This window comes from Desulfovibrio sp., from assembly GCF_009712225.1.
GTDB lineage: Bacteria > Desulfobacterota > Desulfovibrionia > Desulfovibrionales > Desulfovibrionaceae > Desulfovibrio.
On sequence record NZ_WASP01000008.1, the window covers coordinates 115,343 to 173,013 of the forward strand.

Annotated in this window: 52 protein-coding genes (2 of these 52 running past the window's edge); 29 read left to right on the forward strand and 23 right to left on the reverse strand. The window is 60.0% G+C overall.

Features of this window, described 5'->3' with window-relative positions; all coding sequences use genetic code 11:
• From F8N36_RS10930 to F8N36_RS10945, 4 genes are all read right to left on the reverse strand, one after another.
• A protein-coding gene (locus tag F8N36_RS10930) for a hypothetical protein (protein ID WP_291332845.1) crosses the window boundary here: on the reverse strand, positions 1-1,120 show its 5' end (the start). 1,877 nt of this gene lie to the left of the window's left edge; 1,120 of the gene's 2,997 nt are visible here — the first part of the coding sequence; the start codon lies at positions 1,118-1,120; the stop codon falls past the left edge of the window.
• A 455-nt stretch (positions 1,121-1,575) separates the two neighbouring features.
• The gene (locus tag F8N36_RS10935; RefSeq protein ID WP_291332846.1) at positions 1,576-2,334 is read right to left on the reverse strand and encodes a hypothetical protein; all 759 of its coding nucleotides are present in this window, start codon (positions 2,332-2,334) and stop codon (positions 1,576-1,578) included.
• Complete coding sequence (locus F8N36_RS10940; RefSeq protein WP_291332847.1) at positions 2,331-2,675, reverse strand: hypothetical protein; 345 nt, start codon at positions 2,673-2,675, stop codon at positions 2,331-2,333. Before F8N36_RS10940 ends, F8N36_RS10935 begins: the two co-directional genes overlap by 4 nt.
• 8 nt (positions 2,676-2,683) lie before the next feature.
• Entirely contained in the window at positions 2,684-3,973 is a 1,290-nt protein-coding gene (locus F8N36_RS10945) for a YIP1 family protein (protein WP_291332848.1), read from the reverse strand.
• 324 nt (positions 3,974-4,297) lie between these two features.
• Between F8N36_RS10945 and F8N36_RS10950 the strand changes: the two genes are divergently transcribed.
• Together F8N36_RS10950 and F8N36_RS10955 are read left to right on the forward strand one after the other, a co-directional pair.
• Positions 4,298-5,518 (forward strand): sodium:calcium antiporter, encoded by a 1,221-nt coding sequence (locus F8N36_RS10950; RefSeq protein ID WP_291332849.1) that lies wholly within the window; start codon positions 4,298-4,300, stop codon positions 5,516-5,518.
• Positions 5,519-5,616: 98 nt separating this feature from the next.
• Positions 5,617-6,681 carry a DUF3298 domain-containing protein gene (locus F8N36_RS10955; RefSeq protein ID WP_291332850.1) on the forward strand — a complete coding sequence of 355 codons (1,065 nt, stop codon included), beginning with the start codon at positions 5,617-5,619 and terminating at the stop codon, positions 6,679-6,681.
• A gap of 89 nt (positions 6,682-6,770) precedes the next feature.
• Here F8N36_RS10955 and uvrC read toward each other — a convergent pair whose 3' ends face one another.
• Both uvrC and trpB read right to left on the reverse strand, forming a co-directional pair.
• On the reverse strand, positions 6,771-8,654 hold the full coding sequence (gene uvrC, locus F8N36_RS10960) for an excinuclease ABC subunit UvrC (protein ID WP_291332851.1): 1,884 nt from the start codon (positions 8,652-8,654) through the stop codon (positions 6,771-6,773).
• A gap of 167 nt (positions 8,655-8,821) precedes the next feature.
• Positions 8,822-10,033, reverse strand: a complete 1,212-nt coding sequence (gene trpB / locus F8N36_RS10965; protein ID WP_291333077.1) for a tryptophan synthase subunit beta — start codon at positions 10,031-10,033, stop codon at positions 8,822-8,824.
• A 258-nt stretch (positions 10,034-10,291) separates the two neighbouring features.
• On the opposite strand from trpB, the gene thyX reads away from it, so the two are divergent.
• Positions 10,292-11,086, forward strand: a complete 795-nt coding sequence (gene thyX / locus F8N36_RS10970; RefSeq protein ID WP_291332852.1) for an FAD-dependent thymidylate synthase — start codon at positions 10,292-10,294, stop codon at positions 11,084-11,086.
• Positions 11,087-11,164: 78 nt separating this feature from the next.
• On the opposite strand, the gene F8N36_RS10975 is transcribed toward thyX, so the two are convergent.
• Entirely contained in the window at positions 11,165-12,451 is a 1,287-nt protein-coding gene (locus tag F8N36_RS10975; protein WP_291332853.1) for an O-antigen ligase family protein, read from the reverse strand.
• Positions 12,452-12,663: 212 nt separating this feature from the next.
• Between F8N36_RS10975 and F8N36_RS10980 the strand changes: the two genes are divergently transcribed.
• From F8N36_RS10980 to F8N36_RS11005, 6 genes are all read left to right on the forward strand, one after another.
• Positions 12,664-13,386 carry an NYN domain-containing protein gene (locus F8N36_RS10980; RefSeq protein ID WP_291332854.1) on the forward strand — a complete coding sequence of 241 codons (723 nt, stop codon included), beginning with the start codon at positions 12,664-12,666 and terminating at the stop codon, positions 13,384-13,386.
• A gap of 248 nt (positions 13,387-13,634) precedes the next feature.
• Positions 13,635-14,378, forward strand: a complete 744-nt coding sequence (locus tag F8N36_RS10985; RefSeq protein WP_291332855.1) for a basic amino acid ABC transporter substrate-binding protein — start codon at positions 13,635-13,637, stop codon at positions 14,376-14,378.
• 63 nt (positions 14,379-14,441) lie between these two features.
• Positions 14,442-15,185: a basic amino acid ABC transporter substrate-binding protein gene (locus tag F8N36_RS10990; RefSeq protein WP_291332856.1), complete on the forward strand. Its 744-nt coding sequence runs from the start codon at positions 14,442-14,444 to the stop codon at positions 15,183-15,185.
• Between the two features lie 183 nt (positions 15,186-15,368).
• On the forward strand, positions 15,369-16,169 hold the full coding sequence (locus tag F8N36_RS10995) for an amino acid ABC transporter permease (RefSeq protein WP_291332857.1): 801 nt from the start codon (positions 15,369-15,371) through the stop codon (positions 16,167-16,169).
• A complete protein-coding gene (locus F8N36_RS11000) occupies positions 16,156-16,902 on the forward strand; it encodes an amino acid ABC transporter ATP-binding protein (RefSeq protein WP_291332858.1) in 747 nt (248 codons plus the stop codon). Before F8N36_RS10995 ends, F8N36_RS11000 begins: the two co-directional genes overlap by 14 nt.
• 183 nt (positions 16,903-17,085) lie before the next feature.
• The gene (locus F8N36_RS11005) at positions 17,086-18,216 is read left to right on the forward strand and encodes an MnmA/TRMU family protein (RefSeq protein WP_291332859.1); all 1,131 of its coding nucleotides are present in this window, start codon (positions 17,086-17,088) and stop codon (positions 18,214-18,216) included.
• Positions 18,217-18,494: 278 nt separating this feature from the next.
• Here F8N36_RS11005 and gcvPB read toward each other — a convergent pair whose 3' ends face one another.
• The 5 genes from gcvPB to F8N36_RS11030 form a co-directional block, all read right to left on the reverse strand.
• Positions 18,495-19,943: an aminomethyl-transferring glycine dehydrogenase subunit GcvPB gene (gcvPB, locus tag F8N36_RS11010; protein ID WP_291332860.1), complete on the reverse strand. Its 1,449-nt coding sequence runs from the start codon at positions 19,941-19,943 to the stop codon at positions 18,495-18,497.
• The gene (gcvPA, locus tag F8N36_RS11015; protein ID WP_291332861.1) at positions 19,940-21,271 is read right to left on the reverse strand and encodes an aminomethyl-transferring glycine dehydrogenase subunit GcvPA; all 1,332 of its coding nucleotides are present in this window, start codon (positions 21,269-21,271) and stop codon (positions 19,940-19,942) included. Before gcvPA ends, gcvPB begins: the two co-directional genes overlap by 4 nt.
• 289 nt (positions 21,272-21,560) lie before the next feature.
• Complete coding sequence (gene gcvH, locus F8N36_RS11020; RefSeq protein ID WP_291332862.1) at positions 21,561-21,947, reverse strand: glycine cleavage system protein GcvH; 387 nt, start codon at positions 21,945-21,947, stop codon at positions 21,561-21,563.
• 85 nt (positions 21,948-22,032) lie between these two features.
• Positions 22,033-23,115 (reverse strand): glycine cleavage system aminomethyltransferase GcvT, encoded by a 1,083-nt coding sequence (gene gcvT, locus F8N36_RS11025; RefSeq protein WP_291332863.1) that lies wholly within the window; start codon positions 23,113-23,115, stop codon positions 22,033-22,035.
• Positions 23,116-23,354: 239 nt separating this feature from the next.
• Entirely contained in the window at positions 23,355-24,185 is an 831-nt protein-coding gene (locus tag F8N36_RS11030; RefSeq protein WP_291332864.1) for a TatD family hydrolase, read from the reverse strand.
• A 171-nt stretch (positions 24,186-24,356) separates the two neighbouring features.
• On the opposite strand from F8N36_RS11030, the gene F8N36_RS11035 reads away from it, so the two are divergent.
• From F8N36_RS11035 to F8N36_RS11075, 9 genes are all read left to right on the forward strand, one after another.
• Positions 24,357-25,313, forward strand: a complete 957-nt coding sequence (locus F8N36_RS11035; RefSeq protein WP_291332865.1) for a UDP-glucuronic acid decarboxylase family protein — start codon at positions 24,357-24,359, stop codon at positions 25,311-25,313.
• Between the two features lie 14 nt (positions 25,314-25,327).
• A complete protein-coding gene (locus tag F8N36_RS11040) occupies positions 25,328-27,385 on the forward strand; it encodes a proton-conducting transporter membrane subunit (protein ID WP_291332866.1) in 2,058 nt (685 codons plus the stop codon).
• Positions 27,382-28,323, forward strand: coding sequence for an NADH-quinone oxidoreductase subunit H (locus F8N36_RS11045; RefSeq protein ID WP_291332867.1), 942 nt, complete (start codon positions 27,382-27,384; stop codon positions 28,321-28,323). The genes F8N36_RS11040 and F8N36_RS11045 overlap by 4 nt, the downstream gene beginning before the upstream one ends.
• A gap of 2 nt (positions 28,324-28,325) precedes the next feature.
• Positions 28,326-28,949: a hydrogenase-4 component E gene (locus tag F8N36_RS11050; RefSeq protein WP_291332868.1), complete on the forward strand. Its 624-nt coding sequence runs from the start codon at positions 28,326-28,328 to the stop codon at positions 28,947-28,949.
• Positions 28,950-28,957: 8 nt separating this feature from the next.
• Positions 28,958-30,454: a proton-conducting transporter membrane subunit gene (locus F8N36_RS11055; protein ID WP_291332869.1), complete on the forward strand. Its 1,497-nt coding sequence runs from the start codon at positions 28,958-28,960 to the stop codon at positions 30,452-30,454.
• Between the two features lie 62 nt (positions 30,455-30,516).
• Entirely contained in the window at positions 30,517-32,064 is a 1,548-nt protein-coding gene (locus F8N36_RS11060) for a hydrogenase (protein ID WP_291332870.1), read from the forward strand.
• Between the two features lie 9 nt (positions 32,065-32,073).
• Positions 32,074-32,829: a 4Fe-4S dicluster domain-containing protein gene (locus F8N36_RS11065; protein WP_291332871.1), complete on the forward strand. Its 756-nt coding sequence runs from the start codon at positions 32,074-32,076 to the stop codon at positions 32,827-32,829.
• A gap of 213 nt (positions 32,830-33,042) precedes the next feature.
• Positions 33,043-33,975, forward strand: coding sequence for a TIM44-like domain-containing protein (locus F8N36_RS11070; protein WP_291332872.1), 933 nt, complete (start codon positions 33,043-33,045; stop codon positions 33,973-33,975).
• A gap of 78 nt (positions 33,976-34,053) precedes the next feature.
• A complete protein-coding gene (locus F8N36_RS11075; protein WP_291332873.1) occupies positions 34,054-34,449 on the forward strand; it encodes a PaaI family thioesterase in 396 nt (131 codons plus the stop codon).
• A gap of 192 nt (positions 34,450-34,641) precedes the next feature.
• Here F8N36_RS11075 and F8N36_RS11080 read toward each other — a convergent pair whose 3' ends face one another.
• From F8N36_RS11080 to mgtE, 9 genes are all read right to left on the reverse strand, one after another.
• Positions 34,642-35,874, reverse strand: coding sequence for a response regulator (locus tag F8N36_RS11080; RefSeq protein ID WP_291332874.1), 1,233 nt, complete (start codon positions 35,872-35,874; stop codon positions 34,642-34,644).
• A 108-nt stretch (positions 35,875-35,982) separates the two neighbouring features.
• Positions 35,983-36,456: a response regulator gene (locus F8N36_RS11085; protein WP_291332875.1), complete on the reverse strand. Its 474-nt coding sequence runs from the start codon at positions 36,454-36,456 to the stop codon at positions 35,983-35,985.
• 39 nt (positions 36,457-36,495) lie between these two features.
• A complete protein-coding gene (locus tag F8N36_RS11090) occupies positions 36,496-37,161 on the reverse strand; it encodes a sensor histidine kinase (protein ID WP_291332876.1) in 666 nt (221 codons plus the stop codon).
• Positions 37,154-37,552 carry a response regulator gene (locus F8N36_RS11095; protein ID WP_291332877.1) on the reverse strand — a complete coding sequence of 133 codons (399 nt, stop codon included), beginning with the start codon at positions 37,550-37,552 and terminating at the stop codon, positions 37,154-37,156. Before F8N36_RS11095 ends, F8N36_RS11090 begins: the two co-directional genes overlap by 8 nt.
• Before the next feature lies 1 nt (position 37,553).
• Complete coding sequence (locus F8N36_RS11100) at positions 37,554-39,314, reverse strand: sensor histidine kinase (protein ID WP_291332878.1); 1,761 nt, start codon at positions 39,312-39,314, stop codon at positions 37,554-37,556.
• Between the two features lie 90 nt (positions 39,315-39,404).
• Positions 39,405-39,833, reverse strand: coding sequence for a DUF1634 domain-containing protein (locus F8N36_RS11105; RefSeq protein ID WP_291332879.1), 429 nt, complete (start codon positions 39,831-39,833; stop codon positions 39,405-39,407).
• Between the two features lie 37 nt (positions 39,834-39,870).
• Positions 39,871-40,992, reverse strand: a complete 1,122-nt coding sequence (locus tag F8N36_RS11110) for a sulfite exporter TauE/SafE family protein (protein WP_291332880.1) — start codon at positions 40,990-40,992, stop codon at positions 39,871-39,873.
• 685 nt (positions 40,993-41,677) lie between these two features.
• The gene (locus tag F8N36_RS11115; protein ID WP_291332881.1) at positions 41,678-42,364 is read right to left on the reverse strand and encodes a response regulator transcription factor; all 687 of its coding nucleotides are present in this window, start codon (positions 42,362-42,364) and stop codon (positions 41,678-41,680) included.
• Between the two features lie 101 nt (positions 42,365-42,465).
• Positions 42,466-43,929: a magnesium transporter gene (mgtE, locus tag F8N36_RS11120; protein ID WP_291332882.1), complete on the reverse strand. Its 1,464-nt coding sequence runs from the start codon at positions 43,927-43,929 to the stop codon at positions 42,466-42,468.
• Positions 43,930-44,400: 471 nt separating this feature from the next.
• Here mgtE and nadC point away from each other — a divergent pair, with 471 nt between their 5' ends.
• The 11 genes from nadC to F8N36_RS11175 all read left to right on the forward strand — a co-directional run bounded on the left by nadC (position 44,401) and on the right by F8N36_RS11175 (position 56,398).
• Entirely contained in the window at positions 44,401-45,273 is an 873-nt protein-coding gene (nadC, locus tag F8N36_RS11125; protein WP_291332883.1) for a carboxylating nicotinate-nucleotide diphosphorylase, read from the forward strand.
• Between the two features lie 163 nt (positions 45,274-45,436).
• A complete protein-coding gene (nadA, locus tag F8N36_RS11130; RefSeq protein ID WP_291332884.1) occupies positions 45,437-46,483 on the forward strand; it encodes a quinolinate synthase NadA in 1,047 nt (348 codons plus the stop codon).
• A 10-nt stretch (positions 46,484-46,493) separates the two neighbouring features.
• Positions 46,494-48,092: an L-aspartate oxidase gene (gene nadB, locus F8N36_RS11135; protein ID WP_291332885.1), complete on the forward strand. Its 1,599-nt coding sequence runs from the start codon at positions 46,494-46,496 to the stop codon at positions 48,090-48,092.
• 174 nt (positions 48,093-48,266) lie between these two features.
• A complete protein-coding gene (locus F8N36_RS11140; protein WP_291332886.1) occupies positions 48,267-49,817 on the forward strand; it encodes a hypothetical protein in 1,551 nt (516 codons plus the stop codon).
• 3 nt (positions 49,818-49,820) lie between these two features.
• Positions 49,821-51,002, forward strand: coding sequence for a class I SAM-dependent rRNA methyltransferase (locus F8N36_RS11145; RefSeq protein WP_291332887.1), 1,182 nt, complete (start codon positions 49,821-49,823; stop codon positions 51,000-51,002).
• Positions 51,003-51,017: 15 nt separating this feature from the next.
• Positions 51,018-52,202 carry an alanine--glyoxylate aminotransferase family protein gene (locus tag F8N36_RS11150; protein WP_291332888.1) on the forward strand — a complete coding sequence of 395 codons (1,185 nt, stop codon included), beginning with the start codon at positions 51,018-51,020 and terminating at the stop codon, positions 52,200-52,202.
• 122 nt (positions 52,203-52,324) lie between these two features.
• Positions 52,325-52,639 (forward strand): DUF1844 domain-containing protein, encoded by a 315-nt coding sequence (locus F8N36_RS11155; RefSeq protein ID WP_291332889.1) that lies wholly within the window; start codon positions 52,325-52,327, stop codon positions 52,637-52,639.
• Positions 52,640-52,731: 92 nt separating this feature from the next.
• Positions 52,732-53,787 carry an N-acetyl-gamma-glutamyl-phosphate reductase gene (gene argC, locus F8N36_RS11160; RefSeq protein ID WP_291332890.1) on the forward strand — a complete coding sequence of 352 codons (1,056 nt, stop codon included), beginning with the start codon at positions 52,732-52,734 and terminating at the stop codon, positions 53,785-53,787.
• 242 nt (positions 53,788-54,029) lie between these two features.
• Positions 54,030-55,121, forward strand: a complete 1,092-nt coding sequence (hypD, locus tag F8N36_RS11165) for a hydrogenase formation protein HypD (protein ID WP_291332891.1) — start codon at positions 54,030-54,032, stop codon at positions 55,119-55,121.
• Positions 55,121-56,125, forward strand: coding sequence for a hydrogenase expression/formation protein HypE (hypE, locus tag F8N36_RS11170; RefSeq protein ID WP_291332892.1), 1,005 nt, complete (start codon positions 55,121-55,123; stop codon positions 56,123-56,125). The genes hypD and hypE overlap by 1 nt, the downstream gene beginning before the upstream one ends.
• Positions 56,126-56,206: 81 nt before the next feature.
• Positions 56,207-56,398, forward strand: a complete 192-nt coding sequence (locus tag F8N36_RS11175) for a hypothetical protein (RefSeq protein WP_291332893.1) — start codon at positions 56,207-56,209, stop codon at positions 56,396-56,398.
• A 90-nt stretch (positions 56,399-56,488) separates the two neighbouring features.
• Here F8N36_RS11175 and F8N36_RS11180 read toward each other — a convergent pair whose 3' ends face one another.
• Both F8N36_RS11180 and F8N36_RS11185 read right to left on the reverse strand, forming a co-directional pair.
• Positions 56,489-57,292 carry an ATP-binding cassette domain-containing protein gene (locus F8N36_RS11180; RefSeq protein ID WP_291332894.1) on the reverse strand — a complete coding sequence of 268 codons (804 nt, stop codon included), beginning with the start codon at positions 57,290-57,292 and terminating at the stop codon, positions 56,489-56,491.
• Positions 57,270-57,671, reverse strand: partial view of a GTP-binding protein gene (locus F8N36_RS11185; protein WP_291332895.1) — the 3' portion only. The gene runs 312 nt beyond the window's last position; only the last 402 of its 714 coding nucleotides appear in the window; its start codon lies off the right edge, out of view — the gene reads right to left on this strand; it ends in the stop codon at positions 57,270-57,272. Before F8N36_RS11185 ends, F8N36_RS11180 begins: the two co-directional genes overlap by 23 nt.

Here is a 57,671-nt window from a genome sequence, read left to right on the forward strand (position 1 = left end):
CCGGGTGCTCCACGGGAGAAAGCCAGTGGTCGGCAATGTATTCTGCGCCCAGGTTTTCCAGAAATACCAGCTCGGCTGCAGCCTCGTCGCCGCCGCGTTCCTGCAACAGGGCTGCCCGCTGTCGCAGAGAGGGCAGCACATGGTGGTGCAAGGCTTCCGCAAGGTGCAGGCCAGAGGCCTGCCCACGGCCCACATGCCGCAAAAAATCCTCGCCGGGCATTTCCGGCACGGGCACTTCCCACTGCGCCTCAAGCTGTGGACGCTGGTACTCGTTCCACAAAGCCAGACTTTCGAGCACGCGCTCGCGCCGCCAGCGCAGAACCTCGCGGCCACGCTTCATGAGCTCGGCCATCTTGGGGCTGTGCAAAAATTCCAGAAAATCTTCGTTGGAGCTGAAACCGCGGGGAATCCAGAACAGACTGATGAAACGCCCGTAGAACGGCAGGTGAAATTCCAGCCCGATACGCACGCCAATGCCAGTAATTTCTGCCGCACGCAGTATTTCGCGCGCAGCTTCTGGCTGCACCCAGTATTCGTAGGCAACAGTAAGGGAACGCATGCCCTTGATCCAGGCATCCATAATCAGGTGCGTGGGCGTTTTACGGCCCTTGGTGTTGGCATCGTAAACGTGGTCGTCAAATGCCAGCTGGTTCCAGCTTTCAGGCATTTCGGGCAGGTGGTAACGGGCGAGCATGCGCCGCACCACGCGTGGGGTTCCCTGCACGGTACGCCGAAAATCGTGGGCCAGTTTGAGCTGCTCAAGCTGGTCGCCGTGGGCGCGCACCATACTTTTCATGATCTGCATGAGCGCGCGCGCCGTGTTGCGTCGCAGGGCAGAATGCGCGCTGTTGAGCACTTCGTCGTACAGGGTCTTGAGAGCAAGCAGACGATCACGTGCCTGGGTGCGCCCTGCCTGCAGGTTGCGCAGCAGGTTGATGACCGCATATGCCATGCGTGAAACAGGCGTTGCCACCAGTTCCTTGATGCCGTGGGGGTGCAGACTGGGGTCAAACAGGAAGGTGTCCGACTGTTTGCCATCGGATTCCAGAATACGGTTCACCAGAGCCAGTATATCTCTGTCCTGCTTGTCAAAATAGATACCTTGCGACTTGGCACACACGGCGTAACTCCTTTCTGCCGTTTCCCATACACGTTTTGGGGAAAGACCGGCAACGAACTGCATTTACACCACATTCTGTCTTTGGGCAAACAAAGGCCCAAAAATTATGCGCCTCTGGCTTGCCAGCCATATCGCCAGACAGATTGTGATGAAATGAACAGTCCTAGTATTTATCGTTACTTAACCTGTGGCAAGGGCTTCGTCAAACAGAGCTTTTTCCTTAGCTGGCGAATAAAGCCCAAAAAGGCATACTGCCCTGCCCCTTGCACCAGGCTACCCTGCGGCTATTTTATATCTTGTTGTAACATTTAATAAAATTTTAAATTCGGCATATAATTGTTTTAAAAATCACAATCGAAGGTCAGAACGAAAATTTTTTCGCCTCCCCCCTACCAAATAGCAGGCCCGGCCCACAAAAATGGGCCGGGCCTGATCAGAAAGATTGCGGCAAGAGGCTAAAAGGCCTTTGTACCAAATATGGTGTCGAAAAACGATTTTTCCTTGGATGAGGGGTCAACCCAGGCCAGAACCTCGCGCCCCATGTCCCAGGCCAACGAACGGGCAATAAAGCCCGAGGGATCGCCAGGGTTACGCTCGCGTATGGAGAAAAGATAAAAATCGTGCACCTGGCGTGCTTCCATCATGCCGCCCTGGGCCATTGACCACAGCAGCGTGCCGGAACGGGCGTCGTACACCTCGATCGCCAGCGACATGGAGCTGGAACCACCGCTGCCACCATCCATATAATGATTGATGTAGCCGCCCACGACCATTTCCGCCCCTTTCTGGCGGGCAAGGGCAATGGCGCGCGAAGGTTCAAAAGGTGCGCCCTGCGGGGCGTATTCCAAAGCCTGAAAAGCGTTGAGCGAAAGCCATACCTGCCAAACCTGACGGGAGAGCATTTCGCTGAAGCTCACGGGGTTGGCTATCTGCTGGGTGGCGCGCAGGGGAACGAACAGGGCACGGGGCCGACGCCCCAGCACAGATTGCGGGGCCACGTAAATCGCCGGGGGCTGGCGACGCACAAAATTGTTTATCTGCACCTGAAAGGGCGTGCCAAAATTGCCGGTCACGTTGACGGTCTGGTAGCTGTCATCGTGGGGTGTGGCGCAACCGCCCAGCAGTATCACCACAACCAGCGATGCCACCAGTGCCGCGCGTCTGCACATACGCAAGCCCCTGCCGTTGCCCGAGCGTTCATTATGAAGAATCATTGCGTTTTCTCCGAGGCCAGACATGACTTTTGCATGGAATCGAGCAGCTTCTGCCTGGCCTGCGACAAACTTTCGTACAGATCCCGGCGTTTTTCTGCCGGAATTCTGCAAAAGGTGGTCTGCCTGGTCATAAGCACAAGATTGCGCATTTCCTGCCCTAGCTGCGCCAGGTGGCGCGACTCCGCTTCTGCCAGCGCACCGCTCCGTCCAGCCAGTTCCGCCAGGTGCCCAAGGTCTTCGGCCTGAGCGCGGATGGAGTCCGGCTTTATGATTGCGCCATATTTACGACAATTGCGAAATTCATGCCAGAATTGCGCAATCCTTCGCCAGAAGCGGGCCATGGCTATCCTCAGAATTGAGCGGCCTTCATCACCTGCAACAATAGGGGCGCAAGCAGCAGCACCACGGGCGCAAACCCCATGAATGCCTGAGGCCATGTAAGATTGAGCACCGTACGGCAGCCCACAAGCACGCAGGCAACCATCCATATGAAGCCCACAATGGAGCCAAGCAGTGGCACAACGCACAGCAGCGAAGGCGCGGCCGCGTACGCCGCCACCTGAAACACCAGCGAAAATTCGGGCCTTTTGCCGGTAATAAAGCCATAGGTAAAATGCATCAGGGCCGTAAGCACATACAGCTGCACCACTGAAACGCCCGTTTTGAGCAGAATGGTCATGGGCAGACTGAGCTGGGGTGACAGCAGAATGAGCATTTTTTCCAGCTCTGGATCAGTTGCGGCGCTGGGTGACATAAGCGAAAGAAATATGCCCGACCACACCCTTTCAATGATCACCTGAATGACGCTAATGATCAGATAGAACACCAGAGGACGCACCTGCGGAGTATCGGCGCGTACGTGGTCATAAAAATTGTGCGCGCCAAACATGACCCGCATGCAGGTGTGATAAAAGGCGGGTATCCAGCCGTCTGGTTCCGGGGCCGCATCCCAGGGGTTGGCTGGCACATGGTTGCTGTCGTCGTCTCCGTTTTCAAAACGGGCCGCCTCACGCGCATAGGCGTCGCTGGCAGCGCGGCCTTCGTCCCCACGATCGTTGCCCGCTCCAAAAATACTGCGGTGAGAGTTGCGGCTGTCGCCGTCGTCATCCCGACCGTTACCCCTGTCGTTATCCCGGCTGCGGGCATCGGTTTGCTTGCCGCCCCGCTGCCCAAAAATACTTTTGCCGCCCAGCAGCCCCCAAAGGTTGCCAAGGCCCTTTTCCTCGCTATCTTCCTGCGCGGGCTGTTTCGCCCCCTGCCTGCGGTTGTCCCCCCCCGAAGTGTAGCGGGGTTCGGAATCGGACTCGGCATCGGCATCAACATCAGTACCTGCGCTTTTGCGGGGGCTGGAATTGCCGGGCACGATGGCTCCCGGCGGCAGAGGATCATCGCCGCCGCTATGCCAGCCGCCCTGAGGAGGATGGGAATAACCGGATTCATCAGACTGTGGCTGGCCGCCCTGCTGCTCGTCGTTTAATTCAGGTTCCGGCGGTTCAGAAATCACATCTGTAACACCAGTGCCAGGCACAAGGCGGAACCGGCAGGCGCAGTGGGGGCAGGTGGCGATTACGGCCTTGGAAGGCGCACGATCGGCGGGCAATTCGCGGCTGAAACCGCAACGCGGGCAAGTAATATTCACAAAAAGACTCCTAGGCTGGCCGATAAAAACCGACGCATGATTCCCCGCCACTCTAGCCGCAGCCCACTGTGCTGGCAAGTGCCGCCACCACCGCATTATACAAATGACCATAAAAACGGCCCCAGAGGCGGTTTTCCCGCGCCGAAGCATTGACAGCCTGAGCCGCTGCGGCTATTTTGAGGGCTCAAGGGGAGTAACTGGGTTCTTGAAACCCCGGCGACATCAACAGCATGGCCATTGGCCTGGTGTCGCCATCGGTACTACCGATTAGTGAGACCTTGGCGTTTACGCCAAGGTCTTTTTTTTATTTTTTAAGGAGAGCATATGACAGTTCGCGCTTTGCGCCCCTACATTATCGCCGTTGGCATGACTCTGCCCGGCCTTTGCATCCGTTTTCTGCACCCGGATGTTTCGCCCCTGGTTGTGGCCCTGCTTTCGGGCATGGCCATTCTGGGCGCGTCATTTCTGCTTACCTGGGCCTGCGAGGTCGCCCAGATGGACATTCCCCAGGCCGTGGCCGTGGCCGTGGTGGCCTTTATCGCAGTGCTGCCAGAATACGCCGTGGACATGTACTTTACCTGGATGGCCGGGCAACACCCCGAGAGTGCGTATTCGCACTACGCCATCGCCAACATGACCGGTGCCAACCGGCTGCTCATAGGCGTGGGCTGGTCGGCCATCGTGCTGGTGTTTGCGGGCAAGTTTCACTCTGGTGTCTCCCTGCCCGACGACAAGCGTACAGACGTGCTCTTTCTCGGCCTGGCTACCCTTTACGCCCTGTTCATTCCCATCAAGGGTTCGCTCACCTGGGTTGACGGCGTGGTTCTGCTGGGCATCTATATCTGGTACATCTGCATTATCGCCCGCAGACCTGTGGAAGAAGAAGAACCCGAAGGCCCCGCCGCCCTGCTGGCGCAATTTGCCAAAAAAGTACGCCTGCGCAGCGTTATTGCGATTTTTATTTTCTCGGCGCTGGTTATCATGTGCAATGCCGAGCCCTTCAGCGAAAGCCTGGTAGCCAGCGGCAAGCTGCTTGGTATCAACGAATTTCTTCTGGTGCAGTGGCTTGCGCCTATCGCCTCTGAATCGCCGGAATTCATCATTGCCCTCATGTTTGCCGCCCGGGGCAACGCCTCGCTGGCACTGGGCAGCCTGCTTTCGTCCAAGCTCAACCAGTGGACCCTGCTCGTCGGCATGATTCCCGGTGTCTACGCCGCGTCATTTGGTTCGCTTTCACCCTCTATTAATCTTGACACCCACCAGTTTCAGGAAATACTACTGACGGCCGGACAATCACTGTTTGCGGTAGCCCTGCTGGTAGATCTGCGCCTGCAGGTGCGAGAAGCCGTGTGGTTGCTCGTCCTTTTCGCGGCCCAGCTGCTTTCGCCCATGTATGATGTTCAGCTCGAAGCCCTGCTGGGGCTTGCGCACGACCCGCTGCGCCTGCACTTTTTCTTTGCGCAGGTGTATCTGGTTCTGGCTGCGGTGCTGCTGCTGCGCAACTGGCGCGGTTTGCTGCGTCTGCGTGAAGGTTTTAAGGTTTAACTCTGTATCTGACGCCCGCATGCACGCCCTGCGGCCTGCATGCGGGCTTTGCCGCACAATTCAGTTGGCCTGACGGTACGGCCATTTATTGGAATATTATGCCTCGCCTAGTCGCTTTATTGCTCTTTACGCTGCTGCTTTCTGCGCAAGTGGTCTCTGCCGCCCGCCTGCCAGAGATGCAGCCTGCTGGCTCATCAAAAGCCGGAACGGCTGTTCTGAGCAACAAAGATAATTCGCCCCGGCCAGAGGCCGCTGCTGCCCACGAAGAGACCCTTGTGGCCGACGCCGTTCAGGCAGGCATGCAGGGCGACCCGCCCCAGACTGAAACGCAGCTGGGCACCCCCGCCGCAACTGCTCAGGTAGATGCTGACACCGCGGAAAAGGCAGAAGGAACTCCGGCACACGAACTGGCGGCCAGCCCTGCCCTTAACAATTCTGGCTCCAGCAATCCGAGCCCGACCCCGGCAGGCGACAGCGCCAACCCGACAAAAACCGACAAGGACGCGGCAGCCGCCATCATCTCCGGTTCCCGCCGCCCCGGTGTCATTGAACACCAGATAGTACGCACCAATCGTGGTGACAAACCGGACATCAACCTCAGCTACCCCTCGCTGGGCGTTCGCGCCATTGATGCCAATATCCGCAATTGGGCCACCGGCATCGCCGACGCTTTTGAAGAAACCTTCAATTCGCCTGGCCTGTACCCGGACAACAACCGCCCGGTTCCCGAGCTGTGGTGTTCGTATGCCGTCAGTCACCCCTCGGACAAGGCGCTGAGCATCACCTTTGAGGTGTGGACCTACACAGGCGGCTCGCAGGGCAATCTGGACGTGATGACTCTCAACTACAGCCTGCTCAGCGGGCAGCGGCTTGGACTGGTGGATATTTTTGAAGATCCCGATGCCGCTCTGGCCATCATGTCCGCATGGTCGCACAAGGAGCTGACCCAGCGACTGGGCGGCATGCGGCAGGAGCAGATGCTGCGCACGGGCCTGAGCCCGGTGCCTGAAAATTTCGCCAGCCTGACGCTGACTCCTTCGGGCATACGCATCAACTTTCAGCCCTACCAGGTGGCTCCCGGCATGGCTGGCGCACAAAAGGTGGATATCCCCCTTGAGGAACTGCTGCCCGCCCACCCCCTTCTGTTGCTCTGGGGAAAATAGGGCAAAGCCAGCGTGCTACATTCCCCCTTTCAGATATGCAAAAAGCCCCTGTCGGGGCTTTTTTTATGGGCAATATCCGGTTAGCGGCATCAGTCCAGGCCGCGCAGCTTTTCGCGCAGCAAGGCCGCCTTGGCAGGACCGATACCGGGAATCCTGCACAAGTCGTCCACGCTGGCGGCCCGCATGGCCTCCACGCTGCCAAAGTTGTCCCACAGCAGACGGGCAGTCGCAGGGCCAATACCGGGCAGCCGCATGAGCTCGCCCGAAAGGGCCGCGCCCTGTCGCGCCCTACGGTGGCGGCCAATGGCAAAACGGTGGGTATTATCGCGCACATTCTGCAAAAAGAGCAGCTCTGGCCCGCCCTCGCGCAGTGGCAGCGGATTGGAACGGTTGGGCACAAATATCCTGTCGGCCACGTTGCCCGCACGGCGGTCAGCATGCCCCTCCTCGTCCCTGGCCTTGGCAATGGCGGCCAGGGCAAACAGGTCTTCCTTGCCTGCCTCGCGCAAGGCCCGCTGTACAGCACCCAGCTGACCGCGCCCGCCGTCTATAAGCAGCAGGTCGGGCCACGGCGGCCCGCTCTCAAGCCTGCGCGCAACCCAGGCGTACAGGGTTGCGTAATCGTCGCCGCTGTCGGGCATGGCATAGGCCCGGTACTGCGAGCGTTCCGGCTTGCCGTCTTCAAACACAACCATGCCCACGCGGGTTTGCTGGCCGCCAGTGTGCGAAACGTCCACGCATTCGATGCGCATTGGCAGCTCTGGCAGGTGCAGTGCCCTGGCCAGCCGCTCAAGAATATTCAACTCCGACTTCTGCTCCTGCCGTCGGGCTTCTTCCCTGGCGTTGGACTGCGCAAGATCAATAAGCTGGTTGTCACCCGCGTTTTGCGGCGGCACAATGCGCACGGCCCCACCCCGGCGATCCGCAAGAGTCTGCTCCAGTGTTTCACGGGTTGAAAGCCCGCCGGTCTGCGGCACGGCCTCGGCCCCTTCGTTGCTTTCGGCGTCTTCGGCCTCTTCCTGGTCGGCGGGAATCCACGGCAGCAGCACGCGCGGGGGCGGCGTGGCCTGACTGTAATACTGCCCCATAAACGACCACAAAAGCTCTGGCGCATCCTCAAAGGTCAGGCCCGGCCAGTAAAAAGCCCGGCCATCGGTTACAGCCCCATTGCGCACAAAGAGCAGCCCAAGGGCCAGCCCCCGGTCTGCCGCAAACAGGCCCACGGCGTCCATATCTCCGCCGCCGGGCAGCACAGCCGCCTGCCGCTCCACGGTGCTTTCAACCGCGCGTATCTGGTCACGCAGGCTGGCGGCCCGTTCAAATTCCAGATCTTCGGAGGCCTGTTCCATGGCCGCGCGCAGGCTGCCCAGCAGCTCTGCCGACCGCCCCTGAAGCAGGTCGGTAACCTTGCGCACGTTTTCGTTGTATTCCTGCGAGGTAACAAGGCCCATGCAGGGGGCGGGGCACTGCCCCATAAAATGGTACAGGCAGGGACGCACACGGTTTTTCATGGCCTTGTCCGTGCAGCGCCGCAGGGCAAAGGCCCGATGAATGAGCTTCCACGTTTCGCGTGCGGCCAGTGCCGAGGTAAAGGGGCCAAAATAGCGCGCGCCGTCACGCCGCGCCTGCCGCACAATTTCAAGCCGGGGAAAGGGATGCTTGGGATTGATACGAAAAAGCACGTACTGCTTGTCGTCGCGCAGCACGATATTGTAGTGGGGCCGGTGCTTTTTGATGCAGCTGGCTTCCAGCAGCAGGGCTTCTTTTTCCGTGGTGGTAGTCAGATACTCAATGCTCACGGCATGCGAAAGCATGGCCCGGGTCTTGGCGGGCAATCCCTCAGGCCGAAAATACGAGAGCACCCTGCGGCGCAGCACACGTGCCTTACCCACATAGATGATACGGCCCTTGGCGTCCTTATAAAGATAGACACCGGGCGTAAGGGGTATACTGGAAGGTTCGGGCTTTTGCATGGCCGCGCGGGGGTGTTGAAAAGGGAAGAAAAGGAATGTGCGGGGGAGAAGACCCAAAAGCCCTCATCCCCCGCGCTCCTCCTGCAAAGTATGTACGGTACGGCACATGCGCAAGGGGGCAAACCCTAGCCTGCCGTATCTCAATCGGTCAGTTCTGGGGTACCCCCCTAAATCAGCCCTTTCTGCATCATTTCGGCCACCTGGGCCACATCCTTGTCGCCACGGCCAGAGAGGTTCACCAGAAGGATGTCGTCCGTGGACATGCCGGGAGCCATCTTTATGGCGTGGGCCAGTGCGTGCGAAGATTCCAGAGCCGGGATGATGCCCTCGTGACGCGAGAGGGAGAAAAACGCATCCAGGGCTTCCCTGTCGGTCACGCTGACGTATTCGGCGCGGCCCATATCCTTCAGCAGGGCGTGTTCCGGCCCAACGGAGGGATAGTCCAGCCCGGCAGAGATGGAGTACACCTCGCCCGCTTCGCCAGCCGGATCCTTGATCATGTAGGAATTGAAACCGTGCATGACGCCGGGTTCGCCCAGGCACAACGAGGCCGCGTGCTCGCCGTAGCTGTTGCCACGGCCACCCGGCTCCACACCCAGCAGGCGCACGTCGGTGTCATCCAGAAAACCAGCGAACAGGCCGATGGCGTTGGAGCCACCGCCCACGCAGCCAAGGCAGGCACTGGGCAGACGCCCGGTTTCGGCCAGCATCTGGGCGCGGGCCTCGCGGCCCACAACAGACTGGAAAACACGCACCATGTAAGGATAGGGGTGCGGCCCCACGGCAGAGCCAAGCACGTAAAACATTTCCGGGTCTTCAATCCACATGCCCAAGGCTTCGTCCACCGCTTCCTTGAGGGTACGCTGGCCGGTTTTGGCGGCAACCACGCGCGATCCCAGCATTTCCATGCGGATCACGTTGAGGTGCTGGCGCTCCATGTCCACTTCACCCATGCAGATGGTGCATTCAAGTCCCATGAGGGCGGCGGTGGCGGCGGTGGCAACTCCGTGCTGACCTGCGCCGGTTTCGGCGATAACGCGCTTTTTGCCCATGCGCTTTGCCAGCAGGCACTGCCCGAGGGTGTTGTTGATCTTGTGCGCGCCAAGGTGATTGAGGTCTTCACGCTTGAGCCATATCTGCGCCCCGCCGAGGCTACGGCTCAGATTGGCGCAGTGGAACACGGGGTTGGGACGCCCGGTGTAGTGCGAGCACAGATAATCCAGCTCTTTCTGAAAGGAGGGATCCGCCTCGGCGGCCTTCATGGCTTCCGCCACTTCGTCCAGGCGTGCCTTGAGGGGCTCGGGTACAAACTGCCCGCCGTAGGCCCCAAAAAAGCCGTTGCTGTCGGGTTTGCCGTAAGGGGCGGAATGCTGGCTCATGCGATCTCCTTGGTACTGCTGGGGTTCTGCCGGATCGGCGACCTGTGGTTTTTCTGCCATGGCAGGGCACGCCACAGGTAGCGTAAAAAACTTTGTAACTCTGTCGTTTTGACAGCGCCATGTCAAGATAGCTGCCTCAAACCCGCACAGAACGTAAGTTTTTGGCTGTTGGGCATTGGTCAGGCGCTGTCGGGCCGCCTTGCCCGTCCGGGCTCTTTGCCCTATAGTCCCCACTCAATAACAAAGAGGCGGAGTACCATGCTTGAAGAAAAATTCACCGGCAACGGCAAAGTAGTGCTGCTGGCAGGTGGCGGAAAAATCTATACGGATATCGCCGCCCGCTTTGTGCGCAGTGAACGCGATCTGGAAGAAATTGTGGCCTCGCCCTATTCGCGCCAGATTGTGCAGAACATTCTCGATTCCGGCCACAGGGCCGCGCTTGAGTTCGACTTTTTTCTGTTCGGCGTCGAGGGCTATTCGCGCGTTACCGAAACGCAGCTGGTGCGCAAGCGACTTGCTTCGTACCTCATCAAGTCTGGCCGAGCCGAGCTGAACGGCAAGCGCAGCTATTCTGTAGTGTATCCGCGCAGCGTGGCGGAATTTACCGCACAGGTTACCCTGCCCGACGGCCACACAGCCAGCCTGAGCGGCCATGATCTGGCCGAAATTTCGCGACAGTGGTACGACGCCGGACTCAACGCGGGCCTGCCGGAAGAAGACCTGCGCTACCTCAAGCCACAGGCCACGGAATTCAAGGCCATTATTGGCATGAACGCCCACGCCCTGCTCGACTGGTTTGCCATCCGCTGCTGCCGCAACGCCCAGCACGAAATACGCCATCTGGCCTGGCAGATGCTGCGCCTCAGCCGCAAGGCCGCGCCCGATCTGTTTGCTGGTGCGGGCCCCAGCTGTGTACAGATGGGCTATTGCCCGGAAAACAAGCGTCAGCATTCGCGCTGCGTGGGCCATGTGCTCACCAAGGAACAGGCCATGGAAGTGCTGCGCGCCCACGGCAGCCAGCAGACCAGTGCAGAAGACTTTACCGACCAGTAACCCCCCGGCGGAAAGATAAAAAAAACGGTTCCGTGTGTCTGACACGCGGAACCGTTTTTTATTTTATGCACAGTCTGGTTAGGGGGCAGATGCCCCCACGGTAGAGGCATCGTCGTGCCGGGTCTGCTCAGCAAATTCTTCGGGGCTGGTATCCAGCCCGTTGACCACAGCGCCAATCATGATGCCAAGATGGCTCATGGCAAGGGCCAGCCACCATATGCGGTAAAAATCGTGGCCGAATATGCCGTTGACCAGCCAGCCGCCAAAACCTATCCAGAACCAGGCCGTCATGCGCCAGTAAATGCTTGGACTTCTGCTTTCAAGCTCTGCCAGCAAGCGCGGGCGAATACGCCTGTATCCCCACCAGATAAAACCGAGCAAAAAAATCATGCCCAGTGCAAAGCCAATAATACCATGAGCATAGAGCATATCGAGATACAGATTGTGCGGATGGCTGATGGTAATCGCGTCTTTTTCCGGTGCAAGGCCCAGAGAGCGGAAAGCCTCGTTATACCGCCCAGCCCCGGCTCCCAGCCAGGGGTGCTCGGTAAAGACATCCCATGCCAGATGCCACAGGCTCCAGCGACCATCGCTCTCTACCGCGCCAATACCGGCCCGGCCTTGCAACACCAGTACGCCCAGCAAAATGGCCAGTGAGATACCGGCAAGCTTCCAGCGGGCGCGCCCGCCGCGCAGCAGAATCCACAAGCCGAACGAAGCGGCAACCGCCAGCGCGCCACTACGGCTGGCAGCACCAATGAGCAGAAAGAAAGCGGGCCACAGGGTTGCAAAGCACAGCAGAGCGGTCGCCAGGGGCGACAGGGCGCGCCTTATGATAAACCACATGGCAAAGGCAGGAATAAGCGCCAGCGCTATGTAGTTGCCCACCGTATAGTCACCCAGACTGCCGGTAAGCCTGCCAGAATTGCAGGCATACCCCATAATGAAATCCACGCCGGTCAGCGCCTGATGCAGGCCATCCAGCCCTTCCCAGAAGCAGGCCAGCACGCAGGCCCACACAAGACGGCGCAGGTCTTTCTCGCTACGCACGCATTCCATGGCAATAAAGGGCAGAATAAAACCCTTGTTGATGCCCGTGCCCGCATGCAGCACAGATACCCAGATGTGCTCTGAAAAAAACACGCCTATGGCAATCATACCCCACAGGCAGTAAAAAAGCGGCTTTGCATCAAGCCTGCGCAGCACGCTTTGCTGCCAGTTGTAGCGGTAGTAAAATAAAAGGAATATGAAACATACAACAGGCAGAACCTCGCGTGCACCATAGCCAATGGGAAAGCTTGCCAGCGAAATCCAGAACGACCAGAAAAGCCAGTTGCTCCACGGCGCTGTTGCGGGTTCGCGCACTGCGCCAAGCAACGTTTGCCGTGCCTGCAGACACTGTTTATTTATTTCAGCAAATATATTCAGCACAATGCTTTTCGCCCTTGTTTGGGTGTAGATTACGGCGCAAGATGTACCCGTAGACGGCCACAAATTCAAGTGGCGGCAAATTCCTTGCATTAGCGGAACAGGCAAAATATACTTTTGTGATAAATTATTTCACCATTGAGGTACATATGGCCAGATTTACCGGTTTTGACGAAGTATTCAGTGCTCTATACGTTGATTTCGACAATATTTACACCCGCTTTCTTGAAATTGACCCCGAGGCTGCGCGCGCGTTTGGCTCTGTACCCTACCGCTGGGTACGCTGGATAGAAAATCATGCGCTGCGCATTCTTTATGGTGAAGGTGTGCGCCGCCGCATTTTAAAACGCATGTGCTACCTGAACCCGCAGAGATACCAAGAATACCGCAACCCCTTTATCCGCAGCGCCTTTCAGGTGGTTGACTGCCCGCCGCTGACCACGCGCGGCAAAACCAGCACCGACATCCATCTGGTCATGGACTGCATGGACGACCTCTCGCACTCCACCCATTTTGACGAATTCATCATCCTTTCTGGCGACGCCGATTTCACGCCCCTGCTCATACGCCTGCAGGAACACGCCCGCCGTACCCTGGTGCTTTCTGTGGGCTATTCATCGCCCGCGTACACGGCGGCCGCCTCGTGGCGCATTCGCGAAGACTGGTTTTTGCAACAGGCCCTGCGCGACGAACGCGCCGACGATGTGGACGACCAGCCCGTGCCGGTGGTGCATACCGCCCCGGTTGCTTCGGTTGCGCCAGTGTCGGCCATCACACCCGCGCCCTCTGCCGCCCGCACGCCGCAACCGGCCCCGCAAGCTGGCGGCATGGATGACGAGGACGAGGGCCCCTCGCCCGGCAATGCGTGGTAAATACGCGTAAACTGTCAGCTCAACGGCCAGAAGCGCTTGACGCCGGGGGCCGCCGACGCTAAAAAGTGAGACGCTCTTTTCTGGTTGGTAGCCCGCCCTACTGGTGCACACCGCGCTTTCCGGCGAACCACGGACCGTTGCAGCTTGCAGCCGTTTTCAGTGATGACGGTGGTGTGCTGTGGCGCAGCGTCCCCCACGACGCATACAGCGGCGGGCCTGAATCATAAAAACCCTGGTTAGGAGGTCCTATGTTTCGCCGTGTAATTCTTGCCCTGGTTTCCCTCGCCCTGCTTTGCGGGCCGGCGGCTGCCGCCGAAAAGTTCATTGTGGCCAGCGACTGCACCTGGCCCCCCATGGAAATGCTTGACGCCAACAAGCAGCCCGAAGGTTTCTCCACCGACTACCTCCGCGCCATGGGCAAAGCCGCTGGCTTTGAGGTAGAAGTGCGCAACATCGCGTGGGACGGCATTTTTGGCGGCGTGGCCACCGGCCAGTACGACATCGTGGCCTCCTCGGTGACCATCACCCCCGAACGCGAACAGCAGTTCGACTTCTCTGCTCCCTATTATGAAGTGGTGCAGGCCGTGGTTCTGCCCGCTGGCAAGAGCATCAAGTCTCTGGCTGACCTCAAGGGCAAAAAGGTCGGCGGCCAGATCGGCACCACCGGCATTTTCGTTATGCGCAAGGCCAATGCCGGCGCTGACATCAAGGAATACGACGACGTGGGCCTGGCCATTCAGGACCTCGTGGGCGGCCGTCTTGACGCCGTTATCTGCGACGATCCGGTTGCCATGTACTATGTGAACAAAAAGCCTGACACCGCTGGCAAGCTGAACATCTCGTTCAAGGCCGACGAAAAGGAATACTATGGCTTCACCGTCCGCAAGGGCCGCAAGGACCTGGTGGAGAAGCTGAACAAGGGCATCGCCGCTGTTAAGGCCTCTGGCGAAGATCGCAAGATTGCCGAAAAGTGGCTTGGTAAATCTAACTAACGTTCCGTTTTGCGGGGCGTTCGGGCTTGTCCTGAGCGCCCCGCCGTATTTTAAGGAGTGGACATGATTCGTCGTACAATGCTGGCCCTGGTTGCCGTTTTCCTGCTTTGCAGCCCGTCGATGGCTGCGGAAAAATTTGTTGTAGCCACTGACTGCACCTGGCCCCCCATGGAAATGCTGGACGCCAACAAGCAGCCCGAAGGTTTTGATGTGGACTTCATCAAGGCCGTTGCCAAGGCAGCCGGTTTTGAGGTTGACGTGCGCAACATCGCCTGGGACGGTATTTTCGGCGGCGTGGCCACCGGCCAGTACGACATAGTGGCCTCTGCCACCACCATTACCGAAGAACGCCAGAAGCAGTTTGACTTCTCTGATCCCTACTACGAAGTTGCCCAGGCTGTGGTGCTGCCCACCGGCAAAAGCATCAAGACCCTGGCCGACCTCAAGGGCAAGAAGGTTGGCGGCCAGATCGGCACCACCGGCGTGTTTGTCATCCGCAAGGCTGGCGTGGCCGTTGATCTCAAGGAATACGACGACGTGGGCCTGGCCATTCAGGACATGCTGGGCGGCCGTCTTGACGCCGTTATCTGCGACGATCCGGTTGCCTTGTACTACGTGAACAAGAAGGCCGACACCGCTGGCAAGCTCAATATTTCGTTCAAGACTGAAGAAAAGGAATACTACGGCTTTACCGTACGCCAGGGCCGCAAGGACCTGGTGGAAAAGCTGAACAAGGGCATCAAGGAAGTCAAGGCTTCCGGTGTGGAAGCCCAGCTGCTGCAAAAGTGGATGGGCGCCTCCAAGTAATTTGCCTTATTGTATTTTTTAGTTTGGGCTTCCGGGCATTTGCCCGGAAGCCTTTGGCGTAAAACGGGGCACTGTCAGTTATGTTAACTGCCTTGCCCACAGTAACGGGCGGCTCACTGCTCTTCGGCCACGGGCCGAAATACCGGGCCGCCAGCCTCAAACGCGTTGCCATGAAGGACTGCGATGCACGACAAAAAAGATGGAAGCAAAGGCAACATCATTATGGTCACGGATGGAGCGTCCATCCCTGATCCGCGCGAATGGCGCCTGATCAATGCCTGGTCGATTGCCCTGGTGGGTGCTATCGGAACCCTGTTTGCCCTTTGCACTCTCTGGCCCGAGCCTTACCTGCGCATTTTGCTGTACCTGCCGGATGGTGTGCTGATCACATTCAGGATCACCTTGCTTTCCATCTGTTGTGCTGTTCCTCTGGGCCTGCTTACAGGCCTTGGCCGCATTTCAGACAACCGCATCATCAACCTGATTGCATCCACCTATGTGGAAGTCATACGCGGTATCCCCCTGCTTGTGCAGATATTTTATATCTACTACGCCCTTTCGAGGTTTGTGCAGGTCAGTGGTGTTACCTCTGCGGTTGTTGCCATCAGCTTTTGCTACGGCGCATACATGGGCGAAGTTTTTCGCGCTGGCATCACGGCCATCAGCAAAGGCCAGACAGAAGCGGCGCGTTCACTGGGCTTTAACCGCTACCAGACCATGCGTCTTGTGGTTCTGCCCCAGGCCATGCGCACCATTTTGCCGCCCGTAGGCAACGAATGTATCGCCATGCTCAAGGATACCTCGCTCGTGTCCATCATGGCAGTGCCGGATATCATGCAGCGTGCGCGCAGCTTTGTGGGCACCACTTACCTGTACTTTGAAACGTACACCCTGGTGGCCATTATCTATCTCATCATTACCCTTTTGCTCTCCAAGGCCGTGAGCGTCATGGAATCCAGGCTGAACTACTATGACGGAAAATAACGCCGCCCCCATTATCTCCATCAGTCACGTCTGGAAGTACTTTGGCTCACTGCCTGCCTTGCAGGACGTATGCCTGGATATTGCCCCCGGCGAACGGGTGGTCATTATCGGGCCTTCCGGTTCCGGCAAGTCTACCTTGCTGCGCTCCATCAACCGGCTTGAGCAGATCGACCAGGGCAGCATTATCGTTCAGGGGCAAGATATCCAGAGCGATGAAAATAACATCAACGAGATGCGTCAGAACCTGGGCATGGTTTTTCAGCAGTTCAACCTGTTTCCTCACAAAACAGTGCTTGAAAACCTTACCCTTGCACCACGCCATTTGCGCAAGCTCTCGCGCGAAGAGGCCAATGCCCGCGCCCTGACCCTGCTCAAAAAAGTTGGCATCAGCGACAAGGCCAATGTGTACCCTGCCATGCTTTCGGGCGGGCAGCAGCAGCGTGTGGCCATTGCCCGCGCCCTTGCCATGCAGCCTTCCATCATGCTGTTTGACGAACCCACCTCGGCGCTTGACCCCGAAATGGTTGGCGAAGTGCTGGACGTTATGGTGAAACTGGCCGAAGAAGGCATGACCATGGTTTGCGTGACCCACGAAATGGGCTTTGCCCGCACCGTGGCCGACCGCCTGATCTTTATGGATCAGGGGCAGATTGTGGAAATGGGAAAGCCCGAAGCCCTGTTTACGGCTCCCAGACACCCCCGCCTGCGCCAGTTCCTGAACCAGATTCTTTAGACCGCTTGCAGTTATGAAGGAATGCCGTGCAGATACGGCATTCCTTAATGACTGGTCTGTTAGCCGCATTCTTCAGCCTCTTTCTCACGTTCCTGCCCTGTCCACGACAAATCGTCCCCACGGTTCACCATCCACAGCCTCATATTTGCTGTCCCTTATCCGCCACCGGCAAGGGAGAATCCCATGAACACCTCCGATTATTCTTCCATTACTGTGGCCGTTGCCGTCAGCGGCGGTGTGGACAGCCTGTGCGCCCTGGTAATGCTGCGCAATGCGGGCTATCGCGTGCTGGCCCTGCACGGTCTTTTTTTGCCAGACGGCCCCAACGGTGCGCCAGCAGGCCTGGCCGAAGCCTGCGCTGCCCTGGGCGTGCCCCTGCATGTGGCCGACCTGCGCGCCGAATTTGAACGCGAGGTGCTGGCTCCCTTTGCAGCCGCCTACGCTCTGGGCCGCACGCCCAACCCCTGCGCCTACTGCAACCGGGCCATCAAGTTTGGCGTTCTGCTTGATACTGCTCAAAAGCTGGGTGCGGACAAGCTCGCCACCGGCCACTATGCCCGCCTTGTTGCGACAGAAACGCCGAATGATGCTGCCGAGGCCCTGCCCCTGCTGGCCGCCGCAACGGATGCCGCCAAGGATCAAAGTTATTTCCTCAGTCTTGTGCCGCGCCAGCGGCTGGGCCGCGCGCTTTTCCCTTTGCATGGGCAAACCAAGGAACAGACCCGTGCCATTGTTGCCACTGCGGGACTGTCCGTACCTCTGCCCTCCGAAAGTCAGGATATCTGCTTTGCACCGCCCGTTGCCCAGCCGGGCATGTCTGCTGCCGAGGCCTACCGGCCTTTTCTTGAGCGACGCTGGCAGGCGGCTGGAACAGTTGCGCCGGGCCCTGGGCCTGTTCTTTTACGCGATGCACTGGGTAACGAGCGGGAAATCGCCCGTCACAAGGGCCTGTGGCGGTATACCGAGGGGCAGCGCAAGGGGCTCGGCATTGCGCATACAGAGCCTCTCTTTGTGCTTGCCAAGGATAGCGCCGCCAATACCCTTGTGGTAGGGCCGCGTGCGCTGCTTGGCATACGCACATGCGTTACCGGGCCAGCCAACATAGCACTGCCCGAAAGCATGTGGCCCGAAGGACTGCTTGTACGACTGCGCCATCGTCAGCGTCCCTGCTCTGCCAGTGTACGGATGGAGGGCGATTGCCTGCGCATAGAGCTTGATGAGCCGCAGTTCCCTACGGCTCCCGGTCAGGTGGCTGCGGTTTATGATGCCGATGGCCGTGTGCTGGCTGCGGGCGTTGTGGAAGAAATGGCGTAGTGCGTAAAACTACAGCCGCATATCTTGGGGTGGGGAGCCTCTCGGGCTGATTACGCAAATCAGACTGTTGCAGACTGAATGCGTCAGAGCCGTCTGGCAAAGCCGCACTTCGCACTGGCGGCCAAACTTACCGGGCGGCCAAACTCCCGAACCCGATGCATGACAAAAAAAACGGGCCTCGGCATCAGCCAAGGCCCGTTAAAGTTTTTACGGGGATAGAGGTTTGGAGTAAGAGGCGCTTTTTGTAAAAAGCGCCCCTTACTCCTTTATCATCCAATCTATCCCATATCTTCTGTCAGCACCATCTGTCGTGCCGCTGCGGTTTCATCCAGACGGCGCACGGGCAGGTTGGTGGGCAGTTCCTGAAGGGACTGCGGATTCGCCTTGCCGGTGAGGATGATCTCCTGCAGGGCTTCGACGTAGGTATCCAGGGTTTCCTTGTCTTCCGTTTCCGTGGGTTCGGCCATGAGGCATTCGTGCACGATAAGCGGGAAGTAGATGGTGGGCGCGTGGATACCCCGCTGCAAAAGAGCCTTGGCGATATCTAGAGCACGCAGCCCCTCGGGGGCGGAAGCCACGAATTCATGCGCGCAGAAACGGTCCTTGAAGGGAATTTCCAGCACGTTCTCAAGCTTTTTCTTGAGGTAGTTGGCGTTCAGCACGGCGTATTCAGAGGCGCGGGTGAGGCCTTCGCCGCCGAGGCGCAGCATGTAGGCCAAGGCTTTGATGACCACGCCAAAGCTGCCGTAGAAGGGGCCGATGGGGCCGATGCTCTGCGGCAGATTGTAATCAAGGTAGAAACGGCCATCGGGATGTTTGGCCACGCGCGGGGCGGGCATGAAGGGCATCAGGCGGTCGGTGACACCCACGGGGCCAGCGCCCGGGCCGCCGCCGCCGTGAGGAGTGGCAAGGGTTTTGTGCACGTTGAGGTGCACCACGTCAAAGCCCACATCGCCCATGCGCATCTTGCCCATGATGGCGTTCATGTTGGCGCCGTCGTAGTACAGCAGGGCATCAACCTTGCGCAGTTCGGCCACGATGCGGGGCAGGTGCACTTCCATGAGGCCAAGGGTGTTGGGGCAGGTCATCATGAGGCCCGCCACATCTTCACCGTGCTCGGCAATGGCCGCCACGATGGCTTCGGGGTCCACCATGCCGTCGCGCGATTCGATATTGATGGTTTCAAACCCGGCAAGTGCGGCAGAGGCGGGGTTGGTGCCGTGCGCAGCGTCGGGAATGAGCATTTTTTTACGGTTGCGGCCCTTGGCAGCATGGTAGGCGGCAATGAGCTTCACACCCGTGAATTCACCATTGGCACCAGCCATGGGCTGGAAGGTAAAAGCCTTCATGCCCGTAAGCTCGCAGAGCAGGTTTTCTGCTTCGTGCAGGCACTGAAGAGCGCCCTGCGTGCAGTCAGCGCCCCCCTCAAGCTGGGCCATCATGGGGTGCAGACGGGTAAAGCCCGGCAGCGACGCCACGTATTCCGTAAACTTGGGGTTGTACTTCATGGTGCAGGAGCCAAGGGGATAGAAATTGGCGTCCACGCTGTAGTTGAGCTGCGAAAGCTGGGTAAAGTGGCGCACCACTTCAAGCTCGGAGCATTCGGGCAGACGGGGCGCATTTTTGCGCAGCAGGTCTGCGGGCAGCATGGCCGAGGCCTTGGGAGCATCGCTGTTCAGGCAGTAGGCAGTGCGCCCAGAAACGGATTTGGCGAAAATGGTTTTCACAGCAGACCTCCCATGATTTCGGCCAGCTTGTCTATCTGGGTGCGGTTGTTGGCCTCGGTGCACGAGAGCAGCAGCACGTTTTCCATACCGGGATAGTGCTTGCCCAGCGGGTAGCCGGGCACGATGCCCTTGGGCGTCATGGCCTTGACCACCTCTGCGGCGGACTTGGGCAGGCGGAGTGCCACTTCCGAGCCAAAGGGAGTGTTGTTGAGCAGTTCCACCCCCTTGATGGCGGTGAGTCGCTCAACGGCGTAGCGGGCAAGGGCCATGTTGTTTTCTGCAACGCGTGCAAGGCCTTCGGGGCCAAGCAAGCTCATGTGGATGAGAGAACGCAGGGCGCAGAGAGCCTGGTTGGAGCAGATGTTCGAGGTGGCCTTGGCGCGGCGGATGTGCTGTTCGCGGGCCTGCAGGGTAAGCACGTAGCCGGTCTTGCCGTCCACATCAGAGGTGCGGCCCACAATGCGGCCCGGGAACTGGCGGATGTGCTCCTTGCGGCAGGTCATGAGGCCAAGGTAGGGGCCACCGAAAGAGAGGTTCATGCCCAGGCTCTGGCCTTCGGCCACGGCCACATCGGCGCCCATTTCACCAGGGGTTTTGAGCACAGACTGCATGACCGGGTACACGGAGATGACGCCAAAGGCCTTTTGCGAGCGGGCCTTGGCGAAAAGGGTCGTGTAGTCGGCCACCGCGCCGAAGAAGTTGGGATTCTGCACGATAACCGCGGCGCAGGTGTTGTCTACGGAGGCCATGAGGGCGTCCATGTCGCTGCAACCGTTGTGCTGGGCCACAATCTTTATTTCAAGATCAAGGCTTGAGGTGTAGGCGGCGAGCATGCCGCGCCAGATGGGGTTGACGGCCTCGTCCACCACCAGAACGCTGCGGCGGGTGGCGCGCACGGCCATCATGGCGGCTTCAAAAATGGCGGTGCCACCGTCGTAAACCGAGGCGTTGCCGCAGTCCATTTCCATCAGACGGCTGACAGCGGTCTGAAATTCAAAAATGGCCTGCAGGGTGCCCTGCGAGCATTCGGCCTGATAGGGCGTGTAGGCGGTATAGAATTCGCTGCGGCCAGAAAGGGCGTCCACAGCCTTGGGAATATCGTGGTTGTAAAAACCCGCGCCCAGAAAGGAAACATGACCGGGGCAGTTTTTGGCTGCCAGCTCTTCAAAATACCCGCAGACGGCGGCTTCGCTCTGGCCCTTGGGCAGATCAAAGCTCTGGGGGCGCATGCTGGAGGGGATGTCGGAAAAAAGCTCATCCAGACTGCGCACGCCAACTACGGAGAGCATTTCATGCAACTCTTCCGGCGTATGAGGAATGTATGGCATATTGGCTCCTTGCCGCCGGACGATTTGTATCGCTTGTGCGACGGCAGCCGCTGTGAAAGGGACTCCGGCTGGAGCCCGCCGTTGTACGACGCTGCTCCAGCCGGGGCGAAAGGGCAACAGAAGGAAGGCGGCGATTAACGCTGCTCAACCCGTGTCAAACGGCATGCAGTGGATTTTCAGTTCCGGCAAGAAAGACGATTTTTTTATGCAGGGAGTGTACCCTTAGGTACACGACCGAAATAAAAAAATTGTCTGACGCAGCCGCAAGCGAAAAGACACTCGTGCCTGTTTAGTGTTTTTCGGTGGCGCAATGAGCCTCGTAAGCCGCAGCGTCCAAAAGGCCAGCGGGCTTGTGGGCCAGCTTGACACGCACAATCCAGCCTTCGCCAAAGGGATCACTGTTGCAGAGCTCGGGGGTGCTTTCCAGAGCTTCGTTGACGGCGACAACTTCGCCAGACACAGGCGAAATAAGGTCGCTGGCGGCCTTCACCGACTCGACCGAACCGAATTCCTTGTCTTCAGAAAGCTGGTCGCCCACGGGGGGCAGTTCCACATAGGTGATGTCGCCAAGCGATTCCTGGGCAAAGCTGGTGATGCCGATAACGGCTTCGTCGCCTTCAATGCGCGCCCATTCGTGGCTGGTGCTGTACAGAATATCGGCAGGATTGGTGGCCATGTGCAAACTCCTGAAAAAATGGGTTCAATCGTTATAAAAATTTCGCCGTCCGGCTGCGGCTGCTGCCGCGTGGGGGGCGACCAGATCAGGCAAGCTTCTTGCGCGCGGTTCCCTGTGTGTAAAACGGCGCTTCAACCCGGGTGGCGGGCAGCTCTGTTCTTGCGGCGCGTACCACAAAATTTTCGTCAGCGGCGTGGGCGGCGGCTACCCAGGCAAAGGCGATAACATAGCCCAGCGAGGGGGCAAACGAGCCGCTGGTCACATGGCCAACCTCGCTGCCGTCGGCAGCGGCCACCACATCACCGTGGCGGGCGGCGCGGCGGCCATCGATGCGCAGGGGAACCAGCACTTCGGCGATCTTCTGCGCGCCTTCGCGGCCCACATAGTCGGCGGTGCTGGTCATCATGCGGCCCATGCCAGCTTCGGCGGGGCTGTGGTTTTCGTCAAGGTCATGGCCGTACAGGGGCAGCCCGGCTTCAAGGCGCAGGGTGTCGCGCGCGCCAAGGCCCACAGGCTTTACACGTTCATCGACCAGCAGGGCATTCCAGAAAGCCTCGGTTTCAGAAGAGGCGATGTACAGTTCATAGCCCAGCTCGCCGGTGTAGCCGGTGCGGCTCACCAGCAGGGGCGTACCCTGCCATGTGGTTTCGCGAAAACCGAAGTAGCCGAGATCGTGAAAGTTCTGACCCAGCAGCTTTTCAAGCACGTCCAGCGATTCCGGCCCCTGAAGGTCGATCTTGCCGGTATCGGCTGAAATGTCGACCATCTTCACACTTTCGGGCAAGCGCGAGCGCAGCACGGCAAAGTCGTTAGCGGCGCAGGCGGCGTTGACCACGGCCATGAAGGAATCGGGGCCAAAGCGATAGATGATGCCGTCGTCAAGCACGCCGCCCTTGTCGTTGAGCAAAAAGCCGTAGCGGCATTTGCCGGGGGCGAGGGTTTGAAGATTGTGGCTCACGGCCTTGCTCAGGGCTTCATCAGCACCTGGGCCGGAAACAAGAAATTCGCCCATGTGGCAAATATCAAAAAGACCCGCATGCTGACGGGTGTGCTGGTGCTCAACAATAATACCCTCATATTGAATGGGCATAAGCCACCCGGCAAAGGGGGCCATTTTTGCGCCATGCGCCTCGTGCCAGGCGGTGAGGGGGGTACGCAGATCCGACATGGAATCTCCTTGAATTTTGGGCAAACAGCTTACGCTGGCGCTATAGAGGACGCGCCGGGTCGGCCATGCCGACATTTTACGCAAGGGCAAAACAGACAGCACGGATCAACACGGAAATATTTATAAAAAACACCTTCAGGCCACCGTTCCGAGTGGCTTTGGTTATGGTATCACTTCTGCAATGTGGACACAAGAACAGACCCGGCCCGACCTGCCCGGCAAAGGGCTTGCGGCCTTTGCTACGCGGGAGAAATACCGAAAAAACGGCGGGCGTTGTCACCGCAGGTGCGCCACAGGTCTTCTGCGCTTTCACCCCGCGCTTCGGCCATGGCCCGCACGGTAAATACCGTATAGGCAGGTTCGTTGCGCTTGCCGCGCCACGGCAGGGGCGCAAGATAGGGCGCGTCCGTTTCAAGCAGCAGGCGGTCGGCGGGTATAAGCGCCACGGCCTCGCGCAGGGCCTCGTTGGCCTTGTAGGTGACGGGGCCAGGCACAGAAATATGCCAGCCGTTGTGCAGGATGCGGCGGGCGGTCTCCGGCCCCTGCCCAAAGCAGTGCCACAGCAGCGGATACCCGGCAAAGCCCTCGGCCTCAAGGGTCATGAGCGTTTCTTCCTCTGCCTCACGGCAATGGATGACCACAGGGCGCTCCACTGCCCGCGCCAGCGCCAGCTGGTCGCGCAGGGCCTGGTACTGTATTTCCCTCGGGCAGTCGGGCCAGTAAAAATCAAGCCCGATCTCACCCACGGCCTTGAGCCGCGAGTCAGCGGCAAAAGCGGTACGCATGGCATTCAGCCTTTCCTGCGTACAGTTCTGCCCGTCGCAGGGGTGTATACCCATCAGAAAAAACACGTCGGGATGCGCGTCAAAAAGACCTCGCCGCGCGTGATAATCGTCCGGCCCCAGAAACACGTTGCCAATCTGTGCTATGCCCGCCGCATGTGCGCGTTCAAGCACGGCATCCCTGTCTGCGTCAAATTCCTGCCCGTCCAGATGGGCGTGGCTGTCCACGCCAACGGGCGGCAGCGCCAGGGTAAGGGGATCAATGCGGACGGTTGGTTTTTTCGACATGTTTTACCTCGCGCCGATACATAGCAACCGGCACCACCGAAATGCAAGAGCCAACTTTTGCGTGCGCATGTTCGCATGTTGCCTCACCATTGCAAAGCCCGGGCAATGGGGCTATGCTTTAGGGGATTTGCCGGTTTTATCCCGGCTTCCTATACTTTTTCCGGGGGAATCATGCATCTCCGCAAACGCATTCTGGTCACTGGCGGTTCCGGTTTTTTGGGCTCACATCTCTGCGAGCGTCTGCTCAACGAAGGGCACGAAGTGCTCTGCGTGGACAACTTTTTTTCCAGCGCCCGCGCCAATGTTGAAGAGCTCATGGACAACCGCAGGTTTGAGCTTATCCGCCACGACGTGACCTTTCCCCTCTATGTTGAGGTGGATGAAATCTACAATCTGGCCTGCCCGGCCTCGCCCATACATTATCAGCACGATCCGGTGCAGACCATCAAGACCTGCGTGCACGGTGCCATCAACATGCTGGGCCTGGCCAAAAGGCTTGGCGCGCGCATCTATCAGGCATCTACCAGCGAAGTATACGGCGACCCCGAAATCCATCCGCAGCCTGAAAGCTACTGGGGCCATGTGAACCCCAACGGCATCCGCTCGTGCTACGACGAGGGCAAGCGCTGCGCCGAAGCCCTGTTCTTTGCCTACTGGCGTCAGGGCGACCTGCCCATCAAGGTTGGCCGCATCTTCAATACCTACGGTCCCAAGATGCACCCCAACGATGGCCGCGTGGTGTCCAATTTCATCATCCAGGCGCTCAAGGGCCAGCCCATCACCATTTACGGCGATGGCTCGCAGACCCGCTCATTCTGCTATGTGGACGATCTGGTGGAGTGCATGATCCGCTTCATGGCCTCGCCTGTTGACTTTGTCGGCCCCATGAACATGGGCAACCCCGGCGAATTCACCATTCGCGAACTGGCAGAAAAGGTTGTGGAAATGACCGGCAGCAAATCGGTGATTTCTTACGAACCCCTGCCCGGCGACGACCCCAAGCAGCGCAAGCCCGACATCACCCTAGCCCGCGAAAAACTTGGCTGGGAACCCAAGGTCGCCCTGGAAGAAGGCCTGGTCAAAACCATAGCCTACTTTGACACGCAACTGAAAAACGGCATGGCGTAGGTTTTCTGGCAATCATGTTTCTTTTTATCACGGCGATCTGCATTCTGGCAGCCACGGCTGCTCTGTGTGCCATGTTGGCCGTGCGCCCGCCCTCAAAGGGCACCGGACGCGCGGCCAGTCTGGTCGGTGTTTCCGGTGCTTTTGTGGGCTGCATTACAGGCCTGTGCGCTGTCGCAGCTGGCCCATGGGCCGGTTACGAAAGCCTTCGCCTGCCCCTGGCCCTGCCAGTGGGCTCGTGCGCACTGGGCATGGATGCCTTAAGCCGCCTGTTCCTGTTGCCTGTTTTCGGGCTGGGCCTTGTATGCGCAGCAGCCGGGGGCATTGCCCTGCGGCACGAAGAACCAGAACGCCACAACCTTGGGGCGCACTGGTTCTTTTTTCATATGCTGCTCATTGGTCTTGCCTTGGTGATGACGGCCCGCGATGCCGTGCTGTTCATGCTGGCGTGGGAAATCATGTCGCTGGCGCCCTTCTTTCTTATTGATTTCAATGACGGCGACAGCAAGGTGCGCGATGCCTCGTGGGTGTATCTGGTGGCCGCGCATCTGGGCGCTGTGGCCCTGATGGCGTTCTTTACCCTGCTGTGGCAGACCACGGGCGATACCTCGCTCGATGCCCTGCAGGGCGGCACGGTGCTGGCGCGCACACTGGAACAGATGGGGCACTCCGGCCCCGGCCTGCTCACCGCGCTGTTTGTGCTGGCCGTAGCTGGCTTTGGTGCCAAGGCGGGGCTTGCGCCCCTGCATGTATGGCTGCCAGAAGCGCACCCCGCAGCCCCCAGCCACGTTTCTGCCCTGCTTTCTGGCGCAATGATCAATGCGGGTTTTTACGGCATAATCCGCAGCGTGGGCATACTGGCTCCTGCGGGTGCCGCACCAGAATGGTGGGGCTGGGCTCTGCTGATTCTGGGCCTTGCCACCGCTCTTATGGGCATTCTTAAAGCCACGGCCCAAAGCAACCTCAAGCGTCTGCTGGCCTATTCGAGCGTGGAAAACATGGGCCTCATGGTCATGGGGCTGGGCGCTGGGCTTGTCGGCCAGAGCTGCGGCAACGCCTGGATCGCAGTACTGGGTTTTTCGGGCGCGCTGCTGCACATGCTCAACCACTCGGCATTCAAGGGCCTGCTGTTTCTCTGCGCGGGCGAAGTGCTGCACGCCACGGGAACAGTGCGCATGCAGTATCTGGGGGGCCTGCAGAAACGCATGCCCCTGCTGGGAGCCCTGTTTGCCGTGGGCGCGGCGGCAATCGCCTGTCTGCCTCCCTTTAACGGATTTACGGGCGAGCTTGTGCTTGGCCTTTCGCTGCTGGACGGCCCCGCGCTTTTGGGTGTTGAACGGCAGGTGGGCCTGCTGCTGGCCCTGGCGGGCCTTGCCTGTATCAGCGGCCTTGCCGCCGCCCTGTACGCCAAGGCATACGGCATAGTATTTCTGGGCGAGCCGCGCTCAAGCCAGGCGACCAACGTACACTCCCTTTCGTGGAGTACTCTCTGGCCCCTTGCCCTGCCCGCCGCAGCCTGTCTTGCTGGCGGCCTTGCGGCGCCCTGGGTTTTTGATCTGGCAGCCGGAGCAGCGCAAAGCTCCCTGCCCCTGCCGCAATCGTTGCAGCAGGCGGGATTGGCAGGACTTGCCCAAACGCACGCAAGCCTTGCCAGCGTGGCAAAAATCGGCGGAACCGGGCTGGCCCTGGCGCTGCTGATTCTGCTTGTACGCCGCTGCCTGCTCAAAAAACGCGCTGTGGAATCCATGCCCACGTGGGGCTGTGGCTTTCAGGGTGGTTCTGCCCGCATCCAGTACACTGACGCGGGATTCTCAGAACCCACAGCCAAGATTTTTGCCCCGGCCATGGGCCTCAAAACCCGGCTGCAGATGGACGATGGACTTTTCTCCAGGGGCGGCCAGCTGAGTGTCACCGCGCCCGACCGCCTGCGCAGCGGGCTGTTTACGCCGCTGTTTACCGCTGTAGAGAGCATCTGCAACGCCTGCAAGGTTATCCAGCACGGCAAGATCCATCTCTACATTCTTTACATTCTGGCCACAGTGGTGGGGCTGCTGGTGTGGGGGCTGCGTTCATGAATGCCGAACTAGCCGTCTACCTCGCGCAGTTTGCCATTGCACTGGTGCTGGCTCCACTGCTGCCCGGCATCATCAACCGGGTAAAGGCCAAGTTTGCCGGTCGCCACGGCAAGCCCTTGCTGCAAACCTACTATGACATCGCCAAGCTGCTGCGCAAGGGCGAGGTCATCAGCCGCACATCAACCTGGACATTTGCCGTTGCGCCCTCTGTGGCTCTGGCGGGCACATTGTGCGCGCTGGCCCTGCTGCCACTGGGGGGCGCGGTTTCCCCGCTGGCTTTTGCTGGCGATTTTGTGCTGGCCGCCTATCTGCTGGGCGTGGGGCGCTTTGCCATCATGCTTGGCGCGCTGGATACCGGCTCTGCATTTGAAGGCATGGGCGCAAGCCGCGAGGGCACCTTCTCGGCCCTTGCGGAACCCGTGTTTTTTCTGGCGCTCATGGTGCTCACCAGTCTGTGTCTGGGGCTTGGCCACGGCGCGGATACTGCATTCAGCCTCTCGACCATGTTTGGCGGGCAGACCGCCGGAGCATGGCTGACCGGCAAGGGCGAACTGCTGCTTCTGCCCGTGATTTTTTTCATCCTGCTGCTGGTGGAAAACTGCCGCATCCCTGTGGACGACCCCAACACGCACCTTGAGCTGACCATGATCCATGAGGTTATGGTGCTCGACCACTCCGGCCCCAACATGGCCCTGATTCTGTACGGTGCGGCACTCAAACTGTGGTTTTTTGCCGCCCTGATCGCAGGGTTGATTACCCCGGCCCTGCCCCTATGGGAGCAGATGGGCCTGCGCGTGGGCATTGTACTGCTGCTGGCCGTGGTTGTGGGCATTGTGGAATCGGTTATGGCGCGCCTGCGCATGGAGCGGGTTGCCTACCTGCTGGGCGCTGCGGCCGCCATGGGCATGCTGACGCTTATTCTCACCCAGGCGAGGTAGCCATGACCACGCTTTTGCAATCCTGTCTGTTTTTGCTTGTTTTGAGCAACTTTCTGCTGCTGGCCACGCGGCGCGTGCCGGGCATGACCCGGCTCACCGCACTGCAGGGCCTGCTGCTGGCAGCACTGCTGCTGAGCCTCGATCACGCCCTGCTGGCTGGTGCCGTGCTGCTCATCAAGGGCATGCTGTTGCCCGGCATGCTGTGGCGCACGCAAAAACGGCTGCCCGCCGATGCCCTTGTATGCCCCACCCGAAGGGTTGGACTGGGCGTGCTGGCTGGCATGGCAGGGCTGATTTTTTCGATCTGGCTGGAAGGCAGGCTGGTCATGCCTCTGGGGCTTTACCCCCAGCTGCTGCTGCCCACCGGACTGGCAACTCTGTTTTGCGGGCTGATTCTGATTGTGGGCCGCATAAAGGCCATTACCCAGGTTATTGGCTATCTGGTGGCGGAAAACGGCATCTTTCTGCTGGGCGTGCCGCTTATGACCACAGGTACTGTGTGGTTTGAGCTGGCCCTGCTGCTGGACGTTTTTGTGGCGGTATTTGTCATGGGCATCGCCATCAACCACATCAGCGATTCCTTTGCCTCCATTGACGTGGCCCGGTTCCGCAGCCTTCGAGATTAGGAAAAGCCATGCTGACTGCGCTTATTTTTGTTCCCCTGTGTGCGGGCTGCATAATGCTGTTGTGGGGCCGCGCCGTGATCTGTCGTGTGGGTCTGCCCCTCACGGCGTTGACGCATACCGCCCTTGCGGCCATGACGGCAGTGCGCGTTGGAGGGGGGGAAACCCTCGCCGAACTTGATGGCCTGCTGGCCCCCGACGCCCTGGGCGTGCTCTTTCTCATGCTGGCCAGTGTGCTGTTTCTGGCGGCCTCGTTCTACGCCATGCATTACCTGCGCGAAGAAGAACGCATAGGCGTGCACACCAACATTCTGGACCACGGGCGCTTCACCAACGCGCCGGAGCGCCGCTTTACCGCCTGCCTGTGCTTTTTTCTCAGCGCCATGACTCTGGTGACCATTACGCCGCACATGGGCGCACAGTGGGTGGGCATTGAAGCCACCACGCTTTCAAGCGCGCAGCTCATCTATTTTCACCGGCACAAGCGCTCGCTTGAAGCCACGTGGAAATACCTGATCATCTGTTCTGTGGGCATTGCCCTTGCGCTGCTCGGCAACATTCTGCTTGCCGTGGCTTTTCACGGGGCGGAAGGAGCCAGCGGCTCGGCCGACAGCATGGACCAGGTGGGCTGGTTTGTGCGCAACGCGGCCCTGGCCGAACCCACATGGCTCAAGGCGGCCTTTGTTTTTCTGCTGGTGGGTTACGGCACCAAGATGGGCCTTGCCCCTCTGCACAACTGGCTGCCCGACGCGCACAGTCAGGCTCCATCGCTTGTTTCGGCACTGCTCTCGGGGGCGCTGCTCAACTGTGCCATGCTGGGCATGCTGCGCGGCCATCAGATAATGCTGGCTGCGGGACTTGGCGGACTTTCTGGCGGCATGCTCATGTTTTTTGGCCTGCTCTCACTGCTGATCGCGGCCATCTTTATTGTGGGGCAAGGGCATTACAAGCGCATGCTGGCATATTCGAGCGTTGAGCATATGGGCATTCTGGCTCTGGGTATCGGCGTGGGCGGTGTTGCCGTACCCGGCGCAATGCTGCACGCCGTGTGCCATTCGCTCACCAAGTGCATGCTCTTTTTGTTGTCGGGCAACATTCTGGCCCGCTACCATACCTATTCGAGCTACGACGTGCACGGCATGCGCTGGACCATGCCCGCCACGGCAGCGCTGTGGACTGCTGGCTTTCTGGCCGTGGCAGGTTCGCCGCCCTTTGGTCTTTTTGTCAGCGAACTGCTGATATTCAAGGGCATGCTTGCCGCAGGCCTGCCCTGGCTTTCTGCCGGGTATCTGGTGCTGCTGGCCATCATCTTTGTGGGACTTTCTGTGGCGGTGCTGCGCATGGTGCAGGGCAACCGCCCTGTGGATCTGCCGCCTTCAAATTCTGAACCTGCACTGAGTATTTTGCCGCCGCTGGCCCTTGGGCTGGCCGTGCTTACACTGGGCGTGTGGATTCCCGACTGGCTGTGGAATTTTCTTAACCGCGCCGCTGCGCTCATAGGCGCGTAGCGCCAAAGGCTGAAGGCAAAACCCGCAAAACGGGTTTTGCACCGCTAACGGTGAGAGGGCCGATGCTATTCGATTACCGCGATACCGTGCCGCTTTCGGGCATGCCCCCGGTTTCTGTAGAAGAAATGGGCGATTTTGTGCGCCGTTATGTTTCCGAAGGCTGGCGGCTGCTGGCCCTTTTTGGCCTGCCGCAGTCTTCTGAAAACAACGCTCCCGCCGGGCTGTGCTGTGTGCTGGCGCAAGACAGCTCGCACTATCTTGCCGCCCTGCGTACCGAGCCTGTGCAATCCTATGCTTCCATGACGCCCGCCACGCCGCAGACCCACCTTTTTGAACGCGAAATTTTTGAACAGTGGGGCATCGAACCTCTGGGTCATCCGTGGCTCAAGAGCGTGCGCCGCATACCCGACGCAGCCGAAGCCCACGCCAGAACCTCCGCCGAGGGCGGCTCCCTTGCGGCGGCCCCGACCAGTGAACCCAAGCCCTACGCATTCTTCAGAATTGAGGGCGAAGAAGTCCACGAGGTGGCCGTTGGCCCTGTGCATGCGGGCGTGATCGAACCCGGTCATTTTCGCTTTCAGTGCCACGGCGAAAATGTGATGCACCTCGAGATTGCACTGGGCTACCAGCATCGGGGCATTGAAAACATGCTGCTCCACGGCCCGCTCGCCCGCTGCCTGCCCCTGCTGGAATGCGCCGCTGGCGACACCACCGTGGGGCATGCCACGGCACACTGCGTACTGCTTGAACGACTCGCGGGTTGCGTGGTTGCGCCGCGTGCCCACCGTCTGCGCCGCGTTGGCCTTGAGCTTGAACGCCTTGCCAACCACACGGGCGACCTTGGAGCCATTGCCGGCGATACGGGCTTTTTGCCCACGGCATCGTGGAATGGCCGAATTCGCGGCGATTTTCTCAACACCACGGCCTGCCTGTGCGGCAACCGTTTTGGCCGCGGGCTGCTGCGCTTTGGTGGCACGGCATACGATCTCAACGCCGACGAATGCGCCGACATGCTGGCCCGCATCAAGGCCGCCGGGCGCGACGTACGCGGCGCTGTGGACGTGATGCTGCACAGCCAGAGCGTGCATGAACGCCTCATCGGCACGGGTTTTGTGAGCAAGGAAACCGCGCAGAACCTCGGCCTTGTGGGCATGCCCGCTCGCGCCTGCGGGCTCAGGCTTGACGCGCGTTTTCACTTCCCCCTCTCCGACCTGCCCAGCAAGGATTGCGCCCCACGGGTGGAAAACACCGGCGACGTGCTGGCCCGCACCCTTGTGCGCAGCAACGAAATTGACGATTCGCTGCGGCTGCTCGAGAGCGACCTTGCCACGCTTGCGAATATTCCGGCGCTGGCCAACGAGCCCGCGCAGCTGGACGCCAGCGCACTGCCGCCCCATACACTGGCGGTATCGCAGGTCGAGGGCTGGCGCGGCGAGATCTGCCATGTGGCCGTTACTGGTCCTGACGGCGGTTTTTTGGCCTACAAGGCCATCGATCCCTCGTTCCACAACTGGCCGGGGCTTGCCATGGCGCTTCGCGGCAACCAGATTTCCGACTTCCCGCTCTGCAACAAGAGTTTCAACCTCTCGTATTGCGGATACGATCTGTGAGGCTTTGACATGCTGCGTATCATCAAGGAACGCCTGCACCAGAAATACCGCACGCTGGATTATCCCAACCGTCAGCCTGCGCTTTCCCCCCGCTACATGGGGCGGCCCGAACTGGCACAGGTTGCGTGCGGCACATGCCGCGCCTGTTTTGCGGCCTGCCCGTCTGGTGCGCTGCTGCCCACCGCAGGCAGCGAGGACGGCACGCCAACGCTCGACATGGGACGCTGCACCTATTGCGGCGCGTGCCGCGCGGCCTGCCCCAAGGGTGCATTTACCTTTACCGGCGAGCACCGCATGGCATCGTTTACCCGGGAGGGTCTGCTGGTTGTTCCCGGACAACCCCACGTGCAGCAGCCCACACCTGCTCGGTTTTCAATGTTTCGCCGCTCGCTCAAGCTGCGGCAGGTCAGTGCCGCGGGCTGCAACGCCTGTGAGGCAGACTGCAATGTGCTGACCACCCTGGTGTTTGATCTTGGGCGCTTTGGCATCGACTTTGTGGCATCGCCCCGCCATGCGGATGGCATTGCCGTAACTGGCCCGGTTTCGGAAAACATGCGTCTGGCCCTGCTGGATACCTTCAAGGCCGTGCCGCAGCCCCGCCTGGTGGTGGCTGTTGGCGTGTGCGCCATTTCTGGCGGGCTGTTTCGTGACAGCGATCAGTGCAACAAGGGCGTCACCGATCTGCTGCCAGTAGACCTGTTTATCCCCGGCTGCCCACCCAACCCGTGGACAATTCTGGACGGCCTGACCTCGCTGCAAAAATAGCACACCACGGTCAGCACCATAATCATTTGGCCTTGCCGCGTAACAAAATTTGTAATGCGGCGTAGGCACTTAAGGTGCGCCCCTGCCGCGGCGAGGGCCGACTTGCCTTAATCTGCACAATGATTATAGTAGATAAGGCCCGTACAGAACGTACTTTCCGGTCATATCTGCCGATCAAGGAGATGACCAACACCGCCCTTATGGGAGATGTTCATGCAAATAAAAGCCTTTTTGTCGATTCTGGTTCTGCTCTGCTGTTCGCTCATGCTCACCTTTACTGATGACGCACTGGCGGCTCGCCTTGGCGGCGGCAGCTCTTTTGGAAGCAAGCCCTTCATGAGCACGCCCGCACCTGCGCCGCGTCCCCAGCAGCCTGCTTTTCAAAACAAGCCCAACCCCAGCCAGCCTCAGGCCCAGCCCGCTCCGGCAGCTGGCCGTCCTGGTGGTCTTTTTGGCGGCATGGGCGGGCTCATGGGCGGCCTGCTGGCAGGCACGCTCATAGGTTCGCTGCTTGGCGGCCACGGTTTTGCTGGCGGCGGTTTTATGGATATTCTGCTTTTTGGCCTGGTGGTCTTCATCGGCCTTAAGCTGTTTGCAGCCTTTCGGGGCTCGCAAAGGCCCGCGCAGGCGGCAGCCGGTGCAGAAGGTGCACAAGGCTCGCAGGCCGACCAGCGCCAGGCGGGCATGATGCGCGAAGAAACCGGCAGCAACGGCTGGGACGCCCTGCGAGGTCAGGGTGCTGCCCAGGCTGAAACCCCTGGCCCCCAGATTCCCATGCCCCCCGGATTTGACGCCGACGAATTCCTGCGAGGCGCCAAAATGGCCTATACCCGCCTGCAGGCCTCGTGGGACAAACGCGACATGAACGACATCACGCAGTTCACCACCGAAGCCGTGCAAAATTCGGTACGCGAACAGATGGCTGCGGACCCCAAACCCAGCACCACAGAAATTCTGCTGGTCAATGCCCAATTGCTGGGCGTGACCAACGAAGGCGAAGAGCAGTACGCCCAGGTGTTCTTTGATGTGCTGCTGCGCGAAACCCCTGCGCAGGAAACCCCGTCTTCCGCGCGCGAAGTATGGCACTTCGTACGCCCGGTCACAGGCGGAAACTGGAAACTGGATGGCATTCAGCAGGTGGAATAATCCTGCCAGAGCCTTGTTTTATCACCACAGGGCTGGGAGTTTCGGCTCTCAGCCCTTTTTTAATAGTGTGGGGAAGGAATGAAGAACTACGTCAAAAAATACGACAAGCTTATGCGCTACCTCGATATGAATATTGTCGAGGCCACAACCGAATATGCCAAGGTTATCATGCCCATAACCGAAAACCACAAAAACGGTATGGGGATGGCCCACGGCGGTGCCATCTTTGCCCTGGCAGACGTGGCATTTGGTGCTGCGGCCAACGCTGGCAAGGATTATGGCGTGGTGAGCCTCAACACCACCATCGAATACCTGCGCCCGGGCAAAGTTTCCCCTCTCACGGCAGAGGCCTTTGTGGTGCGCACCGGCAAGCATATTCTGAGCTATGATGTAAAAATCTACGATGGTTCCGGCGACCTTATCGCAAAGTGCGTGGCCGCTGGCTTTCAGACAGACGTGCTCCTGCCTGACTAGAGCAAACGCGATGCGTTATCGGCCCCTGCCCTGTGCAGGGGCTTTTTTTGCGCCTGCGCCAAAAAAATTGCCCCCTGCCGAACCCATGGCAAGGGGCTTCCACCGTAAACGCTTGGGGCGAGGAGGTGATGGAAAGGCGCAACGTCAACGCAAATAACGCTGCGCGCAATTCATAAAATTTCTTTCAGCCGGTCAGGCCTGCGCCGTAGCCTCTGGAGTTGCCCCCTGCCCTTCGGCGAGAGGAAGACTGAGGCAGAATTCAGCTCCGCCCTGCGGTCTGTTGGCGGCCACAAGTTCGCCGCCGCGCGCGTGGGCCAGTGAACGGGCCACTGCTAGCCCCAGCCCCACATAGCGGCCAAGGGTTTTTCCACCTGCTGCGTTTGCGGCCACTGGACTCTGCAGCGCGCGGGTGCTGAAAAAGGGTTCAAAAATGTGCGGCATGATGTCTGGGGCAATGCCGGGGCCGTTGTCGCTCACCACCAGATCGTACCAGTCGCGACCCTGGGCATCCCTGCGTGTGGATGCCGTGAGGATAATCTTGCTGTTACGGCTGGCAGGCGCGGCAGTGTCCTCACCTTCCGCCGGGGCGGAATCCATGTCGCAAAGCGCATCCAGTGCGTTTTCAAGCAGGTGCAGGCATATCTGCTGCAATTCCGGGGCAGAACCCAGCAGACGCGGCGCTCCCTCGCCCTGCGGCACTGACACCTCACAATGAACATGCGCGCTTTCCATGCGCTCGGCCAGCAGGCGCAGCACGTGCCCAACTTCTGCGGCCACGTCCAGTGCGCCCACGCGGGGGTCGAGCCCGTGCCCCACCATGAGCAGCTTGCGCGTAATTTCGCGCACCCGCAGGCTCTGCGTGCGTATGGTGTTTACGGCATCGCGCACTTCATCAATGTCTGGCAGGGCAGCGGCTTCGGGCTCTTCAAGGCAATCGCGTATGAGGCCTGCAGCCTGAACCATGATGTTCAGCGGATTGTTGACCTCATGGGCTACGCCCTCCGCCACCCGGCCAAAGCTGCGCCAGCGTGCGGCCTCGGCCAGCCGTGCCGCCTCCTGCCTTGCGCCCGCGCGCTCTGCTGCCTTGCGGCATTCTGCCAGAATGCCATCCATGCCCACGGGTTTTGAAAGCCAGTTCAGGGCCCCGCGCCGCATGGCCTGCACGGCCTTGCCCATGTCGCCCGCGCCAGACAGCATCACCACATCAACCTGTGGGTAGCGCTCGCGCAGAACTTTCAGCAGATCAACGCCGTCCATGCCCGGCAGCCCCACATCAAGAAATATGAGGTCGCGGGGACTGCGCGCCAGTTCGGCCAGGGCGGCATCGGCATCCTGCGCTGTGGCTGTATCGTAGCCGCGCAAGGCCAAACGTTCTGCCAAGGGTTCCGAAAAGGCGGGTTCGTCATCCACAACAAGCACACGCATGGCGAACTCCTAGAACGAACCACTGCCGAAACACGGGCCTTAAGACCTCATCTTCAGGCCGCAGGCCGGATGCGTTCATCCGGCCTACAGCCTGCACTGCATCATGATCTACTTGCCGTGCTCTTCAAGCACGTCTTTTTCATTCATAACGTCACGGGCTGCGTCAAAGTCGCCGCCTTCGGCCAGAGAAACGGCCACCATGGCGTTTTCAAGCTTGTCGCGGTAGGCCATGCGAATGCTGTTGAGCAGTTCGTCGATGTCCATGGGCTTTCTGAGAAAGTTGTACGCGCCCATGCGATAGGCGGTCTGTTCCTCGGCGTCGCCGCCGTGGCCCGTAAGAATGATGACCTGCACCTGCGGGTTGCTCTTTTTGACGTTGCGCAGCACTTCAAAGCCGTCCATGCCGGGCATGCGCAGGTCAAGCACGATAACGTCGGTGGGCTGTTCGACGGCCTTGAGGGCTTCCGGGCCATCGTAGGCAACACGCGCTTCAAAGCCGCGCATGGCCAGACGCTCGGAAAGAGTGTCCACAAACTGCTTTTCGTCGTCCACCAGCAGGATTTTGATGTCTTCCTTGGTCATGGAATACTCCTTGAAGGCCCGGCAACATGCCGGTGCCAGTTATTCGCCTTCGCTATCGCAGGCCGAAATGGAAAGGAAAAATCTTGGCCCGGCATCACGCCAGGGCATAAGCACGGCACGCCAGCCGGGGCGTATGCCGTCGAGCATGGGGCTGCCCGTCATGGCCGCAAGGGCCATCTCTCGGTTGGCGCCTTCCAGTGCCTCTACAATAATGCCTTCTTCTTTTTGCCGCCGCCCCGCGGTAAGGCGCAGGTTTACCTGCCCCCCCACAGAAGCGCAGAGGTCAAAAACCTCAAGCAGCGAGCGCAGCACGGCCAGAGGCGGCACGTTTGCCCACACGGGCTCGTCGGTCTCGCCGCTGGTCAGGTGAATCTGCGCGGCGCGCGCCTGCCGGGCCGCCAGCAGGCAAAAGCTGCGGCACACACGCGCAAGATCGCAGGGGCCAGCGCCGCCCGGCTCCATGCCCCCCGCCTGCGCCATGTAGTCCATGGCTTCGGAAAGGGCCGCCCCCTGAATGATGGAGCGTTGCACTTCGCCAAGGGCCGTTGAAAGGCGCTCTGTACCCTGCGCGCTCACGGTCTTGCCGCCCGCAAGAGAGGCAAGGTCCTGCGCCAGACCGGCTGATTCACGTATCACCGCCAGCACGTTGCGCATGTCGTGAACGGCAGAGGCCAGCAAGCGGGCCATGCACTGACTTTCATTCATGGCCTGCTCCGTTGGCTGCACATTCCTTGCCTTCACGCGCCGCGGCCTGCAGCGTTTCCAGAAACACGTTGAAACTCAAAGGCTTTGTAAGGCAGGCAAAGGCCTGTGCCACGGGGTTTGTGCCGTTGTCGTCCACAGCCTCGTGCCCGGTAAGCAGAATAACCGGCAGATGGGGGTACAGCACCTTGAGGCGGCGCAGCACTTCATCACCCGGCAGACCGGGCATGAAGAGGTCAAGCACCACGACATCGGGCATTTCAGGCGTTGCGGCCTGAAGGGCGCTGATACCGTCGTAGACCACGTAAGGCGCGTATCCGCGAAGCGAAAGACGCTCTGCCAGGGTGTCCACAAATTCCTTTTCGTCGTCAGCCAGAAGTATGCGCAATGCCATTCTACACCTCCACTGCGACATCTGGCGGAGTAAGCGGCAGGGTTATACGCACGATGCTGCCCCGCCCTTCTTCGCTTTGCACATGAATTTCGCCGCCAAGCTTACGCACAATGCCATAGGTGATAAACATGCCAAGCCCGGTTCCCTTGTCTTTTTTGGTGGAATAGAACGGCTCGAATATATGCCTGAGCACGTCAGGCGACATACCCTTGCCGTTGTCTTCCACACTCACCAGCATGTATCTTCCCTGGCCCTGGCAGCTGATTTTGACAAACCGCTCTTCGCCCTGCGGCTTCTGCGATCCGCCCTCGCTACCAGCCAGCGCATCAAGCGCGTTGCCCACAATATTGAGAAAAACCTGCTGCAACTGGCCCCTGTCCGATACGATTTCGGGCAGGTTGGCGGGCAGTTCGGTTTCAAACTTTACGCCACGGTTCTTGGCCTCCCGTTCAAGAAAGCCCAGAGTTTCCGTGATCACTTCCTCAATATGCAGAGCCTGACGGTTGGCCTCCATGCGCCGGGCAAAGCCCAGCAGCCTGTGTGTAATGCCGCGCGCCCGCTCAACGGTGCTTTCAATACTTTCAAGCAGGGCGCTCAGTCTCTGCCTGTCCTTGTCTTCGCCGCACACCTTGCCCATGTTCAAAAGATCCTGGGCAAGACCCGCCTTTTCGTAAATGACCGCCAGAGGGTTGTTGACCTCATGGGCCACGCCAGCTGCCAGCCGCCCGATGGACGAAAGCTTCTGGTTGTGTTCCATCTGGGCAAAAACAGCTACCCGCCGCTCGTCGCTTGCCTGCAGCCTGTTTACAAGCTGCTGCATGAGCATGTTGGACACCACGAAAATCAGGGCAATGCCGCCGCATAGTACAAGCAGAAGCTCAGTACTCAGCGACCGCCAGGGGCGGATGGCGTCTTCAGTGGGCTTGACGGCCAGCAGCATAAAGTCTGTGCCAGCCAGCGCGCACGAAGCAACCATGAGCTGCCTGCCCTTGGGGTCTGTAACCCGGCGCACCACGGTTTCGTGCGCGGCGGGGGGCAGATCAAGAGGCAGTTTTTCCAGAGCCTTGCCAAAAAGATTTGAATCCGTTTGCAGCACGCCCTCTGTGTCTACCAGAAACACGTCTGTATCGTGTTCTGGCCCTACGGTAGAAACCACCTGCTGGATGCGCAGGGTATCGGTTGCCACACGCAGAGTCCATGAAACGCCGTTTTCTTCCAGCCGGTGCACAGCCACAACAAGGTGCGGATACCCGCGGTAACCCAGAAAGGCGTTACTGAGGTAGCGCCCCTTGATCTCTGTATCACGCAGCCAGGGCTTGCCAGCGTAATCAGCGCCCTTGAGCTTGTACGGCCCCACATAGCCCACCTGCCGCCCGTCGGCATCCACCAGCCCCATGTCCACAAAGCCCTGAAACTCACTTTTCAAGGCCAGAAACACACGGTTGAGGGTGCGCTCGTCCAGCAGGTCCTTGAACGTATAGGCGTGGGCCAGAAAGCTCACCGTAGAAATACGTTCGCCAAGATAAAGCTCCAGTGCCGCCTGCGACTTGCGGGCCAGCGCATACACGGGGCTTTCCAGTTCGCGTTCCAGGGTGCGTGTATACTGCACGTGGCTGATAGCCGCCAGCAACAGCAGGGGCATCACCGAAACCGCCACCATGAGCACGGTCATCAGCCGCCGTAGCGATCGATACCGGGCCGGGGATACGGCCTCTGGAACTTCCAGCAGGTGCGCGAAATAGTTCTTTATCGTGGCAAACATGTGCCCTCCAAGGTATGCGCCGCCGTTACTACCGCTGGTGCGGCTTGCTGTACGGCGGCACTCCCCGGGCCCCGCAAGGCAGAACCTCGATTAATGGCCGCCAGCCACCAGCACGCCCGAAGCCGCAAGGCTGAGCACCAGCACTTCAAGTATGGCAATTATCGCCATGATCCACTGCTTTTGCCGCAGCAGACCAATGGCAAGCTGCACGAAGCAGAAGATGGTGAGTGCCGCAAGAAAAGCGATACCAATGAAATTGCACAGATCTCCCTTCCCCACAAGGGCAACCCAGCCCCAACCTTGAGGAATGTTGCCTGCGGCACGGTAAGCGGCAGCGCTCTGGCTCCACAGACGGGGCATTTCTTCCAGCGGAATCTGCGGCGTCAGCACGCCCGTCACGTAGAGAGCGTAGGTAATCAGCATGGTCACAAAACCAAGCAGAGCGCCGTAGAACAGGGTATCGGCATAGCGCAGCTGCGCAGGGGAGGCCTTTATGTCGTTCTTCAGATCGGTGGTCATTTTATTCTCCCTTCTATTCAAGCGTATCCGATGCGGCTTACCAACCGAGACCCTTCATGAGGGCTTTGGCCCCAGAGAAGAAGAGCACGCCAATAACCATGTAGCGGATGAACTTGGGCTTGGCCTTGGCAAGCAAGCGTACGCCCACCACAGAGCCGAGCATGAGGCCCACGATGGAAGGCACGGCCATGAGCGGAATAACGCAACCCTGGTTCAGATAAACCCAGGCGGCAGAAGTATCGGTGATGGAAAGCAGGAATTTGGAGGTACCCACGGCCACCTTGAGGGGTGCGCCCATGAGCAGGTTGAGCACGGGTACGTTGGCCCAGCCAGCACCAAGGCCAAACATGCCGGCCATGATACCGATGGCGATGAACAACAGCAGGCCGGCCAGAGTGCGGTGGGTTTTCCATTCCACAACTTCACCGGTGCTGGGCTCAAGAAATACGCCGTTCATGCCAAGCGCCAGACCCACTGCGTCCTGGGTGGTAACCACGGGGCGCACAGAGTTTTTGGAGAGCAGCAGCAGCACGGCAATACCAAGAATGGTCGCGCCAAGGCAGGTCTGAATAACATTGGTGGGCAGAGCCAGGCCGAGCATGGCGCCCACAATGGCGCAGGCAGAGGCAATCAGCGCCACAGGCAGGGCCAGACGCAGGTTGGCAAAGTTACGGCGCAAAAGACCGGGACCGGCAGCAAGCGCGCCCGCAAGGGCCACCATAAGGCCAGCACCGCGCACAAAGTCGAGGTGGAAGGGGAAGAACCCGCTTACCAGCGGCACAAACAGCACGCCGCCGCCCACGCCTGCCATAACGGCGATAACGCCGAGAATAAAGCAGAAGAACAGCAGCGCCAGCGGCCAGTACCACCAAGGGTGGTTATCGATGGCGGCAGCCTCAAGAGCCTGACCAGCAGTCTGGGTTGCGGCGGGCGCAGCCTGCACCGATGTTTCAGCGCTTGCCACTGCCACAAATGCCGGGGCCTGCTGGGCGGCGCTATCCGTCTGAGCGCTCACGGCTGTTGCAGCCGGAAGCGTTTTGTCTGCCTGGGCCGAAGCCGGGCAGCTCAGCCACAGGCACAATGCCACGGGCAGCAGAATGAACTTTACCACGAAATTCACAGCCCCGCTGTTCGGGGTTCTTTGGAAATCAAAAGCCATTGTTTCCCCCTTGCGGCCTTTTGCCGACGCAAGTTTATTTACGGTCAGCACAAGTTAGGTCGGAAAGGGGTTGCTCGCTATCAGGAGAATCCTGAATTGTGAAAAAATGACTAAGGGATTTCCCCAGAGGATACGCCTGTGCGGCGCGCGGGTTTGCCTTCCGGCGAAGTTGGGACGCCTGCCCGGCGCTGGGCAAGGCGAGGCCGGTTATGGGGCTACGCCCCCTTTGCGGCCCCCCTTGCATCCCCCCGAAGCACCCCCTAAGAAAAGCTTTCAATTGCCGCAGGGTGGCGAGGACACGCGTCTTGCGCTGCGGGAGCTTCCCTCCCTCCTCGACGCGTAAATGCCATACATCGCTCCCGCTCCGGGCAAAGTCCGCTTCAGCCAAATACCGCTGACATGGTTGACGACAAAAAATATCGTTTGCTCCCCCTCCATCAAAAGCAGGTCGTGGAGCCGCCTTCCTTAAACTCGCCGCAGCAGAGCGGAGGCGATGGGAGGTGTTGGGCGAATTTGCAAAATACGCTTTTTTCGGCCTGAAAAGGAAGCGCCGGGATTTTGAGCGCAGCGTACTCAAGTACGTGAGCATCAAAATCCCGGCGCTGACACATTCGGGGCGGAAAAGTCGGTTTTGTGTAAATGCGGCTGACAGGCTCTCTCCCCACCCCAGGGGTGCTGCCTTCCGCTACACCTTCACCAAACCGTGGCGTATGGCAATCTTGACCAGATCCCCCACCGAACCAGCCTGCAACTTGGTAAGCAGGTTGTATTTGTGGGTTTCCACAGTCTTGGGGCTGATATACAGTTCTGCGGCAATTGTCTTCACACTTTTGCCATCTGCCAGCAGACGAAAAATCTCTTTTTCGCGCGGCGAAAGCGCACTCAGATCAGCCCCGGCATCGGCATTGGCCGTATCAGCCGCCTCACGCCGCTGGCGCAGCATGGCGGCCACACGCCCGCCGGGATCGGGGAAACTCAGAAAAATTTCGCCCTGTCGCACGCTCTCGATGGCCCGCAACAGCACACCGGGGGCCTCAGATTTGCGCACATGGCCCATGATGCCAAGATCAATAAGCTCTGGCAGCCAGCGCTGGTCCTCATGCCCGGTATAAACGAGAATGCGCGTCTTGGGCCGCACCTCAAGCACGGCGCGCCCGGTTTCAAGGCCATTCATGCCGGGCATGCCAAGGTCGAGCACCAGCAGGTGGGGTTGCAGCGAAGCGGCCAGAGCCACGGCCTCGCCACCGTTTTGCGCCATGCCCACAACACGCAGATGCCCATAGGGCGCAAGCAGACTGCGCACGCCCTCCATAAGCAGCTTGTGATCGTCCACCAGCAGGATGCGGTAGATTTCGCCCGGAATATCACCCATAAACACGGCCTTGCGACAGACGCAGCAGATGTTTCGGTCAGCTTACAAAGCAGCGGCCGGAGACACACGCCCCACCAAACGGGCCAAGGGTGACAAATTTTTTATAAAATGAACAGAGAGGCCAGGCCTAAAAAGATAAAAAAACCTGCGCCGTCAGTGATGGTCGTAAGAAAAATGCTCGAAGCCTGAGCAGGATCGCGCCCAAGAGCCCTGAAAATAAGAGGAATAGAGCCGCCAGCCACAGCGCCAAGAAGCATGTCGCACATGAGCGCCCCGCCCATGACCCCGCCAACAATGGCCATGCCGGTAAACCACCAGGCCGCGAAAAAGGCCACCACGGCCATGGCAAAACCGGTGACAATGCCAATCTTGCCCTCACGCACCACGGCCATCCAGGCTTTTTTCTGGTCAAAACGGTCAGTAGCCAACTGGCGGATCATAACCGCCAAGGCCTGCTGCCCGGTATTGCCCGCCTGGTTTGCCACCATGGGCATAAGTACGGCCAGCACGGCCATCTGCGCGATGGACCCTTCGAACATGTACACCACAGAGGCGGAAAGCGCAGAATTGATCATGTTTACAAACAGCCAGGGCAGACGCTTGCGCACACTCTCAAGCCACGGGGTATCCACGCTTTCTTCCGGGTCAGCACCCACCATGCCCAGCATGTCGGCGCTGGCTTCCTCGTGCATGATGTCCATGATATCGTCATAGGTTACCACGCCGAGAATGTGCCCCTCGTTGTCCACAACGGGCATGGCCAGATAATTATAGTGCGAGAGAAGACTGGCAACTTCGCGCTCGTCGGTGTCGTAGGTAACACTCACCACGCTCTGCCCCGCAACGGCTTCACCCACAAGGGTTCCCGGCCGCGCAAGCATGAGGTCGCGCAGCGAAAGCACACCCACAAGCACCTGCTGCTCGTCCACCACATAGGCGTAATAGGGGCTTTCCTTGTCGGCCATTTCGCTGCGGATGTGGGCAATGGCCTCATCCGCCGTAAAGTTCTTTTCCAGCAGGATGAGCTCGGTGTTCATGACACCGCCCGCGGAATCCGGATCAAAATTGAGCAGGCTGCGCAATTCTTCCGAATCTTCGCGGTCGAGCTTTTCCAGCAGGGCATCGCGGTGGTCTTCGTCCAGCTCGTCCAGCACGTCGGCGGCGTCATCGGGCGACATTTCGGCGATAATCTGGGCGGCCACGTCGTCGTCCAGATTTTCCAGCACGTCCACAGCCATGTTTTCGTCCAGCTCGGCCAACGCCTCGGCGGCGTCTTCCTTGGACATGCGGCTCAGCGTGCTGACCTGCTTTTCAAGGCTCAGGTTCTCAAGGTGGTCGGCCATGTCGGCCGGATGCACAAATTCTGCATCAGGAAATTCCACTGAAAAATCGTCATCCAGATCATGGGTCTGATCTGAAACGGCAGAAGTTGTTCTGGCGGAAGAAATATTGCTGCCAGACAAAGACGCAGGGGAGGCTGGTTGCGGCTGTGCAGCGCCAGACTGTTGAGTGCCGGACTGCTCAGCAGGCAAGGGACGGAATTTTTCGTTGTGCAGATCAGCCATGGCGCGCCTTTATCCGGTCTGTACCCAAGGAGGAACTCACGCCCAGAGGCGCAACAAAACAACTAGGAGCAGCAAAGCTCCGCCAAACTGTCGGCAAGATCGGCAGTCTCAAAAACGCGCGCCAGTGGCGGCGATACAGGCCCTGCAGACATATGCGGCTGCCCGGCACAGCACCTGACAGGGCCGCACCGAGGCCTACAACGCGGCCATGGACATCCGCAGGCACTGTCGCCCTGCACTGGGCACTGTAGTACAAAAAAAAGCAGATTGTCGCCAGTCTCGCAGGCTTGTGAAAAAACTCATGATGTCCCGGCAGCTTGACGCGAAACACGGGGCATTCTATCTATTACAGCACACCCGTATCGGGCAACTGCCGCAATCGGGTCATATATACAGTCTTGCGCGGTGCGCAACGCACGCCCTGACGGGCGAGTTTTCACTTAGCACGCACAAGAAATGGGGACAAGCGCAATGTTCACGCCCTGGGCCGCATTTTTCTCTCCGGAAGGTCAGCGGCTGCTTCAAAAATCCATCGACCTCGCCCTTGAGGAAGACGGCCCCGAAATGACCGCCCTCGGTCTTTTCGCCTCCGATGCCTCCATGAACGCAGTCATTCGCGCCAAGGAAGACACACTTGTGGTGGGTCTGCCGGTTATTGGCGCTGTTTTCAAAAATCTTGGCGCGCCCTTTACGTGGCGTGCCCTGGTCAGGGAAGCAAGCCATGTTGCGTCCATGACAGAAGTAGCCCACATCAGCGCCCCTGCCACGGCCATGCTCAAGGCAGAGCGCGTCATTCTCAATTTTATCACCCACCTTTCGGGAATTGCCAACCTCACTTCCTGCTATGTGCGGGAACTGGAGGGCACAGGCGTACGCCTGCTCGACACGCGCAAGACCACACCCGGCCTGCGCTGGCCCGAAAAATACGCGGTGCAGGCGGGCGGCGGTCACAACCACCGCAAAAACCTCACCGAAATGCTCATGCTCAAGGACAACCACATTGATGCCGCTGGTTCCATTACCGCCGCAGTGGCTACGCTCAGGGCGCGTTACACGCCCTGCCCGCCCATTGAGGTGGAATGCCGCACGCTCGACCATGTGCGTGAGGCTGTGGAAGCCCGGGCAGACCGCATCATGATGGACAACATGGACGGCCAGCGTCTTTCGCAGGCCCTTGCCCTTGTGCCCGAGGCCATCGAAACCGAAGTCAGCGGCGGCGTGCGGCTTGATACCATCCGCGCTCTGGCGCTTACAGAACCCCGCAGGCCAGACTTCATTTCGGTCGGCCGGCTCACCCATTCCGCGGTGTCGGCTGATTTCAGCATGACCCTGCGGGCCGTGTAGGCAGGCGCAATTTTACCCGTGCCTGTCGCCATCTGTTCACGCAATGGCCGCCACAAACAGTGGCAACCGTACGGCGGCATTGCGACAGCACCGTGACATCACCGGAACAAATTACGGCTTTTCGCCTCTTCTTTTTTCATATTGCCTTCTGAGGAACCATACTATGCAAGATACAAGCACAGCCATCGCATCCCTGAAAAAGCAGCTGGGCGCGAATTTGTGCATCATGGGTCACCACTACCAGAATGACGCCATCGTGCGCCACTGCGACATTACCGGCGACTCGCTGGAACTTGCCCGCCGCGTGCCCGGCATCGAGGCGGCCCACATCGTCTTTTGCGGCGTGTACTTCATGGGCGAATCGGCCGCCCTGCTTGCCAAGCCCGGCCAGAGCGTGCACCTGCCAAGCATGGATGCCGACTGCCTCATGTCGCGCCAGACGCCAGCCCCCCTCGCCCGAAAGGTACTGGAACAGCTGGCCGCCACAGGCCGCAAGATCATACCGCTGGCATACGTCAACACCGATCTGGCCCTCAAGGCCGTGGTGGGCGAATTTGGCGGCGCGGTGTGCACCTCGGCCAATGCCAAGATCATGATGCGCTGGGCGCTGGATCAGGGCGACGGTGTGCTCTTTCTGCCCGACAGGCATTTGGGCAACAATACCGCAGAAGCTCTCGGCATCGGGGAAAATGAACGCCACGTGCTGCGCGTGGGCGCTGCCGGGCTGGTGCAGCCCGAAACCCAGGCCCTTGACCGCAAGCTGCTGCTGTGGCCCGGCTGTTGCGCCATCCACGCCCGCTTTGAACCCGATGATGTGGAAGCCATACGCGCCGAACATCCCGGTTGCCGCGTTATCGCCCACCCCGAATGCAGGCAGGAAGTTATCGAAGCCTGCGACGGCGCGGGTTCCACCTCGTACCTCATCAAGGAGGCGGCCCGCGTTGCCGCCGAGGCCCCCGGTTCCACCCTTGTTGTAGGCACAGAAAACAATCTTGTGTACCGCCTGGCCGAGCGCCACGCAGGACAGTGCACCATTGTGCCGCTTGGGCACGCTGTTTGCGGCAACATGGCCAAGGTTACGGAAAAGAAGCTTCTGGCCACGCTGCAAAACGTGGCCGCCGGAGCAGCCTCGCCTCTGCAAATAGAGGAGAAACTCTGCCCCCCCGCCCGTCTCTCCCTAACCCGCATGCTAGAAGCCTGCGGAAACTGAGGTTTGCACCGTGAATTCTATTCGCCGTCATGTGCCTGTGCTTATCATTGGCTCAGGCGTTGCCGGGTGCACCGCTGCGCTCACACTGGCCGACTCCGGCTGCGACGTTCTGCTGCTCAACGCTGGCGACAGGCTGGCCGATGGCAACTCAGAACTGGCCCAGGGCGGCATAATCTATCAGGCCACCCCCACGCCAGAGCATCCCTCTGACGCCCAGGCGCTGGAAAAAGACATTCTGGTTGCCGGGCACAATTACAACTACAACAAGGCCGTCAACTTTCTGTGCGCGCAGGGCCCCCTGTGTGTGGACGAGGTACTGATCAACCGCGCCCAGGTTCCCTTTGACCGCAACGAAGACGGCACGTTCAACCTCACCCGCGAGGGCGGGCACTCTACCCCCCGCATTCTGCACTGCGCCGATTTTTCGGGCCGGGCCATCATGGACGGCCTGAGCGCACAGGTCATGGCTCACCCGCGCATCACCCGGCTGCACCGCCGCGCCGCCATCGACCTTTTGACCAGCCACCACCACGCGCGAGCCTCGCAGTACCGCTACGAAGTACGCAACCGCTGCCTCGGCGCCTATGTTCTCAACGAAGAAACCGGCGAAACAGAAACCATTCTGGCCGACTGGACAGTGCTTGCCACCGGCGGCGTGGGGCAGGTTTTTCTGCATTCCACCAATGCCCCCGGCTGCGTGGGCACGGGCGTTTCCATGGCCTTTCGCGCGGGCGTTGACCTCGCCAACCTCGAGTTCATGCAGTTTCACCCCACAGCGCTGTACGAAGAACGCAGCAACCGCCGCTCGCTCATCACCGAGGCCATGCGCGGCGAGGGTGCGCGCTTGCTCGACCACAAGGGCCGCGCCTTTATGAGCGACCACGACCCCAGGGGCGACCTTGCCCCGCGCGATGTGGTAGCCCAGGCCATGATGGACGAAATGCTGCACAACGGCGCGCCCTGCCTGTATCTGGACGTGAGCGGCGTTGAGCAGGATATTCCCACGCGCTTTCCCACCGTGTACGAAAAGTGCCGCGAGGCGGGCATCAACATTCTCAGGGAACCCATTCCCGTGGTTCCGGCCGCCCACTATTTCTGCGGCGGCGTGCTCACCGACATTCATGGCCGCACCTCGCTGCACGGCCTCTACGCCATCGGCGAATGCGCCTGCACCGGTCTGCATGGCGCCAACCGGCTTGCCAGCACCTCGCTGCTTGAGGCACTGGTGTGGGGTGTCAGCAGCGGCAAGGATCTGGCCCACCGCGTGCTGGCCGAAAGCGGTCTGCCCAAGGCTCTGGCCGCAGCTATCCCCGACTGGCGGCACGAAGGCGACGAACGCAGGGACGACCCAGCCCTCGTGGCGCAGGACTGGGCCAACATCCGCAACACCATGTGGAACTATGTGGGCATTGCCCGTACAGAAGCCCGCCTGCGCCGTGCCTTTGAAGACATGCGCGACCTCGTGCGGCATATCCACGACTTTTACAAGCGCACGCGCATATCGCGCCGCCTGGTGGACCTTTTCCACGGTTCGCAAACATCGTATATCATCACTCAGGCCGCGCTGCGCAACAAGGTCAGCATTGGCTGCCACCACCGCGTGGAGTGAGATGCCGATTGACTTGTGCCAGCCAGTTCGCACAGAGTGCTGCGGGGCAGGCTGTAACTGCCGTGTGGGCCGGTTTTACCGCCCGCACACGCCCCGCTGGCAGAACACCTTAATCACGGTCCCACAGGCAGTGGGTGCGGCATGACCGCAAAGCGCCAAGCTGGAGAATCCTGAATGAAAAGAGCCTATCTGGCCGCCGCCGCTGTCATCATGATGGCGGTGGGTGTTATGGGGCTGATGTTTGGCCTGAGCCCCCTCGTTGAAACACAGGTGCACCGGGGCATCCAGAACATCGGCATTTCTGGCGACGGCATCACGACACATGCTGCTGTGGACAGAGTGGAATTTTCGCCTCTCTCGCGCACACTGACCCTCTACGGCCTGCGCCTGCGTGGCGAAACGCCACAGGGCCCTCTTTCATACGAGGTGGCCGAAGCATCGCTGCGCATTCCCCTGCGCATGCTGCTGGCATACACGCCCTTGCGCCCCATGGTGCTCAGGGACGTGGGCATGATGCCCGTGGCAGAAAACATTGTGCTGCGCAACCTGAGCACGCGCTCGCCCGATTTTCGCGCATCAGTGCAGCGCGAGGAAATCAACGAGCTGCGCAGCCAGAGCGAACTGGTGGCCCGGTTTCTGGACGGCGCGCCCATTGACGCGCTGGCCGCCACCTACCAGATGGGCGCAGACAGGGCTCACAGTTTTTTTCTGAGCGTAAACATGCCGGGCAAGGATGGTCTGGCCCAGCTGACCATCAAGGAATCGCGGGTTGAGGGCTGGAACGGCGCGTTCATCTCCCAGATGCGCGTAGACGACATGCAGAGCCGCCTCAATGGGCGTGAGAGCATGCGCATGGCCAGTTTTGAAGCCAGCGACATTACCCTGCCGGAACTTGGGCTCGTGCACCGCCTCATTGACGCCGCCGCCATGGGCGAACAGGACATGGAAGCCGCCGCAAAGGTGGTTGGCCCCATTCTGGAAGAAATATTGGCCGCCGATCCTCCGCTTGTGCGGCAGGTGCGCGCCGACAACATGGCATTCTCGGTGGAAAACGGCAGCGTGACCGTTGACGGCGTGGGCTTTGACTGGCTTTCAAACGCGCCGCGCCACACCAAAAGCTTTATCCGCAACATCTCCGCGCCGCGTGATCTGGTTCAGGCTTCTGCCGACTGTCTTGCGCCCGCCCTCAAGGCGGACCTGACCTTTGAAAGCCTGGCCCAGAGCTCCTCGTCGCACAAAAAAATGCTCACCATCAAGGCCGAAGACCTCGCCGATGTGGACTGCTCGCTTACCCTGTACGATGCGGGCATCATCTCTACCAGCGAACAGGCCCTGTTGCTGCAGAGCTTCAGCGACCTGCACCTTACCATAAAGGATCGCGGAGCCATGGCTTGGGTTGGCCTCAACCTTTCGCCCAACGGGCGTGCCTCGGCAACGGCCATGCATCACGGGCTGGACACGGGGCTGCAGCTGAACCCCACCCCCCAGAACAAGGCCATCCGCGAGGCCCTGCTGACCTTTGTGCAGCGCCCCGGCAAGCTTGAAGCCGCCAGCGTGCGCGGCCAGCGCATAGGCATTTTGCAGCTGCTGGCAGCCCTCAACGACCCCGGCTCGCTGTTTAGCTGTACGGCAACCCCAGGCCCCAAGCTTCTTGAAGAGCAGATCAACGCCCTTGCGGCCCAGGCTGCCCAAACTTCCGCCCCCGCCGAAGCAGCGGGAAAGTAACACATGCGCAAACTCTGCCTTAAAAAAAATGAAGACCGTCGCCTGCGCGCGGGCCACCTGTGGATATTCGCCAACGAAGTGGACGTGAAGCAAAGCCCGCTTACCGACTTTGCCCCCGGCGAGTCCGCAACACTGTGCGACTGGCGCGGCGCACCGCTTGGCAGCGTGTGCGTCAACCCGGCCTCGCTTATCTGCGCCCGCCTGCACAGCCGCAAGCCCGATACCGAGATGGACGAGGCCCTGCTTACCCAAAGGCTGGAATTAGCCCTGGCTCTACGCCAGCGCCTCTACCCCGCCCCCTGGTACCGGCTCTGCCACGGCGAGGGCGACTTTTTGCCCGGCCTTGTCATTGACCGCTACGGCGACCACCTCACCGTGCAGGTTACCACCGCTGGCATGGAACAACGCCGCGAGGCGCTCACCGCCGCCCTGCACACCCTTGTGCGCCCGACTTCCATTCTCTGGGCCAACGATCTTGCAGCGCGCGGGCTCGAAAACCTCGCACGCGAGCAGCAGAGCGAAGGCACCCTGCCCGAACGCCTTGAAGTGCCAGAGGGCGACTGCCGCTTTTACACGCCCTGCGCCACCGGCCAGAAAACAGGCTGGTTTTACGACCAGCGCCCCAACCGGGCTGAGCTTGCGCGCTATGCCAGGGAAGCTGACGTGCTGGATATCTTCAGCTATGTTGGCGGGTTCGGCGTCAGTGCCGCTGCCGCCGGTGCAAAGTCTGTGACCTTTATAGATGCTTCGGCCCAGGCGCTCTCCTTTGCGGAAGAAAACGTAAAGGCCAACGCCCCGACCTGCGAGGCCCAGACCCTCTGCGGCGACGCCTTTGACCTGCTGCGCCAGCTGCGCGACGATGGCCGCCGCTTTCAGGTCATCAGCCTTGATCCACCGGCCTTCATCAAGCGCCGCAAAGACGCGGCCCTTGGGCTGGCCGCATACAAGCAGGCCAACGATCTGGCCGTGCAGCTGCTCGCACCGGGTGGCATACTTGCCACGTCTTCGTGCTCGCACCATCTCGAGGTGCAGGCACTGCGCGGCTGCTTGACGCAGGCCGCCACCAAGCGCAAACTGCATGCCCGTATTCTGTTTGCCGGAGGTCAGGGGCCGGATCATCCCATCCATGCTGCCATGCCCGAAACGGCCTATTTGAAGTGCTTTATTGCCCAGGTGGGCGCTTAACCACAAGGATTTGACATGCTGAACAAAGTTCGCCTGCTCACCCCCGGCCCCACGCCTCTGCCGGAGCGCGTGCGTCTTGTGCTCGCCAAAGACATGATCCACCACCGCAAAAGTGAATTCAAAGCCGTGATGGGCAGGGTTCAGGAGCGGCTGCGCGTGCTGTTCGGCACGAGCGACGTGGTTCTGCCCCTCTCCTGTTCCGGTACGGGTGCCATGACGGCGGCGGTGTACAGCCTGTTTACCCCCGGCCAGCGCGTGCTGGTGGTGGAAGGCGGCAAATTTGGCCAGCGCTGGCGCGAAATTGCCGTTTCACGCGGGCTTGAAACCACCACCATCGAGGTGCCGTGGGGCGAAGCCGTTGATCCGCAGGCCGTGGCCGCAGCCCTCAAGGCCGACCCCTCCATCGCGGGCGTGCTTGTGCAGCATTCCGAAACCTCCACCGGCGTTCTGCACCCGGTGGAAGAAGTGGCGCGCATCACCAGAGAAACCGACACCCTGTTGCTGGTGGACGGCATTTCAGCCGTGAGCCTGGCCCCCTGTCCCATGGACCAGTGGGGTATCGACTGCCTCGTGACCGGCTCGCAAAAGGGCCTCATGCTGCCTCCCGGCCTTGCGCTACTGGCGCTCTCGCCCCGCGCGTGGAAGCGGGCCGAAAATCTCACACCCGGCTGCTTCTATTTTAACCTGCCCAGGGAAAAGGCCAAAATCGCCCAAGGGCAGACCCTGTTTACCTCGGCGGTAAACCTTGTGGTGGGTCTGGACGAAAGCCTCGACATGCTGCTGGAAAACGGCCTTGAAGCCGTTTACGCCAAGCAGTGGGCACTGACCATGCTGACCCGCACGGGCGTGGCGGCCATGGGCCTTGAGCTGTACGCCAAAACCCACTTTGCCTGGGGTATTACCAGCGTCATGCTGCCTGCAGGCGTGGACGGCACCGAAGTACTGCGCATCGCCATGGAAAAATACGGCGTGTGCATGGCTGGCGGGCAGGATCACATGAAGGGTCGCATGGTGCGCATAGGCCACATGGGCTGGGTTGACTGGGCCGATCTGGTGGCCGGTCTGCACGCTCTTAACCGGGGCATCATTGAAGCCGGTGGACACTGCGGATCCCGTGACTATCTTGAAGAAGCGCTGGCCGCATACCGCGCAGCCCTTGCGGGCAAACCGGGCGAAATCCCGCGCCTTGTCCACAGCTAAACTCAAGCGGACGGGGCATTGCAGGCCGCCAGCCCTTGCGCTGGCGGCAAAAGCTTGTATGTTGAAGAAACGTGCAACCTAAACAGTTGTTACCGTAACCGTTTATGAGCCACGAGGTCGCCATGAGTGACAATACCTGCGGCTGCAAGGCCGATGGCCCCATGCCGGAAGTGACGTTTTCCACCTTTATCATTTCTCTGGCATCATCGGCTCTGGTGCATCTGGGCGAAGTGCCTAACCCCGAAACCGGGGGCACCGAAACAACCCTGCCCCTGGCGAAGCACAGCATAGACGTGCTGGAAATGCTGCGCGCCAAGACAGAAAACGGCCTGGAAGAACAGGAGCGCAAACTTCTGGAAAGCATTTTGTACGAACTGCGTATGAAGTTTGTCATAAAGTGCGGCTCTGACTGCGCCTGCCAGTCAAAAAAAGTCTGAGGCACCACGGGGCGTCACGGCACGGAATTTTTGCCATTTGCCGCGTGGCCCCGTCACTACCATTGACCATACAGTTTTAAAGGATCAGCGGCATGAAGACAATCAATGTGGGTCTGGTGGGTATTACCGGCTACGCTGGCATGGAACTGACACGGCTTCTCGTAAGCCACCCCTCCATGCGCCTTGCCATGGCCTGTTCGCGGGCTGAATCGGGCAAGCGGCTGGGCGATTTTTATCCTTTCCTGAACCACATGCCCGGCGCGGATGTGGTGATCAGCGTTTTTGACCCCAAGGAAGCCGCCCGTCAGTGCGATGTGGTTTTTCTTGCCGTTCCCGCTGGCACCGCCATGGACATGGCCGAGCTGCTGCTGCGCGAAGGCGTAAAGGTTGTTGACCTTTCGGCAGACTTTCGCCTGCGCGATCCTGAAACCTACGCCACGTGGTACAAGCGCGAGCACGTATGCAGCGACCTGCTGCACAAGGCCGTTTACGGCCTGCCCGAACTGTACGCCGCTGAAATCGCCAAGGCCAAGCTGATTGCCAACCCCGGCTGCTACCCCACGTCGGTCATTCTTGGGCTGTACGCCGCCATCAAGAATGATCTGGTGCACACCGACGATCTCGTGGTGGACGCCAAATCCGGGGCCACCGGCGCTGGCCGCAAGGCCGTTGTGCCCACGCTTTTCTGCGAAGTTTCCGACAATTTTCGCGCCTACGGCCTGCCCACGCACCGCCATACGCCCGAAATCGAACAGGAAATTTCGCTGCTGGCCGGTCACGACATAACGCTTTCGTTCAACACGCACATTTTGCCCACCAACCGGGGCATTTTGTCCACCATCTACACCAAGCTCAAAAACCCCGCCACCACGATCGACGAAGTGCGCGAGGTCTTTACCCGCACGTGGGAGCACAGCCCCTGGGTGCGTATTTTGCCCAAGGGCGCTCTGCCAGAAACGCGTTTTGTGCGCGGAAGCATGTTCTGCGACCTCGGTCTTGTGGTAGACCCCCGTACAGGGCGGCTGATAATTCTTTCTGCCATCGACAATCTGTGCAGGGGCGCGTCTGGCCAGGCCATGGCCAACGCCAACCTCATGTGCGGGCTGCCGGTGAGTGCAGGGCTCGATATGCTGGCTCCGCTGGCATAAAGGCTGTGAACAGCCTCTGAGACACTGCATACAAACGTTTTTGTATTCAAGGCACGGCAGAAAGGCTTTTTATTCCTGCTAGATGCAACACATGCGCAGCAGCGATAAAAAGCCTTTCGCCATGCCGGAGCCGCCCCCAATTGGCCCGACAGGCCCGGATATTGAGCTTAACATGCAGCAGTAGTTTTGCCCGCCGTAGCTTGGCACGCCGCCAGGGCGGGCTGCAAAAAAAAGGAATGCCCATGCAGCTGGAAACCGCCTTTCAGAACCCGCAGTTGTGTCACAGCCTTCTGGACCGCCTCAACCGTGCCCTTGATGGCCGCAGCATGCGCTTCATGGAAGTATGCGGTACACACACTGTTGCCATTTTTCAAAGTGGTCTGCGTTCACTGCTGCCCTCATCGGTAACCCACCTTTCCGGCCCCGGCTGCCCGGTGTGCGTCACACACGATGCCGAAGTGGCTGCCTTTCTTGACCTTGCAGGGCGTGACCGCGTTATCATAGCCACATTTGGCGACCTTTTGCGCGTACCCGGCCCCAACGGCCTTACGCTCAAGCATGCACAGGCGCAGGGCGCGCGCATAGAAATAGTCTATTCGCCCCTCGACGCCCTTACCCTTGCCGCCGCCAACCCCGGCGACACGGTGGTTTTTCTGGGCATAGGCTTTGAAACCACGGCCCCCACGGTGGCCGCAACCCTGCTGACCGCCCAGCAGCGCGGACTGAACAATTTTTGCGTTCTCTCGTTGCACAAGCTTGTGCCGCCCGCCCTTCGCATCCTGCTTGAAGACAGCGAATGCGGCGTAGAAGCCTTTTTGCTGCCGGGCCACGTGTCCACCATTCTTGGTCTGGAGCCCTACGCATTTCTTGCCCGCGATTTTCACGTTCCCGGCATTGTGGGCGGCTTTCAGCCTGCCGACATTCTGCTGGCGCTCTGCCTCATGGCCGAACAGCTGCGCGATAAAACCCCCGCAGTCACCAATGCCTATCCCCGCGCCGTAGACGACACGGGCAACCCACGCGCCCGCGCCCTGCTGGAACAGTTCTTTGAACCGTCAGACGCCCTGTGGCGCGGCATAGGCTGCATCCCGCAGAGCGGGCTGGCCCTGCGCCCGGAATACGAGAACATGGACGCCATGAAGCGCCTTGGCCTCACCCTGCCGGACGTCCCCCCCCTTCGCGGCTGTCGTTGCGGCGATGTGCTCAAGGGCCGCATCGCCCCGCCAGACTGCCCCCTCTTTGGCAAAAAATGTACGCCCGCCAATCCCGTTGGGCCCTGCATGGTTTCCACTGAGGGCAGCTGCGCCGCCTACTTCAAATATTCGGAGCGATAATGGACGATTGCCTTCTTCTTGATGCGGGCAGCGGCGGTAGGGCCTCGCAACGCCTCATTGCCCAGTGTTTCATGCGCCATTTTGCCAATCCGCTGCTTGAGCGCATGGACGACGCCGCCCTGCTGACCGACATCACCGGGCCGCTGGCCATGAGCACAGATTCCTATACGGTCACGCCTCTGTTTTTTGCCGGCGGCAGCATCGGCACTCTGGCCGTGCATGGCACGGTCAACGATGTGGCCATGATGGGCGCACGCCCCCGCTACCTGAGCTGCGGCTTTATTCTTGAGGAAGGCCTGCCCCTCGAAACCCTAGAACGGGTGGTGGCCGACATGGGCGCAGCCGCCCGAGAAGCCGGGGTGTGCATAGTGACGGGCGACACCAAGGTGGTGCCGCGCGGCGCCTGCGACAAGATATTTATCAATACCACTGGCATAGGCCAGGTTTTTGCCTCTCCCGAGCCCTCTGGTCACAACGCCCGCCCCGGCGATGCAGTGCTGGTCAGCGGGGCCATGGGCGACCACGGGCTTACGGTCATGGGCAGCCGCGAGGGGCTTTCTTTCCTCACGGACGTGTCCTCTGATTCAGCCCCGCTCAACCACATGATCGAAGACATCATCAACACCGTGGGCGAAGTGCACGTACTGCGCGACCCCACACGCGGCGGCCTTGCCACCACGCTCAACGAAATCGCAGAGCAATCGCAGGTTTCCATTGTACTGGACGAAGCCAGCGTGCCCGTACACGAGGCCGTGCGCAACGGCTGCTCCTTTCTGGGTATGGATCCGCTGTATCTGGCCAACGAAGGCAAGTGCATCTGCATTGTGCCCGAGGCCCATGCCGAGGCCGCCCTTGAGGCCATGCGCCGCTCGCCTTTTGGCAAGGAAGCGGCCCGCATCGGCACAGTGAACGAAGGCAAGGCCCAGGTGGCACTGCAAACGCGCATCGGTGGCCGCCGCCTGCTTGGCATGCTGGAAGGCGCACAACTACCCAGAATCTGTTAGTATTTTTTGAGGGGCAGCCCCCCAGAAGCCTGATTGCTGTTTCAAACCTGCGCAGGAATTCCCTGCCTGAAAGGAAATAATATGGATTCCACCTATCAACGCGCCATGAACGCCAGCGTCACCCCGCAGATCTTTTCCACCATGGTCAGCAACGCGCAAAAGGTGGCCGAGGCATTTGCCGGTTCCGGCTCTGCCGGGGCGGATGCCGAAAGCATTGCCGCAGTGTTCAGCCGCATGATGGTTGCGCAGATCGAACTGTTTGAAAAAAAATAGAGTTCTGTTCTCAAATCAAAGAGAGGCCGCCCTCAGGGACGGCCTCTCTTTTGTTATCTGTTCACGGGCTCATGCCGTGCAAAACCTGCCCTAACAATCCGCCCACGACGACATGTCCGTTCCCTTGCGCAGGGCTTCGCGCACGCCAGACCACTGCCTTTCCATGTCTTCCAGCCGGGCCAGCAGGGCATCTTCTGCCGGGGAACGGGCCAGCACCGCCGCCACGGCTCCCTGCTCAAACACCAGCCGCCGGTCAGCCGCAAGTGCCAGCACAGGATCGTGGGTTGCCATGACAATAATCTTGTCCGAGGCCAGCAACAGGTTCAGGGCCTTGCGTTTGTCCACACCCGCATTTTCAATTTCGTCTATGAGCAGCACGGGCGACCAGCTCAGCAGGGCCGTATCAGCAATCATAAGGGCGCGCGACTGCCCGCCGGAGAGCTGGGTAAGCTGGGTGCAGGCCTGAAAGGGCTCGCCCGCCAGCTCGTTGGCCGCTTCAAAAACCCGTCGGGCGGCACCTTCCGCGTCTGCCACCTCGCGGCTCAGGGCATGGGTGCGCAAAAAATCCATCACGCCCATATCGAGTACAAAATTCATATTCTGGGTCAGCTGGGCCACCAGCCGCCCCTGCAGGTCAAAACGCGTGTCTTCGTCCGGGGCCGCGCCGTTGAGCAGCACAGTGCGGCCAGTGGGCGTATCACCCGCCGCCAGCGCTTCTATATCGCCCAAAAAGCGGCTTTTGCCCGCACCCGTCGGCCCCAGCAAGGCGGTGATCTCACCGGGCTTAAAATGTATATATGCCCTTTCCGGCTGGCCCGCCTTGTCACGCCCGGGGGTCAGGCTCAGACAGCTGAGGGCAAGCTCAGAACTTTCATTCACCATTTTCAAGCTCATGGCCGCCTCCAAAATCCGCCTTTTTGACATTGCCCTTCTGATAGCGCGCGCCAATGCGCATCTCGCTCAGGCAGTACGAGCAGATGGCGGCTGGCATGGCAAAACGTAGCCGCATGTCGGTGACAGAGGCAATACCGGGCGCAACCGCCACAATGGATGCCAGCTCAGCGCAGCCCTGGCCGGTCAGCCCGTTTACGTGCCTGATCACGGCCCGCGGGTTCATCTGGCGAATGCGGTAGCGGTACACCTCTCGCTCTGCCTGCGAAACCAGATCGCCCTTGGTCACGGCCACCACATCGGCCAACCGCAGCATGGGGCCGATTTTTTCCGGCGCGTCTATGCCCATGAGGTTGTCGATGACGCACAGGGCCAGAGCCCC

Bases quoted from the DNA above. Each gene is read 5' to 3' on its own strand.
- F8N36_RS11140 (WP_291332886.1), top strand. From the start codon at position 48,267: ATGAAAAGAGCCTATCTGGCCGCCGCCGCTGTCATCATGATGGCGGTG.
- F8N36_RS11110 (WP_291332880.1), bottom strand. From the start codon at position 40,992: ATGGCTTTTGATTTCCAAAGAACCCCGAACAGCGGGGCTGTGAATTTC.
- F8N36_RS10995 (WP_291332857.1), top strand. From the start codon at position 15,369: ATGCACGACAAAAAAGATGGAAGCAAAGGCAACATCATTATGGTCACG.
- thyX (WP_291332852.1), top strand. From the start codon at position 10,292: ATGCTTGAAGAAAAATTCACCGGCAACGGCAAAGTAGTGCTGCTGGCA.
- F8N36_RS11065 (WP_291332871.1), top strand. From the start codon at position 32,074: ATGCTGCGTATCATCAAGGAACGCCTGCACCAGAAATACCGCACGCTG.
- F8N36_RS11105 (WP_291332879.1), bottom strand. From the start codon at position 39,833: ATGACCACCGATCTGAAGAACGACATAAAGGCCTCCCCTGCGCAGCTG.
- F8N36_RS11085 (WP_291332875.1), bottom strand. From the start codon at position 36,456: ATGACCAAGGAAGACATCAAAATCCTGCTGGTGGACGACGAAAAGCAG.
- argC (WP_291332890.1), top strand. From the start codon at position 52,732: ATGAAGACAATCAATGTGGGTCTGGTGGGTATTACCGGCTACGCTGGC.
- F8N36_RS11150 (WP_291332888.1), top strand. From the start codon at position 51,018: ATGCTGAACAAAGTTCGCCTGCTCACCCCCGGCCCCACGCCTCTGCCG.
- F8N36_RS11155 (WP_291332889.1), top strand. From the start codon at position 52,325: ATGAGTGACAATACCTGCGGCTGCAAGGCCGATGGCCCCATGCCGGAA.
- F8N36_RS10980 (WP_291332854.1), top strand. From the start codon at position 12,664: ATGGCCAGATTTACCGGTTTTGACGAAGTATTCAGTGCTCTATACGTT.
- F8N36_RS11180 (WP_291332894.1), bottom strand. From the start codon at position 57,292: ATGAGCTTGAAAATGGTGAATGAAAGTTCTGAGCTTGCCCTCAGCTGT.
- F8N36_RS11030 (WP_291332864.1), bottom strand. From the start codon at position 24,185: ATGTCGAAAAAACCAACCGTCCGCATTGATCCCCTTACCCTGGCGCTG.
- uvrC (WP_291332851.1), bottom strand. From the start codon at position 8,654: ATGCAAAAGCCCGAACCTTCCAGTATACCCCTTACGCCCGGTGTCTAT.
- F8N36_RS11075 (WP_291332873.1), top strand. From the start codon at position 34,054: ATGAAGAACTACGTCAAAAAATACGACAAGCTTATGCGCTACCTCGAT.
- F8N36_RS11090 (WP_291332876.1), bottom strand. From the start codon at position 37,161: ATGAATGAAAGTCAGTGCATGGCCCGCTTGCTGGCCTCTGCCGTTCAC.
- F8N36_RS11115 (WP_291332881.1), bottom strand. From the start codon at position 42,364: ATGGGTGATATTCCGGGCGAAATCTACCGCATCCTGCTGGTGGACGAT.
- F8N36_RS10950 (WP_291332849.1), top strand. From the start codon at position 4,298: ATGACAGTTCGCGCTTTGCGCCCCTACATTATCGCCGTTGGCATGACT.
- F8N36_RS11005 (WP_291332859.1), top strand. From the start codon at position 17,086: ATGAACACCTCCGATTATTCTTCCATTACTGTGGCCGTTGCCGTCAGC.
- trpB (WP_291333077.1), bottom strand. From the start codon at position 10,033: ATGAGCCAGCATTCCGCCCCTTACGGCAAACCCGACAGCAACGGCTTT.
- F8N36_RS11060 (WP_291332870.1), top strand. From the start codon at position 30,517: ATGCTATTCGATTACCGCGATACCGTGCCGCTTTCGGGCATGCCCCCG.
- F8N36_RS11080 (WP_291332874.1), bottom strand. From the start codon at position 35,874: ATGCGTGTGCTTGTTGTGGATGACGAACCCGCCTTTTCGGAACCCTTG.
- F8N36_RS11175 (WP_291332893.1), top strand. From the start codon at position 56,207: ATGGATTCCACCTATCAACGCGCCATGAACGCCAGCGTCACCCCGCAG.
- mgtE (WP_291332882.1), bottom strand. From the start codon at position 43,929: ATGGCTGATCTGCACAACGAAAAATTCCGTCCCTTGCCTGCTGAGCAG.
- hypD (WP_291332891.1), top strand. From the start codon at position 54,030: ATGCAGCTGGAAACCGCCTTTCAGAACCCGCAGTTGTGTCACAGCCTT.
- F8N36_RS11145 (WP_291332887.1), top strand. From the start codon at position 49,821: ATGCGCAAACTCTGCCTTAAAAAAAATGAAGACCGTCGCCTGCGCGCG.
- F8N36_RS10935 (WP_291332846.1), bottom strand. From the start codon at position 2,334: ATGATTCTTCATAATGAACGCTCGGGCAACGGCAGGGGCTTGCGTATG.
- F8N36_RS10955 (WP_291332850.1), top strand. From the start codon at position 5,617: ATGCCTCGCCTAGTCGCTTTATTGCTCTTTACGCTGCTGCTTTCTGCG.
- gcvH (WP_291332862.1), bottom strand. From the start codon at position 21,947: ATGGCCACCAATCCTGCCGATATTCTGTACAGCACCAGCCACGAATGG.
- F8N36_RS11055 (WP_291332869.1), top strand. From the start codon at position 28,958: ATGCTGACTGCGCTTATTTTTGTTCCCCTGTGTGCGGGCTGCATAATG.
- F8N36_RS10990 (WP_291332856.1), top strand. From the start codon at position 14,442: ATGATTCGTCGTACAATGCTGGCCCTGGTTGCCGTTTTCCTGCTTTGC.
- F8N36_RS11000 (WP_291332858.1), top strand. From the start codon at position 16,156: ATGACGGAAAATAACGCCGCCCCCATTATCTCCATCAGTCACGTCTGG.
- F8N36_RS10940 (WP_291332847.1), bottom strand. From the start codon at position 2,675: ATGGCCCGCTTCTGGCGAAGGATTGCGCAATTCTGGCATGAATTTCGC.
- F8N36_RS11050 (WP_291332868.1), top strand. From the start codon at position 28,326: ATGACCACGCTTTTGCAATCCTGTCTGTTTTTGCTTGTTTTGAGCAAC.
- nadA (WP_291332884.1), top strand. From the start codon at position 45,437: ATGCAAGATACAAGCACAGCCATCGCATCCCTGAAAAAGCAGCTGGGC.
- F8N36_RS11100 (WP_291332878.1), bottom strand. From the start codon at position 39,314: ATGTTTGCCACGATAAAGAACTATTTCGCGCACCTGCTGGAAGTTCCA.
- F8N36_RS11095 (WP_291332877.1), bottom strand. From the start codon at position 37,552: ATGGCATTGCGCATACTTCTGGCTGACGACGAAAAGGAATTTGTGGAC.
- F8N36_RS11035 (WP_291332865.1), top strand. From the start codon at position 24,357: ATGCATCTCCGCAAACGCATTCTGGTCACTGGCGGTTCCGGTTTTTTG.
- nadC (WP_291332883.1), top strand. From the start codon at position 44,401: ATGTTCACGCCCTGGGCCGCATTTTTCTCTCCGGAAGGTCAGCGGCTG.
- gcvT (WP_291332863.1), bottom strand. From the start codon at position 23,115: ATGTCGGATCTGCGTACCCCCCTCACCGCCTGGCACGAGGCGCATGGC.
- hypE (WP_291332892.1), top strand. From the start codon at position 55,121: ATGGACGATTGCCTTCTTCTTGATGCGGGCAGCGGCGGTAGGGCCTCG.
- F8N36_RS11070 (WP_291332872.1), top strand. From the start codon at position 33,043: ATGCAAATAAAAGCCTTTTTGTCGATTCTGGTTCTGCTCTGCTGTTCG.
- F8N36_RS11045 (WP_291332867.1), top strand. From the start codon at position 27,382: ATGAATGCCGAACTAGCCGTCTACCTCGCGCAGTTTGCCATTGCACTG.
- gcvPA (WP_291332861.1), bottom strand. From the start codon at position 21,271: ATGCCATACATTCCTCATACGCCGGAAGAGTTGCATGAAATGCTCTCC.
- F8N36_RS10985 (WP_291332855.1), top strand. From the start codon at position 13,635: ATGTTTCGCCGTGTAATTCTTGCCCTGGTTTCCCTCGCCCTGCTTTGC.
- F8N36_RS11040 (WP_291332866.1), top strand. From the start codon at position 25,328: ATGTTTCTTTTTATCACGGCGATCTGCATTCTGGCAGCCACGGCTGCT.